We start from the raw sequence: 54,945 nt of genomic DNA, 5'->3' as shown, positions 1-54,945 counted from the left end.
TCTTCAGTTTCTTTTACTGTTTCTTCAGTTTCATTAGAATCTTCTACTTCTTCAGTTTTATTTTCTTCAAGAAGTGCCTCTTCCATAAGTCTATCTTCTTCTTCCATTGTTTCATAATCAATTTCGATTGATTTATAAACTTTCATACCTGTTCCAGCAGGGATAAGTTTACCTAAGATTACATTTTCTTTTAATCCTAATAAACCATCTGCTTTTCCTTTGATAGAGGCATCAGTTAAAACTCTAGTTGTTTCTTGGAATGATGCAGCTGATAAGAAACTTTCAGTAGCAAGAGATGCTTTTGTAATACCAAGAAGTACATTATCAAATGTAGCACCCATCTTGTCTTCATTTAACATTTCTTTGTTTACAGCCTCAACTTCTCTAAATGGAACTAAACTTCCTTCTAAGAAGTTAGTATCTCCTGAAGTATCAATTCTAACCTTTGATAGCATTTGTTTAATAATAATCTCAATATGTCTATCATCGATATCTACCCCTTGGCTACGGTAAACTTTTTGAACTTCTTTAGTGATATATTCTTGAACGCCAGTTGGTCCTTTGATAGCTAAAATATCATGTGGATTTATAGAACCTTCAGTAAGCATATCACCTGCTTTAATTTCCATTCCATCTTTAACTTTAATTCTAGCTCCATAAGGGATAGCGTAAATTCTTTCATCACCATCTTCAGCTGTTACAACTATATCATATCTCTTCTTATTGTCAACTAATTTTACAGTTCCGTCTATTTCAGTTATATATGCAAGTCCTTTTGGCTTTCTTGCCTCAAAAAGCTCTTCCACACGAGGAAGACCTTGAGTGATTCCAACGCCAGCGATACCACCAGAGTGGAATGTTCTCATTGTAAGCTGAGTACCAGGTTCCCCAATTGATTGAGCAGCAATAATACCAACAGCCTCCCCAATATCAACCGGATTTCCTGTTGCAAGGTTACGTCCATAACATTTTGCACAAACACCATGTTTTGCTTTACAACCTAAAACAGAACGAACTTTTAATTCAGTAATTCCAAGTTTTTCAACTTTTTCTGCAAGAACTTCAGTAATCATTTCATTTTTACGAATTAATATTTCTCCAGTAGTTGGATTTAATACATCTTCGAATGAATATCTCCCTACAATTCTATCTGCAAGTTTTTCAACAACAGCATTTCCGTCTTTGAAATCTTTAGCTAATACATATTCATCAGTACAACAATCATCTTCTCTAACAATTACATCTTGTGAAACATCTACAAGTCTTCTTGTTAAGTAACCGGAGTCGGCAGTTCTAAGCGCTGTATCTGAAAGTCCTTTTCTTGAACCGTGAGTTGAAATAAAGAACTCTTGAACAGAAAGACCTTCTCTAAAGTTTGCCTTGATAGGAATTTCTACGATTCTACCAGTTGCAGAACTCATAAGTCCACGCATACCGGCTAACTGTCTAATTTGGTTAATATTACCTCTGGCTCCGGAGTCCGCCATGATTGAGATACTGTTTGTAGGGTCTTGTCTTGAAACAAGTATTTTTGTAATATCTTCAGTCGCTTTTGTCCAAACGCTGATTACATATTCATATCTTTCTTGTTCAGAAACTAAACCATCTTTAAATAATTCTTCATAAGTTGCAATTTTTTCTTCTGCCTCTTTAAGAATTCCCCATTTTTCTTCCGGAACAATTACGTCATTCATTGAGATTGAAATAGCCCCAATAGTTGAGTATTTATATCCAGTTGATTTTATATAGTCTAATACTTCGGCAGTCTTGATATTTCCATGTTTTCTAAAACATTTATCTACAATTTTACCAAGCATTTTTTTATCGACAAGTTTATCAACTTCTAGTGAGAATTTATCTTTACTTCTATCAACAAAACCTAAGTCTTGTGGAATATGTTCGTTGAAGATAAATCTACCAACTGTTGATTTTACAATTTGACTTTCTCCTGTTTCTTCATCTCTATATAAAACATTAACTGTATCGTGAATTTTAACATTCTTTGTAGAATAAGCCTTAAACATTTCATCATAATCCATAAATGAACGAACAGCTTGTTCTTCAACAGTTCCACTTGTTAAATAGTATGAACCAAGTACGATATCTTGGGCAGGAGTTGTAATTGGCTTACCGTCTTTTGGAGCCAAAATATTATTTGTTGAAAGCATCAAAAGTCTTGCCTCTGCTTGTGCCTCTGTTGATAGAGGTAAATGGACAGCCATTTGGTCGCCATCAAAGTCGGCATTATATGCAGTACAAACTAAAGGATGCAATTTTATAGCTTTTCCTTCAACTAAAACAGGTTCAAACGCTTGAATACCAAGTCTGTGAAGAGTCGGTGCTCTGTTTAAAAGTACAGGGTGGTCTTTGATAACTTTATCTAAGATATCCCAAACATTTGAATTTAATCTTTCAACATATTTCTTTGCACTCTTAATATTATGAACAACTCCATCTTCAACTAATTGTTTCATAATGAAAGGTTTGAATAATTCAAGTGCCATTTTCTTTGGAAGTCCACATTGGTGGAATTTCAAATCAGGCCCTACTACGATTACAGAACGTCCTGAGTAGTCAACACGTTTACCAAGTAAGTTTTGTCTGAATCTTCCTGTTTTGCCTTTTAACATATCTGATAGAGATTTAAGTTCTCTATTTCCTGCTCCTGTTACAGCTTTTCCATGTCTTCCATTATCAATTAATGTATCCACAGCCTCTTGTAACATTCTCTTTTCATTTCTCATAATGATTTCCGGAGCATGAAGTTCGATAAGTTTTTTAAGTCTGTTATTTCTATTTATAACACGTCTGTATAAATCATTTAAGTCTGAAGTTGCAAATCTTCCACCTTCAAGTTGTACCATAGGTCTTAAATCAGGTGGAATTACAGGAACAACATCAATAATCATCCATTCAGGTCTGTTTCCTGATTTTCTAAATGCCTCACAAACTTCAAGTCTTCTTGAAAGTCTGATTTTCTTTTGACCTGTTGCATCTACAAGACCTTTTTTAAGTTCTTCTGAAAGCTCATCTAAATTAATATTTTCCAAAAGTTCTTTAACAGCCTCAGCACCCATTCCAACTCTGAAATTTTCAGAACCGAATTTTTCACAAGCCTCACCATATTCACCTTCAGTTAATAATTGTTTAACATAAAGGTCAGTGTCTTTTGCATCAAGTACAACATAATTTGCAAAATATAATATTTTTTCAAGTGCTCTAGGACTCATATCTAATATAAGTCCCATTCTTGAAGGTATTCCTTTGAAATACCATATATGAGAAACCGGAGCAACAAGTTCTATATGACCCATTCTTTCACGTCTAACTTTAGATTTTGTGATTTCAACTCCACATTTTTCACATACATTTCCCTTGTATTTTATTCTCTTGTATTTACCACAATTACATTCCCAGTCTTTAACCGGTCCAAAAATCTTTTCGCAGAAAAGTCCATCTCTTTCCGGTTTTAATGTTCTATAATTTATGGTTTCAGGTTTTTTAACTTCTCCTCTTGACCAACTTCTAATTTTATCAGGTGAAGCCAAGCCAATCTTCATTGCATCAAAATTATTTAATTCCAACAAGGAGTTCACTCCCTTCCTCTATGTTATTGCTCAATATCTTCTTCTATAAATATTTCTTCTTTTTCTTCTTTTGGACTGTTCTTTCCTTTTTCATCTTTATCTTCTAAAAAGCTAAGGTCAAAACCGTCAAATTCTTCTTCATTTCCACTTGATTTTTCATAGAATGAATCAAAGTCGAATTCTTCTTCCTCTTCTTCATTTTCATATTCTTCATTTAAAACAAGTTGAGCTTTTATTTCATCAGAATTTTCTCTAAGTTTAATTTCTTCGCCCTCTTCATCAATAAGTTTAACATCTAAACATAATGATTGTAATTCTTTCATAAGAACTTTAAATGATTCAGGAATACCTGGTTCAGGAATATTTACACCCTTAACGATTGATTCATAAGTCTTAACTCTACCTACAATATCATCACTCTTAACAGTAAGCATTTCTTGTAGAGTATGGCTTGCTCCGTACGCCTCTAGCGCCCAAACTTCCATTTCTCCGAATCTTTGTCCACCAAATTGTGCTTTACCACCAAGCGGTTGTTGAGTAACTAATGAGTATGGTCCGATAGACCTTGCGTGAATTTTTTCATCAACCAAGTGGTGAAGTTTTAACATATACATATAACCAACAGTTACAGGATTGTCAAACTCATCTCCAGTTCTACCATCTCTAAGTCTTATCTTTCCGGATTCAGGACAACCTGCAAGTCTTAACGCATCAAGTACATCAAAATCACTTGCTCCGTCAAATACCGGTGTAGCAACTTTCCAACCAAGTCTTTTAGCTGCAAGTCCTAAATGAACTTCAAGCACCTGTCCAATGTTCATACGAGAAGGTACCCCTAGTGGATTAAGAACTATTTGTAATGGAGTTCCGTCAGGTAAGAATGGCATATCTTCTTGAGGCATAATTCTTGAAATAACCCCTTTATTACCATGCCTACCACACATTTTATCCCCTACATTAATCTTTCTCTTTGTAGCTACATAAACTCTAACTACTTCATTTACTCCAGGTGGTAATTCATCTCCATTTTTTCTGCTATAACATTTAACATCTACAACTATACCAGTTTCTCCGTGAGGAACTCTTAAAGAAGTATCTCTAACTTCACGAGCCTTTTCTCCAAAGATTGCTCTTAAAAGTCTTTCTTCAGCACTTAACTCAGTTTCTCCCTTAGGTGATACTTTACCAACTAAAATATCTCCTGAATTAACTTCAGCACCAATTCTGATGATACCATTTTCGTCTAAGTTCTTTCTCATATCTTCACCGATATTTATAACATCTCTTGTGATTTCTTCAGAGCCTAATTTAATTTCACGAGCCTCACATTCATGTTCTTCAATATGCAATGAAGTTAAAATATCATCTATAACAAGTTGTTCATTTAACAGCATCGCATCTTCGTAGTTATAACCTTCCCAGTTCATGAATGCCATTAAAATATTTTTACCAAGTGCAATTTCTCCATTTTCAGTTGAAGGCCCATCAGCAATGATATCTCCAGCTTTAATTCTGTCATTTTCATTTACAATAGGTCTTTGGTTAATTGTTGTACCTTGGTTTGAACGTTTGAATTTAAGTAATCTATACTTATCAACAACATTATCTAAATCTCTTTTTATATGAATTTCATCACTATCAACTTTAGTAACAATTCCTGAATTTTTAGCAATAATAACAACACCACTATCTCTTGCAGCTTTATACTCAATACCAGTTCCTACAACAGGAGCCTCAGTAACAAGTAGTGGCACTGCTTGTCTTTGCATGTTAGAACCCATCAACGCACGAGTCGCATCGTCGTTTTCAAGGAAAGGAATCATCGCAGTACCTACAGATACAATTTGTTGTGGAGAAACGTCCATAAGTTGAATCATATCTCTTGGATAAATATCATTTTCGCCATTAATACCACGACCACTAACTCTTTCGTTTACAAAACGACCATTTTCATCAAGTGGCTCATTAGCTTGAGCGATAATAACTTCATCTTCTTCATCTGCAGTTAAATAAACAATATCCTTTGTAGCAATTCCGTCATTTACAACACGATATGGAGTTTCTATAAATCCATATTCATCAACTCTTGCATAAGTTGTAAGAGAAGTAATAAGACCGATATTTGGACCTTCAGGAGTTTCTATCGGACAGATTCTTCCGTAGTGGCTTTCATGAACGTCTCTAACTTCGTATCCCGCTCTATCTCTGCTAAGACCACCAGGTCCTAATGCTGATAATCTTCTCTTATGAGTAAGTTCTGCAAGTGGATTGTTTTGGTCCATAAATTGTGATAACTGTGAAGAACCGAAGAACTCTTTTAAAGACGCAACAAGAGGTCTAATATTGATTAAACCTTGCGGAGTTGCTAAGTCAGGGTCTTGAGTTGACATTCTTTCTCTAACAACTCTTTCCATTCTTGACAAACCAATTCTAAATTGATTTTGTAAAAGCTCTCCAACAGCTCTAACTCTTCTATTTCCTAAATGGTCAATATCATCACAAATTCCAAGACCATAGAATAAGTTAAATTCATAACTTACAGTAGCCTCAATATCATCACGAGTTATATGAGTTGGAGAAAGTTCTTTAACTCTATTTCTAACAGCTCTCTTAACTTGTGTTTCATATTCTTCGCCTTCATATTCTGATGCAGACTCTAAAATTTCCATCATAACAGGATAGTAAATTTTTTCTGAAAGTCCGTTACATTTGATATCAAAACCTAATTCAAACGCACTAATATCAACAAAGTGGTTACCGGTTACGATAATTTCCTTATCCTCAACCTTAACGTGAACTCTCTTATATCCTGCATTTTCAATTTTTTCAGCAAGTTCTTCTGAAATATATTCTCCAACACTTGCAATTTTTTCCATTTCGCCAAATTTATCTGTCTTAAAAATATCTTCAGCTAAAATAGTTCCAACTAATCTATTTCTTAAAGCTAATTTCTTATTGAATTTATATCTACCAACTTTTGCAAGGTCATATCTTCTTGGGTCAAAAAGTAAATTATGTAATAAACTTTCTCCACTTTCAACAGTTGCCGGGTCTCCCGGTTTTAACTTTCTATAAATTTCAAGAATAGCCTCTTGATAACTCTTTGATATATCTTTTTCCAAAGTAGTATGAAGTTCTTTAATATCTCCGAAGTTTTCAATCATTTCTTCATTTGTTTCATATAACAACGCTCTAATCATAGTTGTTATAGGTAATTTTCTAGTTCTGTCGATACGAACACTAACAACACCATTAGTATCAGTATCATATTCTAACCAAGCACCTCTATTAGGAATAACTGTTGAAGAAAATAGTTTATTACCAGACTTATCAATTTCTTCACCATAATAAACGCCCGGACTTCTAACAAGCTGACTTACAATAACTCTTTCAGCACCATTGATGATAAAAGTTCCATTGTCAGTCATTAAAGGAATTTCACCCATAAAAACTTCTTGTTCCTTAACTTCTCCGGTATTATTATTTGTCAAACGAACATCAACCTTTAGAAGTGTAGAATAGTTCATATCCCTATCCTTACATTCTTGTTCCGAATATTTTGGAGCGTTTTCTAAACGATAATTTAAAAATTCCAACTTCATAGCCTCAGAATAATCTCTGATTGGACTAACATCGTCAAAAACATCTCTAATACCTTGCTTAATAAACCAATCATAACTCTCAGTTTGAATAGCAATTAAGTTTGGAAGATCCAAAACATTTTGAATCTTTGAGTAACTAACCCTTTCTGTGATTCCATACTTTTCAGTATGTGTCATAAAACTTCACCCCTTTGAAAAATTAAAAAAGATAAAAATACATATTATCCCACTATTACATTATTATCTTTAAATTTTACCAGATTTTCTGTAAAATGTAAAGCCTTTTTTTGAAATTTTTTCATTTTTTAGGCAGAAATTGACCTTTGAACCTGATCATTTTAATTTCATATTATGAATACTTTAATTAAATACTATATTATGGTATAATATAGTTCAATAAATTACTATTTAATATTAATCTAAAGGAGGCAGTTATGAGAAAAAAATGGATGAATTATTTAGTAACCACTTTATTAGTATTTTTAATTATATTTGATTTCAACAACCTTTCCACTATTACAATTACTTGTATGGCAATAGCAATAGCCTTTAATTTATACGATTTATTTAAAGATAAATTTTAATTTAATTTCAGAATCAAAAAAGGAAGTAATTTTTATCACTTCCTTTAATTTTTTTATTTATTTTCGAACTTTGACTCCAGTTCTTTTATTGTATTATTTAATTCATCTATTTTTGAGAACATTTCTTCATTATTTTTCTTAATTGTTTTCTCCGCACTATAAATAGAAAATACAATTGCACAACATTGTATAGATATTAATGCCAAAATTGTTATTTCTGAATTAGACATATAAAGACCTCCTTATATTACATCAATGTCATTATACTAATATAAAATCAAATAAATTATCTCTCTACTCTTACACCTTAATTCTATACTTGTAAATGAAATTTGTCAATACTGATTACTGTGTTTTAAAAAAATATTATTATAATTTTTTCCTAAGTTCATATGCTGAATATTTTATATCCGTTCCTGATTTAATAAATTCAGTTTCTTTAAAAATCTCAAATCCATTCTTAAAACAAATCTTCAGAGATGAAATATTTTCTTTTGCAACTAATGTGTTTATAATTTCTGCATTATATAATTTTAAGAATTCACACAAACCATTAACAAGTTCTGTTCCATAACCTCTATTCCATTCAGTTAGCTTTATCGAATATCCTATGCCCCATATTTTCTTACTCTTTTCAACTTCAAAAGCACAAGCAGTTCCTATTATTTCATCATTTTCTTTTTTAAAAACTGAAAAATAGAAATCGTCAGTCCATTTTTTCGAATTTTCCAACTCATCTTTCAATATATCTCTAAGTTCTTCTCCATTTTTGTAAAATGGATCACACATATATTTTCCGGATATTTCATTTCCCCATTCTTTCGCTGCGTAATCACAATCGGAAAACTGCATATCTGCTATATTCAATCTTTCTGTATAAAATCTAATATTCCTCATAGCATCACCTAAATCATATATTTATATAAATAATATATACATACCACTTGCAAAGCAAAAAACAACGGAACTAAAATTTTAAATTTTAATTTTTGAGTTTTGTGTCTAAATATTTGCATGGATAGAAAAGCACCGATAGAGCCGAACAAAAAAGCTGATAATAATAAGCTATTTTCTGAAATTCTATTCTTGCCTTTTATAGCTTTTCTTTTATCAATATAAAATATTGTAAAAGATATTAAATTTATTATAAAAATTATAAAAATCAACAATTTATAGTTGTTTAACAAACTACCCAAAAGTAAATATAATATGAAAAAAATTCTCATATACCCTCCACAATCCAAAAAAGTCGTAACTCAAAAGAGCTACGACCTTATTTAGTTAGCCTCTATTATATTTTTTAATGTATGCCAAGCAAGAACTGCACATTTTACTCTTGCAGGCATTGTAGAAATATTTTGAAGAGCTATTGCATCTTTTAGCTTTCTAAGCTCATCTCCCTCAAGGCCTTCTGTAATCATAGCCAAGAATGTTTCACAAAGCTCTTTTGCCTCGTCTAAACTCTTTCCTTTTACTAAGTCAATCATAAGTGATGTTGATGCTTGAGAAATAGCACAGCCAACTCCAACATAAGAGGCATCTTTTATGATTCCGTCCTCAATGTCAAGTTGTAATGTAATTTCATCTCCACAACTAGGATTATGTCCTTTTTCTTCGTGAGTTGGGTGTTGTAAGTATCTCTTATTTTTAGTATTTCTACTTTCTTCTGTTATTATTTCCGTATAAATTTCTCTAATGTCCAAGATGTAATATTCTCCTTACTTCTTTTAGTTTTTCAATGAAATATTCTACTTCTTCTCTAGTGTTATAGAAAGAAAAACTTACTCTGCAAGTTGCATTTTCATTCAAATATCTATGCAAAGGCTCTGCACAATGATGTCCGCTTCTTATTGCAATTCCAAAACTGTCAAGTATTGAAGAAACATCATGAGGATGTGCATCTTTTACATTAAAAGCTATTACAGGACATCTATTCTCTTTTGTTGTAGTATAAGTCTTTACAAAATCTAACTTTTTCATTTCTTCAAAAGCAAAATCCATAAGTTCTTTTTCTATCTTTTCTATATTTTCAAATCCAATTTCTTCTAAATAGTCGATAGCTGTTCCAAGTGATGCAACTGCCCCAACATTTTGTGTTCCCGCCTCAAAACGACCGGCAGGTAAAAGATAAGTTGAATAATCTTCATAAACATATTCTATCATATCTCCACCAAAAAGGAATGGATTCATTTCTTTTAAAACTTCAAATTTTCCATAAAGTACGCCTACACCCATTGCACTAAGCATTTTATGTCCGGAAAAAACTAGAAAATCTGCGTCCAATTCTTGAACATCAAGCTTTTTATGTGCAACAATTTGTGATGCGTCAAGCAATACTTTTGCTCCGTTTTTATGAGCAATTTCAACGATTTTTTTAACATCAGGCATTGTAGCAACTACATTTGATGCACAAGTTATACAAACTAATTTTACTTTTTTTGAAATTTTTTCTTCAAAAGATTTCATATCAAGTTGAAAATCTTCATCAAGATAAATATAGTTAAGTTTAGCACCTGTTTTTTCAGTTAAAAATTGCCAAGTACATAAATTACTATGATGCTCCATAATGCTAAGCATTATTTCATCATCTTTTTGTAAATTTTTAAGTCCATAAGCATAAGCGACTAAATTAAGTGCCTCACTTGCATTTTTAGTAAAAATTATTTCAGTAGTTCTCTTTGCATTAAGAAAATTTTTAACTTTCTTTCTAGTTCCCTCATAAATTTCAGTCGCAGACATACTAAGGTAATGACTACCTCTGTGAGGACTTCCATTTTGATATGAGTAATAATTTGTTATGGTATCAATAACAGCTTGTGGCTTTTGGCTTGTGGCTGCATTGTCAAGATAAATAACTTTTTTACCAACTTTTTCTTCGTTTAAATATGGAAAATCTTTTCTAATTTCAAGAACAGTTTTAGTCATATTATACCTCCGCAAGTTTTTCTGCTAAAGTTGTATAAACTCTCTTTCTTACTTCTTCATTATCTATTAAGTCGATAACTTCGGCAAATTGTGATTCTAAGATTAATCTCTTAGCATCTGACTCACTAAATCCACGACTCATAATGTAGAATAATATATCTTCATCAATTTTTCCTGCACTTGCTGCATGAAGTCCTTCAACATCATCTTCAGTACAAAGTAGGATTGGAACTGCAACATTTCTTATATCATCAGAAAGTAATGTTACATACTCTTGTTCTGATCCTTTTGACTTTGATGAGCCACGTTTGAAGTCGATAGTCGCTCTACAAATTTTTTCTGCCTTATCAGTTAAAGCTCCTTTAACAACTAAAGCGTATTTTGTAGAATTTCCTCTTTGATTTGTAATATAATTAAAATCTAATTTTTGTTCTTTCTTACCAAAATATATTGAACTGACATTAACATTTGAATCTTTTTCAACAAGGTCGCCTATATAAGAAACATAGTTTCCTCTACCGCCTAAATCTACTTGAACGAATTCAACATTTGCTCCCTCTTTAACTTTGTAGTAAACACTTTGAATACTCAAAACATCTAAAGAAAATCTTTGAGAGATACAAATTTTTACATTACTATTTTTTCCCGCCTCAACTTCAATGATTGAATGTCTAAAGCCTTCAAAATTTTCTTTTGTAAAATAGTCCAAGTTTAAATTTAAAGTTGAATTTTCACAAGCCTTTATCTTTATAATATCAACTAATTGATTATTTTCTTTATTTAATTCCAACTCAACAACTTTATTTAGAGCATTATCTTTAGTTGAAACAAAATCCATTTCTAAATTTTTAAAAACTTTTAAAGTTTCAGTTAATTCTTTAGAAAATGAAAATTCTTCATAAGAAAAATCAAGATTTTTCTTTTCACAATTCATTAATGAATAAGCCTTTGGCTCTAAATTAGGTAGTGTTACCTCTGTATTATTAACTCTCGCCTTGTTCCAAGTATTACTTGGTATAAAATTTCCTCTCATACAGACACCCCCTAACCAATAGTTCCTTCAAGTTCAAGATTAATCAAAGCATTCATTTCAACTGCATATTCCAAAGGTAATTCCTTTGCAATAGGTTCAGCAAAGCCTCTAACAATCATAGCTTTTGCCTCTTCTTCAGGAATACCACGACTCATTAGGTAGAAGATTACATCATCATCAATTCTACCAATCTTCGCCTCATGTCCTAAGTCAATATCTGAAGTTTGAATATCTATAACCGGAATTGTATCTGACTGAGATTCTTGGTCTAACATTAAAGATTCACAAGTTACAGTTGATTTACATCCCGGACAATTTGGTTTAACACTTACAAGTCCTCTGTAAATCGCAACTCCTCCGCCTTTAGAGATAGACTTTGAATTGATTGATGAGCTTGTTCTTGGAGCTGCATGAATTACTTTTGCTCCGGTATCAAGATATTGGTCTTTACCAGCAAAAGTTATTCCTGTAAATTCACTCTTTGCGCCTTCTCCTCTTAACACGCTCATAGGGTATAACAAGCTTACCTTTGAGCCAAATGAACCTGAAACCCATTCAATAGTTCCGTTTTCATCAACAATGGCTCTCTTTGTATTTAAGTTATACATATTTCTTGACCAGTTTTCTATTGTAGAATATCTTAAAGTTGCATTTTTCTTTACAAAAAGCTCAACAGCACCGGCGTGAACATTTAATACATTGTATTTCGGTGCAGAACAGCCTTCAATGAAATGGCAATATGCACCTTCTTCAATAATAATTAAAGTATGTTCAAATTGTCCGGCTCCAGGAGCATTAAGTCTAAAATATGATTGTAATGGGATACTAACATTCACTCCCTTAGGAACGTAAACGAAAGAGCCACCACTCCAAACTGCATAGTGTAATGCAGCATATCTATGGTCCTCAGGTTTTATACAAGTCATAAAATATTCTTTTATTATGTCAGGATATTCTCTTACAGCTGTTTCAAAATCTGTATAGATAACTCCTTGATTTTTCATTTTCTCAGTTAAGCTGTGGTAAACAACTTCACTATCATATTGAGCTCCAACACCTGAAAGTTCTCTTTTGTATTCAGCCTCAGGAATACCAAGTGCATCAAAAGTCCCCTTAATATCTTCAGGTAACTCATTCCAATCTTCACTCATCTTTGCATCAGGACGAATGTAAGTTGTAATTTCATTTATATCAACAGGAGATAAATCAGGTCCCCAATTTGGATTTTTAGAATTTTCAAAAACTTCTAATGCTTTAAGTCTAAATTCCAGCATCCATTCAGGTTCATTTTTCTCCTTAGAAATTTGCATAACAATATCACGAGTCAAGCCTTTTTCAGTTTTTGAATAATATCTTACCTCGTTTTTTATATCATAGACACCTCTGTCCATTTCCTCTACTTGTGTTTTTTTTCTTTCTGATGTCATAACTACACCTCTTGTTCAATCCAAGCATAACCTTCATTTTGAATTTTATCAATCAAAGATGCGTCAGATGTTTTAACTATTTTTCCATTGTATAGAACGTGAACATAATCCGGTTTAATTCTTGATAAAATCGCTCTATGGTGAGTTATAATCAAAATAGATTTATTTTCGTTTTTAAATCTTTCAACATTTTCAGAAACAATTCTAACAGCATCAATATCAAGACCTGAATCAGTTTCATCTAACATTACAAATGAAGGATTTAACATAACCATTTGTAAAATTTCTGCCTTTTTCTTTTCTCCACCGGAAAAACCGACATTCAAATATCTTTGAGAATAAGCTGTATCCATAGTTAAGCTTTCCATCTTTTCTTCAAGTTCTCTTTGAAATTCAACAACACTTTCTTTTTCTCCTGTTATTGACATTCTTGATGCTCTAATGAAATTAGAAACAGTAACTCCGGGAACTTCTTCAGGATTTTGGAAAGACATAAACATACCAAGTTTTGCTCTTTCGTCAGCTCTTAATTCGTTTATATTTTCTCCTTTAAAGATTATATCTCCACTTGTAACTTCATACTTCGGATGTGCCATAATTGAGTTAGTAAGTGTTGATTTACCGGCACCGTTAGGTCCCATAATAACATGAACTTTTCCCTCAAAAATATCCAAATCGATACCTTTTAAAATTTCTTTATCTCCAACATTAACATGAAGATTTTTAACCTCTAATATTTTCATATATATCTACCCCTTATAATAAGTATTTAAGCTCAGCTTATTTGTTAATACCCAAAGGGCAAGACAAATAAACTGAATATGTACAACCTTCAAATATTAAAGGTTTAAAAATTTCTAACTAATAAAATCGTCAATAGTCCGTTTTCAGAATAAGAAACAATAGCCTCATCAACCATAGAACCCAAAGTATCTATATTGGAACTATCACAACCGGTGCTACCAACCCCAACTAAAGTATCGTAATAATTTTCAAACTCCGGAAGTCTTACAGAATTTGAAATTCTGTTTAACTCTTCCAAGTCCTCAGGCTTTATCTTAACATTTCCTTCAGCAATAACAACTAAAGAATCTTTTTTTATCTTAAAATCTATTCTTAAATCTTGAACTCTTTTACTAAAATAGTAATGAACAAGTCCACTAACAATTAATTTAGCACAATTTTCTTCGTATTTTATAGTATTCAAAACAATTACTCTCCCTTTTCATCAAAAAATCTAGAATTTCTAATTGCCTCAAAAATCGGAACTAAAGTTGCGGCAACAAATCCACCGGAGAAACCATTATTATAAAGATTCAAACCTCCATGAAGAAGTCCTACACTTGAAACAATGGAAACGTGGCAAAAACCGGCAACCATTCCGGCAAATATTCCATATTCCCCTGCAACAGGAGCTAAGTTTGTAGCAAACAAAATCGTAACAGTTGCAGAAACACTATGTGGATCATAAATATTCAAAAAGTAGGCAATTAATGTTCCAACTAGAATTGGCAATACGTTTTTGATATGTTTACCGAAAATTCCAAACCCGAAAACAGTAAAAATTCCACCAAGAATTGGACCGTTTAAAGGCTGATTCATAAGTAAAACATAGGTAGTATATATAATTCCAAGAGTTGCCATATTAATCATACTGACACCCCTACCATAAATATTCCCAAAATCAGATGGAGCCCTACCACTATTCTTTAAAAGATTTCCCAAGTTTTTAAAACTAAAACCGTTTAAATAAAAACCTAGAGCAAAAACTATAAAGAAAAATATGTACATTATAATCGCTATTTGTAGATTTCCTTTACTAACTATATTTACATTTTTTACTTCCAAATAAAAAGATTTAAAAATACCTTGAATAAAAAGTCCTATAACACCACAAGTAAAACCGATATTATATAAACTATAACCTTGATGAAAACGTAAAAACGACGCCGAAAGAGCAGGAATAGCCATTCCAATCAAAATACCAACGGCATACGAAATTAAAAAACCTTTGACAAAAGGCAATCCAATACCAAAACAAATATAACTTACAACAGGCCCTAGAGCAGTACCAAACAAACTGTTCATAGTCAAAGTATTAAATTTCAATCCCTCGATTTTACCATAAAGATAAACACCAAAAGTTATAGGAATTGTGTTAAATAAATTTTTCCCAAAAAGAGAAAATCCGAAAAGTGTAAAAAGAGCAGCTATGATTGGCCCTGTTAGTAATTGCTTTCTTCTCCACAACACAAAAGATGCCAACAACATAAGCATTCCGGCATTCAAAAATGTCGCACCAATCCCCCCTACTGACATATAGTCTGTAAGCAAATGACTCGGTGATTGTAAAATTTTAATGTAACCATCTAAAATTTCTTTAGGACTATCAAAAAACAATCCAATTAACATTGCTAAAATAGAAAATATAAATATCGCATCATATCTATAATGGTTCTTTACATATATCTTTTCTCTACTCAATACTTTCCTCCAAAATTTTCTCACATATATTGTAACATATAAAAAAAGAAATGTGAACAGATAAAGCACTTAAATATAAAAAAGATTATAAATTTTAGTTACATCACAAAATTTATTTTACTTCTTGTCGATATTTATTATTAAAAATAGTCAATAAAGAACAATTATTTTCATAAAACAATAATCAATTAAATATAGTTTAGCAAGATAATTTAAAGATTTATTTATATTTAAAGACGTTTACGTCGCCAATAAAATTATACAACTTTTAATAATATTTTTCAAGAAAAAAATTATACTCTTAAAAAGATATGGTATATATTTTTTTATTAATTTATGATAAAATAAATATGAATTTACGATTCTTGTGTAAAAGAATATTTATTTCATCATATTTACCTATTTAAATTTATCAAAATGAAAATATGATAAAATAAATAAGGAGGTAATTTTATGAATTTTTTTATAAATAAATTTTTTTCTTCTATCAAAGAAGAATTTGAAAAAGTAGATAAAGAAAACGAACCTGAAAATAAAGAAAATTTTTTCCAATCTCATCAAAGAAAAAAAGTTAAAACAAACGGCTCTGTTTTTTTACCGAGTTTGATTTTTATGATTTTGGTTTCTTCTATATATTTTTATATAGCATTACCAATAATAAATTTTAGACATATTTCTTTTTACTTTTTTCTTGGAATTATTGCAATTAGCTTTGTTATTTTTTCAAGTATGTTGGAAGATATAAAAAATATAAATGATAAATTTAGTAAAAGTCTTAGAAAAATTTTACTATATGTTTTGGGAATATCAGTAGGATTTTATGGTTTTGCATTTTTAATATCTTCTCCGGTTTTTAATGCAAAAAAATATTCTGCTCTAATAAACAAACAAGAAGGAATTTTTAAAGACGACGTAAAGCCTATAAACTTTAATCAAATTCCGGTTGTTGACAAATCAACTGCCGAAAGATTGGGCTCAAGAAAACTTGGAGAAATCGGTGGAGATTTAGTTTCACAATACGACATTGACCCGACATATCCACAAATAAATATTAAGGGCAAGCCTTTTAGGGTAACTCCTCTTACTTATTCGGGAATTGTTAAATGGTTTGTAAACCAATCAAAGGGTCTTGGACACTATGTTTCTGTTGATATGGCAAGTCAAGATACAAAACTTGTAAAACTTGAAAAGCCTATTTTTTACAGTTTTTCAGATAAATTTAATAGAAATATAAAAAGACATATTCGTCTTAAAAGACCGACTTATATAATCGGAGAAATAAATTTTGAAATAGATGATGAAGGCAATCCTTTCTGGGTTGCATCCGTTCTTAAACCTACAATTAATTTAGTAGGAGGTATGGATGTTAACAAGGTTTTAATCGTAGATGCAAATTCCGGAGAAATTAAGGAATATGATAAAAAAGATGTTCCTGCTTGGGTGGATAGAGTTTATCCTGCAGAAATGATTGAAGAACAATTAACTTATAACGGTGTTTACAAAAATGGTTTTATAAATAAATATATAAAGCAAACAGGTGTTACAAAGCCGACTAAAGGATATAATTATCTTTCTATCGGAGAAGATATTTATTTCTATACAGGTATAACTTCCGTTCTTTCCGACAAATCAAATATAGGTTTTGTACTTGTAAATATGAGAACGAAGGAAACAAAATTCTATCCTGTTTCATCAGCAGAAGAATTTTCAGTTATGGAAAGTGCAAAGGGTAGCGTTCAAGAAAAAGGATATTCTTCAACATTCCCTATTCTAATAAACTTAAATAACAGACCGACATATTTTATGAGCTTAAAAGACGGTGCAGAACTTACAAAACTTTTTGCACTTATAGATGCACAAAAATATCAAAGCGTTGCAGTCGGTAGCGATATAAACGAAGTAGTTAAAAACTACAACAAATTAAACGCAGACTTAATCGACCCGAGTGTAGATAACAATTCTGCAGTCGAAAGAACAATTAAGGAAATAAAAGCCGTAAACATTGAAGGAAACACATTCTTCTACTTTACAACCAAAGAAGATAATTTAATATATATCGCCGGAGTTTCAGTTTCAAACGATTTAATCTTCGCAAAAGAAAATGACAAATTTAAAATTTCAGGCTATAAAAACGAAGACGGAACATTTAATGTTACAGGCGTAAAAAAATAAGTATTTTAAAAGGTTATGCGCGGGCATAACCTTTTAATTTAATTCCAATTAAAATTTCTAATTGAATCTATCCAATCATACATTTTACCATTTCTTGTTTTCATAATATTTTAATCCATAGAACTTTTTAATCCTGATTCTCCCCAAGGATTCCAATAGTACTTATCTTTCTCATACCCATACACAACCATAGCACGAAAACCTTTGGGGTTATTAAAATTTCTACCTCCAGCATAAATCATTCTATAATTACATATTTCATCCATTATATCTCTAGCCCTAATATCTTTAGAAAATTCATAAGATAAAATCCTAGCACCACATAAGCTACACACCAAGGTTTATTATCTTGAGATTTTTTTAGATCCATGGGCAAAATCTTTTCTACAGGATAATTTGAAGATCTTAAAGCGGGCTTCTCGTTAATATTTCTAACCTTTATTTTTAACAAAGGCTTACTTATATCAGAATATATGGCATCTTTAAAACTTCTAAAACCTTGTTCTTCAATTTTTACAATATCAAGAGTATCAGCACCACCAGTAGAACTATACTTTGTCTCAAATCTATATTTCCCAGTTTTTTTATTTAAATCATCTATTACTTTCATGAAATCTTTATCTGTACTCGCAGCCCATGTCAATTTCCCTGTTTTAGGATTCTCAAAAACATCAAGCACTTGTACACAATTACCTTTTACATAAATAGGAAATTTAGTAGCTATAAACTTATCTTCATCAACGCTATATATTCCATAAGGTTCCCCAACAATAATATCAGAACCTAAAAATTTTTTTAACTCATCTCTTCCAAAAAAATTTTCCCAATTATTTCTTATATAATCTAAAATCTCATCACTATACTCTCCTCTCTCAACTTGAAGAGAATATTCATTATTTTCACTAGCAAAAATTGTTTTATTACTAAAATTTAAACAAAAAGCTATTAAAATAATTAAAATATATCTTAAGAATTTTTTCATGACTTCATCTCCTAACTTTATTCGAAATATAATTATAAAAAACTTAAAACAATAACTAATAAATTTATTTATCTCTGTTCTTATACCTCTTAGGATTATTACACTTCATAAAAATCATCCTACATAATAAATATATCAATTAATTTTATTCAAAATAACACTTTATTGTATTTTATCATATAAAATTAAATTTGTCAAATATTTAAACTTTTCCACTGCGTTAAAATATCTAATTTATTAAATTCACTATTTTAAAATTCTTATATAATTTTCCCTTCCATTAGGAAAATTCTAAAATCAATCTCCCCATTTCTTCCATTCCACAATATTTCATAATTAGTTGGAGTAAATCCTGCATTTTTGAAATAATTTTCCATTTCCGCTCTTGAAAAACCATCATGTCCGTCAAAGTTTGGAAAATCTTTATGAAAATCTGGAGAAACTGTATCTAAATCCATTATAATGATTTTTCCATCATCTTTTAAATGTTCTTTTAACAATTTAAGCTCTGCATCAACATCAACAATATGATGAAAAGCAGTTAAACTATAAATAAAATCATATTTTTTATCTGAATTTTCTAAAAATTTTTCATCATTTATACTTATATTTTCTATTTTCATTTCATTGATTCTCTTTAAAGATTCCTCTCTCATCTTTAAAGACATATCCATGCAATCTACCTCTTTTAAGTCTTTAGAAAACAAAGTTGCCAAAAGTCCATCGCCTGAGCCTATTTCAAGAGCCGTTTTTTCTTTAAGATTTTCCCCTAAATACTTAAACATTTTTTCATAAATAGTAAAGGTACGATTTTCTCTTTCTTTAGTATTCCAAACCTTAGCCACTTCATCAAAATAATTATTACTCATATAACCTCCTATTTTGTATGTCTAGAAAGCCAAGGAATACATCTGTTGACTCTTTTACAATAAGCAATATATTCATCTCCAAAAATTTCTTTAAGCCATACCTCTTCCGTTTTCTTAACCAAAACAGTTAAAAGTCCCCAATAAAGCGGAATTGTAAACAAAAAATATAAATTATTTGAAATAAAACTAGCTCCCCAACAACAAAACATAAATGCAGAGTAAATTGGATTTCTAACAAAAGCAAAAACTCCAGTTGTAACTAACTTCATCTCTTTTACATTTCTTGAAATTTTTGACTGAAAAACAGCGCTGACCCAAAGTACAATCCCAACAAGCATACATACAATACCTATAATCATAAAAGGAATTTTTAAAAACGGAACAATTCCACTTTTGAAATATCCTTTATTTTGTAAAAATACCAAAATATTTGTTAAGATTATTATAATACCCACATAAATAGGTCCAATTCCTAAAATCGATAATTTTTCTCTTTTCATAATTTACTCCTTATAATAGTAACTATAATAAATATAACACAAAGGATAAATAATATCAACAAAAAAATTACACAAAAAAAGAATGTTCATATTTCTATAAACATTCTTATTTTCAAATTTAAAAACTATTTTGCATAGTCAACAACTCTTGTTTCCCTAATTAAATTAACTTTAATTGTTCCGGGATACTCAAGTTCTTCTTGTATTTTCTTAATTATTTCTTTTGAAGTTAATAACATCTTATCTTCATCAAGAATTTCCGGTTTAACCAATACTCTTATTTCACGTCCAGCTTGAATTGCAAAAGATTTTTCAATTCCTTCGAATGAATTTGCAATAGCCTCAAGATTTTCTAAACGTTTAATATAATTTTCAACTGATTCACGTCTAGCACCAGGTTTTGCAGCTGAGATAGCATCTCCTGCTTGCACCAAAAGTGCTTCAACAGTTGAAGGTTCAACATCATTATGATGTGCTTCAATACAATGGATAACTTCACGTTTTTCTTTGTATTTCTTAGCCATCTGAACACCTAATTCTACGTGATTTCCTTCCATTTCGTGATCTATAGCCTTACCTATATCATGTAATAGACCACCTCTTTTAGCAATCTTAACATCAGCTCCTATATCAGCAGCTAACATTCCAGCCATATGAGCAACTTCTATTGAATGTTTTAAAACATTTTGTCCATAAGAAGTTCTGTATTTTAATCTTCCTAAAAGTTTTATAAGTTCAGGGTGTAATCCATGAATATTAGTTTGATCACAAGCATCTTCACCTGCGATTCTAATACTATTTTCAACTTCTTGTTTTGATTTTTCAATCATTTCCTCAATTCTAGTTGGGTGGATTCTTCCGTCATTAATTAATTTTTCAAGTGCAAGTCTTGCAATCTCTCTTCTAACAGGGTCAAAAGAAGATAAAACAACAGCTTCCGGAGTATCGTCGATAATCAAATCTACTCCTGTCAAACTTTCAAATGTTCTTATATTTCTTCCCTCTCTACCAATAATTCTACCCTTCATTTCATCATTAGGTAAAGTTACAACACTAACCGTAGATTCTGCAACATGGTCTGCTGCATATCTTTGAATAGCAGTTCCAATAATATATCTGGCATTTCTTTCTGCATTATCTTTTGCATTTTGTTCAATCTCTCTTATAATATTTGCAGCGTCCTTTATACTTGCTTGTCTAACTTCTTCAAGTATAATTTCCTTAGCCTCTGCTGATGATATATTCGCAACCCTTTCAAGTTCTTCTTTTTGTTTTTCAACTAATTTTTCAATTTCAGTTTCTTTAACTTCTAAAGCTTTCAATTCTTTATTTAAACGTTCATTTTTCTTATCCAAATTTTCATTTTTCTTATCTAAATTTTCTTCTTTAGTAATCAAACGACGTTCTAACTTTTGAATTTCATTTCTTCTTTCTCTATTTTCCTTATCGCTTTCTTGTTTAATTCTATGCGCCTCTTCCTTAGCCTCAACTAATTTTTCTTTCTTTTTAGTTTCAGCCTCCTTAACCGCATCTTCAACAATTTTTTTTGCATGATTTTCGGCACCGCTTATAAGTTTTTCAGAAGTCATTCTTCTAAAAACATAGCCAACAACAGCACCAACAATCAAGAAAATAGGCATCATTAAAAATTCCTTTGGCATTAGTTTCACACCTCCTCATATTAAATTTTCAAGTTACAATTATCAAATTATTATTCCTTAAAATTAAACGTGATTTCTCACAATTACTATTTTACAACTTTTTTTACTTTTTGTCAATTTAAAATATTTAACAAATAAATATCCACTTAAAACAAAAACTTCGTAAAAAATAATTTTAAACGAAGTTTTTATAACAAAATATTATTTATTTATCAAATCCGGTTTAAATGTTGGAACCATATCTTTTAATATATCTGTAATATCTTTTTTATCCAAAGTGTTTTTAACTTTATCAAGTCTTTCAAGACCGTCTTTTAGTGCTTCTACATCATGAACTATCGGTTTTTCTATAAATATTTTTTCATACTCAGTTGCTACTGAATTTTCCAAATTTAATAGAAGTTCTTCATAAAGTTTTTCTCCCGGTCTAAGTCCGGTAATCTTTATATCAATGTCCTTATAAGGCTCAAAGCCTGAAAGCCTGATAAGATTCTTAGCCAAATCAATTATCTTAACCGGTTCACCCATATCAAGTATAAAGATTTCTCCACCTTTTGCTATTGCTCCGGCTTGTAATACAAGTTGACAAGCCTCAGGAATAGTCATAAAGTATCTTATTATATCCTCATGAGTAACCGTAACAGGTCCACCCTCTTTTATTTGATTTATGAAAAGAGGAATAACCGAACCGTTAGAGCCAAGAACATTTCCAAATCTAACTGCAACAAATTCAGTCTTTGATTTTTCATTAAAAGTTTGAACTAACATTTCACAAACTCTCTTTGTCGTTCCCATTACAGACGTTGGATTTACAGCCTTATCTGTTGAAATCAAAACAAATTTTTCAACGCCATGTCTATCACAGGCATTTAAAACATTTAGAGTTCCGAAAATATTATTCTTTATTGCAGAAGTTGAACTGTTTTCCATAAGTGGAACATGTTTATGTGCAGCTGCATGGAAAACTACATTAGGTTTATATTTTTCAAATATAATATCCATTCTAACTGCATCTCTTATAGATTCAATTTCTACAACCAAGTCCAAATCTTTATAATGTCTTAACAATTCCATTTGAATTTCGTAGGCATTATTTTCATAAATATCCAAAATTATCAATCTTTTCGGATTGAATTTTGCTATTTGCCTACAAAGTTCAGAACCAATAGAGCCTCCTCCACCGGTTACTAAAATTGTCTTATCTCCTAAGAAATCATTAAGTATCTCTTGGTCCAATTTAATTTCATCACGTCCAAGCAAATCCCCGATTTCAACATCTCTTAAATCTCTTACATTTAACTTATTATCGTCAATCAATTCATACATTCCGGGAATTATTTTTACCTTCATAGAAAGTTTTGAACAAATATCTGAAATATCCTTTTGAACTTCTCTACTAGCTGAAGGCATAGCTAAAATAACCTCATCAACCCTATATTCACTTATAGCTGAGATAATTTTTTCTTTTCCTCCGATAACAGGAATTCCCAAAAGTTCAGTTCCTATTTTATTTTTATCATCGTCAATAAATGCAACTACTTTATATCCAAGCTCTTTATGTTTTCTAAGTTCACTTAACATTAAAACTCCAGCATCTCCTGCTCCGATTATCAAAACCCTTTTAACCTTATCAACCGGAATAGAAAAAACTAAATTTTTTCTAGCTTGTGAAAGGTATCTGGTTCCTGTAACAAAAAACATATCTATTACAAATACAAGAGCTATAACGCTTCTTGGAAATCCAACATTCATTGAGATTAAAAACATTCCTGTAACTACATTTGCAACGGTTATGGCCATAAAAATTTTAAATAACTCTTTAAAATCAGCATATCTCCACATCGTTCTATAAAGTCCAAACAATACAAATATAATAATTTTTATTAAAATTATAGGAACTATCCACCTAACATACATATTCCAGTAACTAGTAGGAATTTTCCAATCAAATTTTAATAGAAAACCTAGATAGTAACAAAGATTAATTACAATTATATCCAATATCATCAAAAAAATTTTTCTAGCCATTTTACTCTCCCAATTTAAAATCTGATGCTACCAAATTTTTTAAATATTCTTTTATAGAATCTCTATTTAACTCATCTCTCAAACCATACTCAACACTTGCAATTAAAACACCGGTTTTATTCCCAACATCATAAGTTTTTCCGTCAAATCTATGTCCTAGCAATTCTCCTTTTAGAGTCAGTTCGTTTAATGAGTCGGTAAATTGTATTTCTCCATTTTTACCGGCTTTTTGATTATCTAAAATATCAAATATTTCATTTTTAACAATATATCTTCCAACCATTGCTAAATTAGAATTTGTTTCATCGATATTCGGTTTTTCTATAAGCCTTGTAGAATCAAAAATATTATCTTCTATTTCTTTTCCTTCTAATATTCCGTAGTTATGTCTTTTTTCGTCAGGAACAAATTCAACACCAACTACAGTTTTATCATATTTATTATAAATATCCACAAGCCTACTTGTACAAGATTTCCCTTTACAATCAATTATAACATCACCCAAAATGACGCAGAAATCTTCCCCATTAACAGCCTCTTTTGCACAAAGAATTGCATGACCTAATCCTTTTTGTTCTTTTTGAACAATGAATTTTATTTTGCATTTCAAAACTTCTTCTAATGTTTTTATATCTTTTTCAGAAACATTTTTTGATGCCTTAACTCTTTCATCAATCGGAACATTAAAATGTTTATCGATTGTAAAATAATCTTCATTTACAATAAGTATTACTTCGTCAATTCCTGCATCTAAAGCTTCTTCAATAACATATTGCAAAGTTGGCTTATCAAAAATCGGTAGCATCGCCTTTTGAACAGCCTTTGTTGCAGGGAACATTCTTGTTGCAAGTCCGGCAGTCGGTATAACAACTTTTTTTATCTTCATAATTACACCAACGCCTTCAAACTCTCTATTACAAAGTCAACTTGCTCATCAGTTAATAAAGTATGAAGTGGTAAAGTTATTTCAGACTTATAATTTTCATAAGCATTTGGATAATCTTTTATATCAAAGCCTAAGTTTTTATAAGCAGTATGCATTGGTAATGGCTTATAATGAACATTTGTAGCAATTTCTTTTTCAGCCATTTTTGTGATTATCTCATTTCTTTCGCTTTCAGTCGCACCCTCAATATTTACGATATAAAGATGACAACAAGAATTTCTTCCGTCCTCAAAGTGAACAAAAGGTTTAACTCTAGTTCCTTCAAATCCTTTATTATACTTTTCTACAATTTCAAAACGTCTTTTCAAAAGTCCCTCATATCTCTTTAATTGAGCAAGTCCAATTCCGGAGGCGATATCTGTTAAATTACATTTGTAGTTCGGAGCGACAATGTCGTACTCCCATGCGCCAAGTTTCATTTTTGAAAGAGCATCTTTTGACTGTCCATGTAAAGATAACAGTTGAAATTCTCTATAAATTTCTTCATCATCTAAACCTAAATTTTTATTCCAAGTTACAGAGCCACCTTCGGCAACTGTAAAGTTTTTAACTGCATGGAATGAAAAACAAGTAAAGTCTGCAACACTTCCACTTGGTTGCCCTTTATATTTAGCTCCAAATGAATGGGCAGCATCAGCCATAACTATAACTCTTCCGATTTTTTCTTGTAGTTTATTATTAGGTTTAAATAAAGCTTTTTTTCTCTCTACGATTTTAAAAATTTCATCGTATTTACAAGGTTTCCCTGCCAAATCAACAGGAATGATTACCTTTGTTTTCTCAGTAATAGCATTTTCCAAAGCGCTTAAGTCCATAAACTTATCTTCTTTGTTACAGTCAACTAAAACAATCTTTGCACCAACATGGTCAATAACACTTGCAGATGCAGTATAAGTATATGCACAAGTTATAACTTCATCTCCTGCTCCAACTCCAAGTAGTCTTAAAGTAAGATCCATACAAGCAGTTGCAGAATTTAAGCAAACAGTTTTATTTGTATTTGTTAAAACTGAAAGCTCTTGTTCTAATTTTTTTGTCTTTGGTCCGGTAGTTATCCAACCTGATTTTAAAGCGTCAACAACTTCGTCAATCTCTAATTGGCTAATGTCCGGTGGAGAAAATTCTATTCTCATATATTAAATCACTATCCTATCTATTGTTATTTTTGCTGTTGTTACTATTATTTTCGTTAGAATCAGTAGTAATCTTAGCACTGTTATTATCATCTAAATCAGCACTCTTTTTACTTCTGTCAATAACAGCACCTTTACCCTCTTTAATATTTTTAATTAAAGATTCTTTATCGGACTCATCAACAACTATATATTCAACATTTGTAACTTTTTCTCCTGTTGTCTTATTATCTTCAATAACGACTTTGCCTGTATGAAAACTTTGGCAACCAACAAAAGAAAAACAAACTAAACAAAGTGCTAATAAATTTCTTTTCTTCATAAAAAGCTCCTATTCGCTATCTTTTTCAATCATAGGTTTCATTGTTGGGAAAAGTAAAACATCCCTTATAGTTTCTTGATTTGTAAGGTACATAATAAGTCTATCAATACCAATTCCCATACCACCAGTTGGAGGAAGTCCGATTTCAAGCGCATTGATAAAGTCATAGTCCATCATTTGTGCCTCATCATCTCCATTTTCTCTGGCTTCAACTTGTTTTAAAAATCTTTGCTTTTGGTCTATTGCATCATTTAATTCGCTAAATGCATTTGCAATTTCTCCACAGTTTACAAAAGCCTCAAATCTTTGAGTATATCTCTTATCTTGAGGGTCTCTCTTAGCAAGTGGACTGATTTCAACCGGGTGCTTAGTAACAAAAGTCGGTTGAACCATATATTCTTCACAGAACTCTTCGAAGAATAGAGAAATAATTTCTCCTCTTGTTGTATTTTCAGTAACTTCTATTCTCTTTTCAATAGCTATCGCTCTTGCCTCTTCGTCAGTTAAAATAGTTTCAAAGTCAATTCCTGCATATTCTTTTACAGCATCAACCATTGAAATTCTTCTCCAAGGTGGTTTAAAGTCAATTACTTTTCCTTGAAGTTCAACTTCTGATTTACCAACAACTTCCATACAAACAGTATAAACCATTTCTTCGCAAAGTCTCATCATTTCTTCATAATCAACATAAGCTTGATACAATTCTATCGCAGTGTATTCAGGATTGTGTAGTTTATCCATTCCTTCATTTCTAAACATTCTTCCCATTTCATAGACTTTATCGAAACCACCAACGATTAATCTCTTTAAGTATAATTCATTGGCAATTCTTAAATACATATCAATGTCTAAAGTGTTATGATGAGTGATGAAAGGTCTTGCATTTGCACCACCTGCAATTGTATTTAAAATTGGAGTTTCAACTTCCAAGAAGCCTCTGCTGTCAAGATATTTTCTAATAGAAGAAATAATCTTACTTCTCATAACAAAAACGTCTTTAATTTCAGGATTTACTATTAAATCAACATATCTTTGTCTATATCTTAAGTCAACGTCCTTTAATCCATGGAATTTATCCGGTAAAAGTTGAAGTGATTTTGTAAGTAAAACAACTTGTGAACTTCTAATAGAAATTTCTCCGGCATGAGTTGTGAAAACTTCCCCTTCAACACCAACAATATCCCCAAGGTCTAAAGACTTAACTTCTTCATAGCTTTCGCCTAAAACATCAAGCTTATTGAAAAGTTGGATTCTTCCTGAAAAGTCTTGCAAGTCCATAAAACAAACTTTACCATGACCTCTTTTAGTCATAATACGTCCTGCAAGTCTAACAACTTTTCCCTCATAATTTTCATAATTATCTTTTATTTCTTTAGAATAAATTATATCTTCAAACTTTTCAATTTCGTGTGGGTCTTTTCCCGCTTCTATCAATTCTTGTAGCTTTTGTCTTCTAACCAAAAGCATCTCATTTAGATTTTGTTCTTCCACTATATCACTCCTTAATTTCTCTTTATATCTTCTATTTTATAATCTACAACATTTCCATTTGGTAATTGAACTTGAACTTTAGTTCCTTTTTTCTTTCCTAAAATAGCTCTACCAACCGGAGATTCATTTGAAATTTTTCCTTCAAGAGGATTACTTTCAGCAGAACCTACAATTGTATATTCCATTTTTTTCTTAGTAGCAACTTGTACTAAACTAACAGTAGCTCCAACACTAACAGTATTGGTATCTATCTCTACCTCTTCAATTATTTTTGCATTAGCAATCATATTGTCAAGTTTTACGATTTTTTCTTCTATTTGAGCTTGTTCATTTTTAGCCTCATCATATTCAGAGTTTTCAGAAAGGTCTCCAAAATCTCTTGCAATTTTTATTTTTTCTGCTATTTCTTTTCTCTTAACAGTTTTTAATTCTTCTAATTCTAATTCTAATTTTTTTAACCCCTCAGCAGTCAAAAATATCTCTTTTTCGTCCATAACACTTCTCCTTATAAAAAATTACAATTTTATTCATATCATTATACTAAATACAGAAGAAAAAGTCAATTTTTGACTGTTTTAAATGATAAAAAATCCACCTAACGAAACTTTTTGTGGGGAAATCATAAGCATAAAAATTCCATAAACAACTAAAAATCCCCAAAATAATAATCCTGTTTTATCCATAAAACTCTCCTAAAAAAATCTCACTCTTTCAAATGGAATATTTTATAAAAATAGCCTCTTTGGCTTTTACTATCCAGAGGCTATTAATATCACTTTAGTTAAAATAATCTTTTAACAAATTTTTCATAAAATTAATATCTGTAAATTCTTTTACTTTTTCAAAAGTATCCATATTTTTTATCAGCTTATCCTCATCAAGATATTCAAGATAAGCATTAATACACCAACTAAGTGCCCTTGAATACATATATGGCTTATATAAATTTACTCTTTCTTTAATATTTATTTTTTTATTTAAAAATCTTTCATAATTTTTGAAGAAGTTATCTTCATATTCTCTTGTTGTAATATAATCCGTTTTCCATTTTGTCGTTGTAACGACTACAAAATGTGTTATATCTTGGCAAGGGTCTGAAACAACAGCTTTCTCCCAGTCTATCAAATAACCTCTATCTCCAATTATGAAATTATTGGAATTAACTTCCGTATTATTTAAACATAAAATTCTATTTTGTTCAAAATATTTTTCATCACTTTTATTTTTTTCAAGGTAATTTAAAAATTTATCAAAAAAGTGTTTTTGTTCATCACTTACTTTTTTACTTGAAAAAACGTCTTTAAGCCAAAAATTTGCCTCATTTATCCTATCTTGAAATAAATTTGTTTCAACGATAAATTCACTATGTGAAGAAACATCCAGCGAATGAATTTTTACAAATATATTACTTGCAACTTCTCCGTCTTTTTCGTAAATAAGTGGCCTACCCTCCAAATACTCCATTAGAATAACACCGTTTAATAACTTTTCAGAAGAATCATCAACATAATAGGCCTTTGGTGTAACGCCAGATTTTTCTAAAAACTTAAGAGTGTCGTACTCATATCTTATCTGATTTGGTAAATTCATCTGACTTCTTGAATTAAGTCTTAAGACGAATTTTCCCTTATCCGTATTTAGAAGATAATTTATATTATATTCTCCCTGTTGCAAAAAAGTAATTTCATAGTTATTAATTCCTAATTTACTTTTATTTTTTTCTATATAATCTATTACTTCTTTCAAAACTTCTCCTAATTTGCTTTTTTATGTTTTTCATTGTAAATTTTCTTTATTAAGAAAACCAAAATTGAAACTGCAAATAAAATAAATAATCCTGTAACAAAAGTTTTTGAGCCACCTGTTAAAGTTCCACCAATATATGAATAGATTATAGTTGCCGGTAATTGACCAAGTCCTGTCGCCCAGATAAAACTCCAAGCACTCATTGAAGTAAGTCCTGCTGCATAACTTATCGGGTCAAACGGAACGAATGGCAAAAGTCTTGCAATTAATATTGTATATTTTCCATATCTGTCAAAGAAAATTTCCACCTCATCAAGAGCAAATTTTGTTGCAAATTTTTCAGCAGTTTCTCTTCCTAAAAATCTTGCAATGTAAAAGCAAAGAATCGCGCCTGCCATTGAGCTTGTCCAAGATAAAACTGCTCCAAATTGCCAACCGAATATAGCCGCATTTGCAAATGTTATAAAAAATGCAGGAATAGGTGCAGCGATTGATTGGAATACCATTAACATAAATGAAATGAAAATTGCCCAATTTCCGTATGATAAAATATATTTCTTTACATTTTCTAAAACTTCGTCTGTACTTGAGCCTTTAAATAACAAAATAAATTCCTTTATCTTATCATTGACCGGCTTAACAAAAATACATATCAGCACAATGGCTAAAACTATTAGTATTTTTATAATCGTAGATTTTTTTAATTTCATTTTTCCTCCTTAGAACACGTCTAACTAATTTCTCCACCTCAAGAGCTACCTGCCCCTGCAGTACAACCATAGCAATGATTACCAAGAGCGATTTTTCTCTTTGGAAAATCACAATTTTTATAATCTGAAATATGTACTTTGTCCGAATTTATCTTTAAATCTAATGCTTGATTAAAATCACAGTCAAAAATATAACCGTCATAAGATACATTAATTTCATTTCTACACATCAAAAACTCAACTGTATCTTCATTATAAGCGTTAAAAAGTTTAAGCATATAATTTTTAAGTTTATCTTTTTTATAAAGTCGCATACCAAATCTACCGATTGGATTATTAGTTATCGTAAATAAATTTGTAAAAATAATTCCGTATTCATCTAACAATTTTTTTCTATATTCAGTTTCTAAACTTTCTTGTGAATCAGGCAAAAAAGCACCATCCGGATTGTAAACTAAATTCAAAGGTAATTCTTTACCATATCCCACAGCATTTAATTTTTTCAAAACCTCTATTGAGTCCTCATACACTCCGACACCTCTTACACCGTCGGTAATTTCCTTTGTGTAAAAAGGAAGAGAGCAAAAAATTGTAACTCTATTTTTAGCATAAAAATCTATTAAATGTGAATACTTTTCATCTAATAAAATTGTTAAATTCGTTCTGACAATTACTTCTTTTGCAATCTTTCTAGACTCCTCAACTAAATATTCAAAATTAGGCATCATTTCAGGTGCACCACCTGTTATATCCATAACTTTGAAATTATGTTTTTTAAAAACATATAAGCAATCGTCCATAATCTCTTTTTTCATATACTCTTTTCTATGAGGCCCTGCCTCAACATGACAATGCTTACAGGCAAGATTACAAATCTTTCCTATATTAAGTTGCATTATATCCATACTTGAAGTATATAAAAATTTTTTATTTTCAACTTTTTCAAAAAATTTTGGAATATAATTTAAACATTCCAAAACTTTTCTCGAAAATTCTATTGTATTTGAAAATGAAATCTTTTCATCTTCCTGTTCTTGTTCTTCTTCAAAATTTCTTTTAATTAAATTAAAAATATTATCAACTCCTATAATTTAATTTCTGAAACAGTGTTTTTCATTGTAAAACCATTTACAAGTGTTATACCGGCTTGCATTGAAGATGCAACATGTAAAACTTCTGTTAATTGTTCTTCAGTTACTCCCATTGAAATTAAAGTTTGAGTATATGCATCTATACAATAAGGGCAACGAGTAGCAAAAGCAACAGCTAATGCACAAAGTGCCTTTTCTCTTTTTGTTAAAGCTCCATCTGAAGTACTATCTCCATAATATTTTAAAAATTCGTCCCATAATTTTTTAGCCTCTTCCCCTAAAACTCCATTTGCAAAATTGCCTAAATCTTTCTTTTCAAAATAATTGTTATTCATAAAAACACACTCCTTAAATATATATTTTTGTCTTAACATTATATATCATTTTTCACCTTCTTTCAAATAAGATTTTTTTATGGATTTATATGCAATTATAAGAACTTTTTATACAACAATGTTTTTACCAAAAATGACTTTAAACATTTCATATTTTATGTTAAAGTATATATGGTGATTTTATGAAAGAATATGCTGTTATAATTTTTACACGATTTCCGTCAAAGAATAAAGTAAAGACAAGACTTAGCAAAGATATTGACACAAATCTGGTTTTAAACATACATAAAGCAATGGTTTTGGATACTATATCCGTTTGCAAAAATGATTTTTCCGATATTTTGTTATTCATAACGGAGTTTGAAAAATTAAACGAAGAAAATAAAAACTTTTTTGCCTTTGAAAAAAATATTTTTTCTCAAGGCGATTATCCTTTCGGAGAAAAAATGAATTTTGCATTTAAAAAAGCCTTTGAAATGGGATATAAAAAAGTTATTTTAATCGGAACTGACATTCCGACTATTTTAAAAAAAGATATAGAGACTGCACTTAAAAACTTAGATGACTTCGATGCCTGTATAAACAAAACTTTCGACAAGGGATATTATCTAATAGGCTTAAAAAAGCTATGTAAAAATTTATTCGACGAAAAAATTTTTGAAACTGAATCAGTTTTTGAAAATACTATAAAAGTTTTAGAAAAAGAAAATTTAAGCTATACAAGCGCTAGAATTTTAAGAGATATAGACAATAAAGAAGATTTGGATTTTTTTGTAAAAAATGAAATGAATTTTTCAGAATATGAAAAACTAAAAAAACTATTAAAGGAGTGTTACAATGAGTAAGAAAAAAATTATTACCTTAATTTCAGTTATTCTTATGGTTATTATATCTTATTATATTTTCAAAATTTTCACTCCTGAAAAAATTAGAAATATAATTCAAGGATATGGTAAAAATGCATCATTCATTTACATTTTACTATTTTCAATTTTACCGATATTTTTCTTTCCCGTTCCAATTTTGGCAATCGCGGCCGGAATTTCATTCGGTCTTTTTGAAGGTGTTCTTTATACAATGATTGGTGCAATGATTAACAGCTCCATAATGTTTGTAATGGCAAAAAAATTTGCAAAAGATAAAGTCATAGAGCTATTTAAAACTAAGATAAGCGAAAAATGGTATAACAAGATGATTGCAATAGAAAAGAATAATGGATTTTTGATAATATTTTTGTTGAGATTATTGCCAATCGCTCCTTATAATGTAATAAATTATCTTTCAGGACTTACTGAAATTTCATTTTTAAGATATTCTCTTGCAACTTTTTTGGGAATTATTCCGGGAACATTTGTATTTTTAAATGTTGGAGATAAGGCAATAAATGTATATAGTGTAGAATTTGTAATTTCTCTTTTAGGCTTTTTGTTGCTAACTATATTTTCGATTATTTTGATAAAAAAAGTGGATAAAAATTAATATGAAATTAGCAGTTATAGTTCCAATTTATAATGATGATAAAATGATTGAAAATTTACTTGAGAAACTGAGTAATTTCAAAGATGTTGACGAGATAATAATTTCAAAAGCGGTTGACGATTTTAAAGAAAATAAGGTAGTCGAAAAAGAATACAAAGGGATAGAATATAAACTTTTGATTTCAAAAAAAGGCAGAAGTACGCAGATGAATACCGCCGTAAAATATACGGATTGCGATATTTTGTGGTTCATTCACGCCGATTCAGAATTTTTAAATTATGATATTGATAAAAAAATAAAAAATTTGATAGAAAATGAAAATATTAAATGTGGTGGGTTGAAAATAAAATTTAATCCAAACTCAATACTTTTGTCGATAATTGCATATCTTTCAAACCTTAGAGCAAAACTTTTTAAAATTTGTTTTGGTGACCAAAGTATTTTTATAACAAAAAAACTGTTTGAAGATATAAACGGCTTTAGAGATATTCCAATAATGGAAGATTTGCAACTTTTTATTGATATAAAAGACAATCAAAAAGATAAAAAATATTTTAAATTATTAAACGAAAAAATAATTTCTTCTTCCAGAAGATTCAAAAAAAATGGCACCCTAAAAACAATTTTTAAGATGCACAAATTAAAAATAATGTATTTTAAAGGTGTCGATACAAAAGAATTAAATAAAATTTACAATAATATGAAAGATAGATAGCTAAAAAGCTATCTATTTTCTATTTCTCTTATAAAATTTTAATTTCAAAGCGTTTTTAAAGTAATTTAAATCCACTTTTTCTTTAACACCCAAAATTTCACTTAATATATGTTTTACATTTTTTATATTTGATTTTTTAAAACTTGCAGAACAACTTGCACAATATGTATAAATATTATCCTTAACTTCCGATTTAACCTTATTCATCATTTCATTGGCCAAATCTTTCTCCTTAGCCTTTGCTCCTCCACCCATTCCACAGCACATAACTTTTCTAAACTTAACTTTTCCGTTCGGAACAAAGGGTTTAATTTGTTTTAGAAGTTCATTCGTTCTTTTATCAGGACAAGGCATAAAAATTTCTGCCTCATCATCAATCACATTCAAAAGATTTTCTTCCTGCAATTTTTGATAAATAGAAATAACTTCTATATTTAGCTTATCCATATGCCCTTTAAAAAAATAAAAACAATTCGGACACATAGTTACAATTCTTTCAACACCTTTTTCTTTATAGATCTTTTTAAGTCTTTCTAAATTTTTTTCAAAATCTGAAATAAGTCCACTATCTTCAAGTGGTTTTCCACAGCAATCAATGGAAAAGTCCATTTTACCCTCAAACAAATCAATCAAATACTTTGTAGTTTCAGGATAATGTCCCGGAAAAGCACAACCGAACATCAAAACATCCTTTGACTTTATCTTTGAATTATTTCTAAACTTGTAGGGAGATTTCATAAACTTTACAGCCCCATAGCCACCTAAATCTTCTCTATGTGCAATGGCAACTTCTGCTCCGTCTAAATCCAAAGGACAAGCTCTAAGACAACTATCGCACATAAAACAACTCTTAGCAAGCGAAGGATTTTTCGCAAACTCTCCCAAGTCGATTTCATATTTAGTTAAAAACGAGCATTTTTTCGTACAAGCGCTACAATGAATACATTCATCAGCGACTTTGTTTAAATATTCTTTCATTATTTCCTCTTTATGTAATTATTTAACTAAAATTTACCCTTAAAAATTCAACATAAACAATTACAAATTTTCAATATGTCTAGACTTCGTATTCACCTACAAAGCACCATCTTGAAAATGATTCATCATATAATCTAACTTTAAAATTCAACATAGTTAATATTTCATAAACTATTGACGCTCTAATTCCTGTCGTACAATAGACAATAATTTCATCTTCTTTTGAAATTCCCTTATTCAAAATCAAACTTTCTATTTTTTCATTAGACAACAAATATCCCTCATCATCATACATTTTGGTATATGGAAAACTCATTGAGCCTTTTATATGTCCACCGAATTTTTCTCCAAAAATTATATGACCTTTGTACTCCTCTTCATACCTAACGTCCAAAATTTTCACATTTTCGTTTTTGTATATATTAAGCAACTCATCTGTTAAAATTGACTTTTCATATTCTAAAAATGCAGGGCTTTCCAAATCTATATTTGACTTTTGTAACATAGACTCGTCAGTTATCTCCTTAACAAATTCAGTTTTTAAAACTTCATTTACTCCACCGTCTAAAATGTAGCTTTCAATTCCACAAAAATTTAATAAAAACTTAAATCTTCCGTCCTCTCCCATACCACAATTTTTTGTAGTGTTTATATAAACTAAAACCTTAGAATCTTTATTTATTCCATATTTTGAAAATTTTTCAAGTAATAGCTCTTTTTCAAAAGGAAGTCCAACATATTTACAATCTTGTCCGTTCAAAAAAGTAAATTCTTTCCAATCCAAAACAACAGCCTTATCGTAGATAAAATCTCCAACCTTTAACATATCCCCTCTTGCATCGATGACAACAAAATTTTCAAAATTTCTATTTTCTAAAATAAAATCTTTTCTTACAACAAAATCATTTTTAAACATAACAAACCCCTTATTAAATTATCAAATTTTTTAATATTACAATTAGATTTCTATATCTGCTACCTTACTCCATAAAGCAAAAGATTCGTGATAAATTCTAACATTATAACCTAACATTTTAAAAATTTCAAAAATTAATGTAGCTCTTAAAGCAGTTGAACAATATAATATGATTGTATTTCTTTTTGAAATTTTCATTTCTATAATCATTTTTTCTATTTTTTTGTTATCTAATAAATACCCATCATTATCATAAATTTTTATATGAGGAAAATTTATTGCACCTTTTATATGACCTCCTACATAATCATCAAAAACCACAGTTCCATTATATTCTTCTTTATACCTTACATCTACAATTTTAATATTTTTATCTTTATAACATGAAAGTAGTTCTTTAGTTAAAATTGAACTTTCATATTCTAAAAAAGGCTTATTTATAAAATCTATACTTACATCTATAGTTTTATCATTTTTCTTATAAAATCCAGACCTTATAACTTCATCAATTCCTCCGTCTAATATATAACAATCAATATTACATAAATTTAAAAGATATTTTATTCTTCCATCTTCTCCCATAGAATTATAGTTTTTTGTATTAGTATATACTAATACAATTTTATTATTATCTATATTATATTTTAAAAATTTTTTTATTAAAACTTCTTTAGAATAAGGAACATTATCATAATAATCTCCTACATCTATTGATAAAAAAGAAAACTCTTTGTAATCTAAAATTATAGATTTATCATAAACAAAATCATTTTCTGTAAGTTTAATTCCTCTTGCATCTATAACTATAAAATTTTCATTATTTCTATTTTTTAATATAAAATCTTTTCTTACAATAAATTTATTTTTAAACATAACATTCCCTACTTTTCTAAATGTTTATAATAAACTTGAGTTCCACATTCACCATAGCCTTCTTTTGAAAGTTCTTCAAACACTTTTAAAACATCTTTAAAAACTTCAAATCCCTTATCAGGTAAAAAGCTATTTGCAAGTTTTAAATCTTTTAAAAAATGTTTTGCATAAAACATAGCAGAAAAATCATTATCTAAAATAGCAGGAATATTTTTTAAAAGCTGTGTACTTGATGCAGAACCTTCTTTTACTGCATTGAAAACAGTTTTTACATCAAGACCTACAGATTTTGCATAATAAATTCCCTCACATGCTCCTGCCAAAGCCCCTGCTATCATAATTTGATTTGAAAGCTTTGCTTGTTGTCCAAATCCTTCTTTACCTTGATAAACAATATTTTTGCCTAAAGCGTTAAAAATTGGTTTTGATTTTTCAAAAACATCAATATCGCCACCAACAAATATAGTAAGAGAAGCATTTTTTGCTCCAGTATCTCCACCTGTTACAGGTGCATCTAAAGCATTAATTCCTTTTTCTTTTGACAATTTATAAATTTTTTCAGAAAGTTTAGGATCACTTGTTGTCATGTCAATTATAATCGTATTTTTATTTACATTGTCAATAATTCCATCATTAAAATAAACTTCTTCTACATCTTTAGGATATCCAACAATGGTTATAACAAAATCTTTATCTTTAACACATTCTTTTATAGATGATTTACAAACAGCACCAAATTTTTCTAATTTTTTTGCTTTTTCTTGATTTCTATTGTAAACATCAACACTAAAATTATTTTTCAATAAATTTAAAACCATATACGATCCCATTATTCCGGTTCCAATAAATCCAATTTTCATAAAAATCTCCTTTAATTTTATTTATATAAAAATTGCTTATATTTTTATACACATTAATTATAAAACATTTTAATAATTTTTTAAAGTATAAAAAATATTTTTGATATATGCTATTAAAATTTTACTGTACATTTGTTGATATAATTTTTATTTTATCTCTGATAATGATTATTTAAAGTTCAAACAACATTATTTTAAAATAGAACATATTACCCTAAAAAAATATTTTTATGAAAAATTGTATTTTTATGTTTTAAAAATATAATTTAAGGTATATATTAGGTGTGTGGTAGTGTTTAAAGATAATAAACTCCTCCCATAAGTTTTCCTTTTCTTCGCTACCACACTTACATACTGACAACATAAGTTTTGTTTTTACAATCCTCCCCAAAGTTTTGGTAATAAACTATTAATAACTTATTCCTTGTCGAATGTAATTAACTTTCCTATATAAAAAAGATGAGGGCCTTTGCCATCATCTTTTTTTGCTTTAATTTTTATTCTTTATATTCATTATAAAAATCTATATATTCTGTTTTACTTTTTTCCAGCACTAACATCTTTCCACTTACTATGTATATTGTTTTATCGCATCAAATAAAGTTTATAGGCGTGTTTTTAAACTTTTTTAAATAAATTTAAAAAAGCCATAGATTTTACTCTATGACTTTTCCTTATTTATTTAACTTCTTTTAAGTCCGTTACTCTTTGTAAATTTCCTTTTATTGAATCGCTATCCATTAATGTTCTAAAGATTTTTTCGCTATCAATATTTATAACTTTTCTAACAACTTTTTTATCTTTGTTTCTATAATTACGATTTTCACTTCTATTTACTATAAAAGTTTTTTCTCCGTCTTTATCCTTGTACTTAACTACAAATTCAATACTTTCAGATCTACCTGCTATAACAACTTTTTTTGCTCCGTTTATGTTAATATCTGTTGTTAAAGTTCTTAAATCCAATTCAACGAAGTCTTTAACTTTTTTTACATCTACATTTACATTTGTTCTGTTATCCTCTCTATAAATTGAATTATTTCCTTCAATAGTCAACTTTTCGATTTCATCAGCAATATAATTTAATTTCTTTATTGTTGTATTTGGAATTTCAATTTTTTCATAATTTACATCTTTTATTGTAAATTCTTCAAATCTATTAAGTGAATTTTCAAATTCTCTTGTATTAAATAAATGTCTATCGTATGCACTAAAAGTCAATTCGTTTTTAAGCAAAGTTTTATCAACAGTATCTTTACTATAATTAAAAGTTCTCATAAGTTCAATAGGATTTTTAACTTCTAAAACTATTTTAGTTTTATCTTCATTAACATACTCTCTATCCAAGAAATAACTAATTCTATTGTAGATTACTGCATTTTCAACTTCTCTTTTAACTATATCAAATCTATCTCTTTCTTCAAATGGCATTCGTCTTGTTATAATATCAACTTTATTTTCATTTTTTTCGTCAATTTTTGCCTCATTATCAAAATATTTATCCTTATAAGTAACGGTTATTCGATTAAAGTTATCCTCACTTTTTTTGATTTCAACTTTATGGCCTCTATATTTACTAAGGTCTATATATTTTATTTCTTTTTCAGTTTTTAGTATTTCTTTAATTTTATAAGTGGTATTTTTCATAACTTCTCTGTCAATTCCACTTTGAATTTCAGCTAACATATAGTATGAGCCGGTAAATCCGACAACGATTAAACAAGCTGATGCTATTGCCAATACTTTTAGCTTAAAATTTTTACCTTTCATTTTCGTCCTCCTTTGTTTTACTTCCATAAACTCTTGAGTACATAAATTTTGTCTTTATCCAGTTATTATAATTCAAAACCATTCTATATATAGCTATTGAATAGTATTTAATTACAATACACATCATCATAAAAAGTCCTATTGCAAGCATTATCGGGAATATTATCCACAAAAAGCTAAGTGATAGTGATGATAGTGCTGTTAATGTTATTGGAGTTAAGAAGATTGCAACGCCAACACCTGTAACTGTAATTACAACAAAGAAAAACCAAATTCCACCTAACAATATAAGTAGCATTGCAAAAATAAGTGAAATTATCATAAGGAAAAACATTCCCTTTGAAAATATAGATATCAGAATCAGGTTTATTATCGCAAGCCAAAATGAAAAAGAAAATCCTATTTCTAAAATATCAAGCGTTCCTTTAAGTGCAAGAAACAAATAGAACATTATAAACAAAATATTTATAATTGTTAAAAATCGACCTTGTTTTGTATCAAAGCCTTTATTTGTTCTAACCAAAAATGACATTGAAATTGTAAAAATTCCAAGCATTATTGTTAAGCCAACAGAAAATCTCAATCCCAACATAATTTGAAAAACTGAAAATATTGCAAAAAACATAAATGCAAATATTCCATATTTTTCAAAAAACTTATCGGCTTTGTTTTCTAAAATTCCCATACTTCCATTTTGACTTGAAAGACCATTTTCAAACCAGTTGTCAAACTTCCTACTAAGACCTGAAAATATTCCGTCTTTTTTTACAAATTCTCTATCTTCCATTTTAAGCTCTTGAACAATTTTTTTAGGAGAGCCTAATTCCAAAATAATTTCAGATTCAGTCTTGCCGTCTAATTTACCATTTAAGAAATATTCTTCATAATCTCTTAAAATATCCAAACTTTCTTCCTCTGAATAAGATTTTAAAAGATAGTCCTTTAATACATCTAAATATTCAATTTTATTCATTACTTTCACCTCTTTTCAAAATATTATCCATTCCTATTTTTAAAGTTTCCCAAGCCTCCAGTTGCTTTTCGTAATGCTCTATACCGGAAACAGTAATTCTGTAATACTTCCTTGCAGGTCCTTCATTCGACTCAACAATATAAGTTTCAAAAAAACCCTCTTTACTAAGACGTCTAAGGATTGGATAGATTGTTCCTTCGCTTACTTCGATAGATTTTGAAATGTTTTGTACAATTTCATAACCGTACATATCTTTGTCCCTTAAAAAACTCAAGACACAAAGGTCTAACAAACCCTTTTTAATTTGCGTATCCATTTTTACCTCCCTTTTTGATTTATATAAATGTTGATTATTTTTTCTAGCTCTAACTTTATTTAACTTTAGATATTTAGCTAAAGATAAGTAATTTCTCATGCACCTATTATATCGAAACCTCTTTTTTATAACTTTAATAAAGTAGGCTTCGATGAAATAATCTTAAAGTTGATACTCAACTTTAAGATTATTATAGCACACTACTATTTATAACACAATACCTTTTATAATATTTTTTTAATTTTTTCTTTGTAAATTTATACATTTAAACTTTTGTTGATTTTCTTTCTCACGTTATGATATAATAAATATAGAGTTATAAAATAACGTTATTCTAATTTAATAATATTAAATACATAAATTTTATATTGGAGGTATTGTATGAAACTTTTTTTTGAGTATCCAAACTGTACTACTTGTAAAAGAGCTAAGAAATTTTTAAAGGAGCACGAAATCGATTTTAAAGAAATCAATCTTAAGGAAGAAACTCCTACTAAGGCTCAACTTGAACTTGTTCAAGGCTATATGGGAATAAAAAGACTTTTTAATACAAGTGGTAAAACTTACAGAGATTTGAATTTGAAAGAAAATTTCAGTTCGCTTTCTGTTGAAGATGCTATTGAAATGCTGGTTAATGATGGCTCACTTATCAAAAGACCTATCTTAATCGACGAAGAAAATGAAGTTTTTCTTATCGGGTTCAAGGAAAACGAATGGCAAATTTTATTAAAAAAATAATCAATAAAGGAGATAAAAATGGAGCAACAATATTCATTAGTTGAAATTTATCCGTCCTACGATAGTGATGAATTTCAAAACGATTTTAAAAAAATAGATACTTTACTTTTAGATTTTGAAAAATTAAATTTAGAAGATAATATCGAATGTGTTAAAAAAGTTATAAAAATCTTGGAAGAAGTTAATACTACAATTTATAGAGTTTTTTCATTCATCGAGCTTAATCAAGCAATTAACACAACAGATGAAAAAACTACTTATTATAGCAATAATTTAAGCGCAAAGCTTTCAAATTATGCAAAAACTTTTACAAAAATGGATAATTTTTTAGGTGGAATTACTGTTGACATTACAAAAGACGATTATTTAAAGGAATATGAATATTTCTTTAAAACTAAAAAAGATGCTTTAAAACATATCTTACCTGAGGATATTGAAGAAGTTATCGCAAAGATGAAACTTTCAAGCTCAAATGCTTGGGAATTTATGTTTAACTTTTTAACTTCAAAGGCGTCTATCGAATTTAATGGAGAAGAAAAAACTTTAAGTGAAATTAGAAACTTGGCTTATTCTCCGGACGCAAATGTTAGAAAAGAGGCTTTTTATAAGGAATTGAAACTTTATGACAGCATAAAAGATTCAATCGCCTTTTCACTTAACAATATAAAACAAGAAGTAAATACCACTTCAAAGATGAGAGGTTTTGAATCTGCTCTTGAAGAATCTCTACACAACGCAAGATTAAAAGAAGAAACTTTAAAGGCTCTTTGGTCAAGTATTGAAGATTATCTTCCACATTTTAGAAGATTTTTCAAACATAAAGCAAAACTTTTAGGCTATGAAGGCGGATTAAAATTCTACGACTTGTTTGCAAGTATCGGAGAAAGCGACAGAACTTTCACAGTTGAAGAAGCTCAAGAATTCTTATTGAAACATTTTGCAACTTTTTCAGATGATATGGTAAAAATGGTTAAAGGAGCTTTTGACAACAATTATGTTGACTACTTCCCTAAAAAAGGAAAAGTTGGTGGAGCTTTTTGTAGCAATCTTCCATTTATAAAACAATCCAGAGTAATGATGAATTTTGATGGAAGCCTTTCTTCTGTTTTAACTCTTGCTCACGAGTTGGGTCATGCTTATCATGGACTTCATGTTGAAAATCATTTACCATTAAATTGGGATTATTCAATGCCAGTTGCTGAAACAGCTTCAATTTTCAACGAAAACTTGATTATGTCTGCATCACTTAAAGAGGCAAATGAAAAAGAAAAAATAACTTTAATGGAATCACAAATTTCAGACTGTGCGCAAATTACAGTTGATATTTATTCAAGATTTTTATTTGAAAAAGAAGTTTTTGAAAGAAAACTTGACCACTTTATGATGAGTGAAGAACTTGAAGAAATTATGAGAAATGCACAAAAACAAACTTATGGCGACGGACTTGACGAAGAAACTTACCACCCATTTATGTGGGCTTGTAAACCTCATTACTACTCAGCAGGTTTCTCATATTACAACTATCCATACTCATTCGGTGGACTTTTCTCAAGAGGACTTTATGCAATTTACAGAGAAAATCCAAACGGCTTTGTAGAAAAATACCAAGAGCTTTTAAGAGCAACAACAATCAACACTTGTGAAGATGTTGCAAAAGTTATGGATATCGACTTAACTAAAAAAGATTTCTGGTTAAAATCATTAGAAAGCATAAAAGTTCAAATCGACGAATTTATAGAATTAACAAGTAAATAATAAACGACTAGCATTTTAAAAGGACAGCTCACAGGCTGTCCTTTTGTTTGCATTGAATATTACATTTTTTTAGTTTTCTCTTATTCCATTTGGAATTATAATTTCTTTTAACAATTTTTCTTCCTCTTTAATTCTAATATACATTACAAAAATATAAAAAGGAGAAATTACAATAGCTGTATATAACGCATGACAAAGTAAAGCAAGCCCTGTTAATTCAGGTAAAATATTTAAAAAATAGTTCGGATGCTTTACATTCCTAAAAAGCCAATGGTCAACAAATTTATGATTATTTAAAATCATAAGTTTAACTGTCCAAATATCCTTTAACAATCTTGTAACCGTATAAAGCATAAATATTGAAAAGACTATTAAACACAAGCCAAGCAAACTGATTTTATCAAAGTTTGGTTTCCTAATAATCGCCTCAATAAGACAGAATAAATAAAATAATATATGTAAGATAGTAATTCTCTTAGAATTTTCTACTCCATACTCTCTTCCACCGTCTTTAATTATTTTTTTCTCGTTTTTAATTGAAATTTTAAGAAAAAATAATCTAATAATAAAAACTGCTACAACAATAGCATAAATCATATAACTCATATTACCCCCAAATAATTGTTATATGCAACACTCAATGCAATTAAGAATATTTGAACATATCTCCACTTTGATAAATTTAAAAGGTAAATATGATGAAATAAATATTCTTTTACACGAGAATCGTAAACTCATATTTATTTTAACATAAAATTGAACTTTTTACCATAATTTCAATATCTTTTTTTCGTAAAAAAAATAGAGCCCCAAAGGCTCCTATTGGCTCTATTTTTTCAATCTATTTTCTTTTTGCAATTCCCGGTGTTGTCATTGAGAATACGTCTAGGATATTGTCGATTTCTTCTTCAGTCATAATTTTTTCTGAGATTAAAACTGCTTTTACAGGTAAGTTTTGTTCAATAGCTTTATGAATAACTTCAACAGATTTTTCGTAACCGATATGTGGTGCGAATGCTGTTACTATTCCGTAGCTATTGTGTACCATATTTTTAGTTCTTTCTGCATTTGCAGTAATTCCTAAGATACAGTTGTGAACGAATGTACTTGCTGCTCTTCCGATTGTTTCTACTGATTCAAATAAGTTGTAGAAAATAACCGGTTCAAATGCGTTAAGTTCAAGTTGTCCTGCTTCTGCTGCCATTGTAACTGCAACGTCATTTCCAACACAGTTGAAAGCTACTTGTGATACAACTTCAGGGATTACCGGGTTTACTTTACCAGGCATAATTGAGCTACCTGCTTGTCTTGCAGGTAAGTTGATTTCTGCAAATCCACAAGTTGGACCAGATGACATAAGTCTTAAGTCGTTTGCAATTTTTGACATACTGATTGCACAGCTCTTAACAAGCCCTGAAACGTGAACGAAAACGTCAATATTTTGTGTTCCGTCAATTAAGTCATCTGCTTGTACTAATTCCAAGTCTGTAACTTGTGCAAGATTTTTTACGATTTTATCCATATAGCTAACATCTGCATTAAGTCCTGTTCCGATTGCAGTTGCTCCCATATTTACAGTTCTTAAAACTCTACAAGCTGTTCTGAACAATTTAATATTTCTTGAGATAACTGTTGAATATGCTCTAAATTCTTGTCCAAGTCTAATAGGAATAGCATCTTGCATTTGTGTTCTTCCCATTTTAATAACATCGTCAAATTCTTTTGCTTTAAAAACTAAAGCTTTTTCTAATTCATATAAACTGTCGATAGTTTCTTCTAAAAGTCTGATAAGTGCAATTTTACCACTTGTTGGGTAAACGTCATTTGTAGATTGTCCCATATTTACATCATCATTTGGGTGAATGATTGAGTAATCTCCAAGTTTTCCACCTAAATGCTCGATAGCGATATTTGCAATTACTTCATTTGCATTCATATTGTGGCTTGTTCCTGCTCCCCCTTGAATCGGGTCAACGATGAATTGATCTAAATATCTTCCCCAAATAATTTCATCACAAGCATAAACTATTGCATCTTTCTTTTCTTCACTTAAAACTCCTGCCTCAAAGTTTGTAATAGCACAAGCTTTTTTAATTTCTGCAACAGATTTAATCATTTCAGGATTTGTTTTTCTTCTTGTAATCTTAAAATTTTCTGTCGCTCTTTGAGTATGAATTCCGTAATAAGCATTTTCTGGAATTAAACATTCCCCAATACAATCGTGTTCAACTCTATATCCTTGTTTTGCTTCCATAATTATCTCCTTTTATCTATATAAATTTAAAATTTAAACCATTTTCTTAGGGTCAACAATTTTATCAAATTCTGACTCTGTTAAATAACCGAAGTGTAAAACTGCCTCTTTCAAAGTGATATTTTCCTTAAAAGCATATTTTGCACATTGACTGGCTTTGTCATATCCAATATATGGATTAAGTGAAGTTACAAGCATTAAAGATTCACTCAAATACTTGTCAACAACTTCTTTATTTACCTTTATACCCTTTACACAGTTTTTAACGAATGAATCCATTGCATCTGCAAGTAAATTTACAGATTCAACAAAACTATGAATTATAATCGGCATATAAACATTAAGCTCAAAATTTCCTTGAGATGCACTAAAGCTGATAGTCGTATCATTTCCTAAAACTCTGGCACAAACCATTGTAAGAGCCTCTATTTGAGTTGGATTTACCTTACCCGGCATAATTGAACTGCCCGGTTCATTTGCAGGGATTTCAATTTCAGAAAAACCGCAACGAGGTCCACAAGCCAAAAATCTTATATCATTTCCAATCTTGATTAAGTCCATTGCAAGCGCTTTAATTGCTCCATGAGAAACAACAACAGCGTCTTTCATAGTAAGTGAATGGAAGAAATTTTCAGCAGGTTTGAATTCTTTTCCTGTAATTTTAGAAACATATTTTGCAACAATGTTTTTGAAATTTTCTTTTGTATTTATTCCGGTACCAACGGCAGTTGCTCCAAGTGAAATTTCTAAAAGACCTTTTCTTGTAAATTCAATATATTCTAAACATTTTTCAATAGAATGTCTATAACCGCTAAATTCTTGAGAAATTTTTATAGGCACAGCATCTTGTAAATGTGTTCTACCAATTTTTATAATATCACTATTAGCCTCTTCAAAAACCTTAAAAGCCGAAATCAAATTTTTCATTGACGGAATAAGTTTTCTATCTATAACATCTAAACAAGCGATATGTAAAGCAGTTGGAAAAGTATCGTTTGAACTTTGAGATTTATTTACATCATCATTAGGATGAATTAAAGTTTTTCCCACCTTTTGATTTGCAAAATTTGCAATAACCTCGTTCAAATTCATATTAGTTTGAGTACCACTTCCTGTTTGAAAAATAACAAGAGGAAAATGTTCATCTAAATTCCCGGCAAAAATTTCTCTAACTGCATCTTCTATTGCAGAAAATTTTTCTTTGTTCAAGTCGCCAAGCTCGTAATTTGCCATAGCACAAGCATATTTAACAGTTGCCATAGCTCTTATAACCTCTGTCGGCATTTTGTAATTTCCAATTTTGAAATTTTCAAAACTTCTTTGCGTAGTAGCCCCCCAAAATTTTTCGCTATCTACTTTTATCTCTCCGATAGAGTCTTTATAAATCTTATAACCCATTAAAAACCCTCCTACAAATTTTATTTTTAATCATACACACATATTATAACATAAAATTTTCAAAAAAACTTATTTTTATTTAGTAATTAATAAAATAACAATTTTTTATTATAATGCACAACTGTTTCATATTTGTTTGATTTTAAATTAAAATTAAACCACAAAAAAGACTATGCAGTTAAACACAGTCCAATTTAATTTATTTTCTTTTTAAAATAGGCGAAATTCTTTTATACAACAATGCTGTTACAATTGATGTAACAAATGTTTTAACTAGATTAAAAGGTAAAATTGAAAATATCATTAATGTAAAATAACTCTTTACAAGTGGATTTATCTTTGCAACCATTCCAACAAAAGCATTTAAATCAATCTTTAAAAGCTTTGCATAAAGTGGAAATATAACAAAATAATTGCTCAAAGTTGCAACTAAAGACATTGAAATACTACCAATTAAAAGTCCTAGTAACGCTGATTTTTTGCCTTTATGTTTTTTGTAAATAAAAGCTGTTGTTAAAACGAAAGTTGATGAAACTATCAAGTTTGAAAGTTCTCCAACATAAAAAGTTTTTGTTCCGTTAATTACAATATTTAACAAAATTTTTATACACACAATCAAAAATCCTGCTAAAGGTCCCATAGCAAAGCCTCCAATTAATGCAGGTAACTCTGCTATATCCATTTCCATAAATGTAGGTGCAAAAGGTAATGGAACTTTAATAAACATCAAAAGTACACTTATTGATGCCAGAATTGAAATTTTTGTAATTTCTGAAATACCAAATTTTTTCTTATTCATAATAACCTCCTAAATTTTAGCATAAAAAAAACGCCTATCTTTAGGGCGTACAAAATTCTTCTCTCATCCAGACTTTAACTGTCGGTATTGGAATTTCACCAATTCAGCATAATGCTCGCAGACTTTACTGCCGGTGAGGAAACGACCCTCGCCCTGAAGACAAAACGAGTATATCACAAATAATAAATATTGTCAAGAAAAAAGAGAGAATAAAAACTCTCTCTATTTTAAGTTCTTTCTTGTAAATATCATCTTGCCTGCTGGTGTTTGCAATATGCTTGTTACCGTTGTTTCAATAGTCTGTCCGATATAATCTTTTCCGTCCTCTACTACAATCATTGTTCCGTCAGAAAGATAACCTAAACCTTGTTCCGGCTCTTTACCACGATTTATAACTTCAACTGTTAGTTTTTCGCCTTGAATTACAATCGGTTTTATCGCAAGTGCAAGTTCATTTATATTCAGTATTGAAATTTTTTGTAACGACGCAACCTTATTTAGATTATAATCATTTGTAATAAGTTTACCATGCAAATCCTCTGTCAATTTCAAAAGTTTATGGTCAACTTCCTTAATGTTTTTATAATCTTTATCCACAATTCTAACCTCAATATCTTTTTCCTTTTGGATTCTATCTAAAATATCAAGACCACGCCTACCTCTTTGTCTTCTGTTTGGGTCCTCAGAATCTGCAATATATTGTAACTCCTTAACCATAAACATAGCAATTATAATAGGTCCTTCTAAAAATCCCGTTTTTATTATATCATGAATTCTTCCATCAATAATTACAGAAGTATCCAAAATTTTTGGATATGAAGTTCCCTTTTTTACAGATTTTTCCCTTGAAAAAAGTTTAAATTTTAAAATTTCTTCCTTTTTACTTATTGCAACCTTAACCCCAATAAAACCAAATACTACATATATAAATATACTAATAGTTGCACTTAATAAATTTCCAATTACAGGAAAATTTAAATTTGAAATAGGTAAAGAAATCAAAAATGCTATAATAAGTCCAACGATAAGTCCGGCTATTGCTATCATAATATCTGAAGTTGGAGTTTTTTGTGATTTCTTCATAACATCTTCAAAATTAACAGTAAGTTTTTTTAGAATCATAGGGAATAATAAATAAAAAATAATACCAAAAATAATTGCAAAAACAGAATAAACTGAAACTAAAACAAATTTACTTAAACTTAACTCTACAACCTGACCAAGTCCATAGGCTAATAAAATTCCCAAAAGCCCACCAAAAACAAAGGTCAAGTACCTCAAAACTTTAAACATACTCTCCTCCTAATGCTCCATAGAATACTCTATGATTTTATTAATTTTATTTTTCGAAAAACCACTAACCATAACAAACTCGGAAACCAAAATTTTCTTTGCAAGATTTAACATAAACAACTCTTTTAAAGAAAGTTTACCCTTTTCATTTCTTATAGCAAGCCCTTTTAAAACATAAGCTATATCAAAAATATCCAAAGATTTCATTCTCTTTGTATTTTCTTTATACCTTTTTACCCAATTTTTTGGCATAGGAAACTCGCTCTTGTTCAAATAGTCATACACTTCATCTAAAGTATCCTCATCGACAAGCTTTCTAAACTCAAACTTATCAATATCATTCTCTTTAATAAAAATATGTAGATTTTGTTCAAAAGGAAGTTCTATAACATAAAATTTTTCAAAAACCTCTCCTATCTTTTTTTCTTCTATGCCCTTAATCATTCCTGCCCCATGCATAGGATAAAATATTTTTTCGCCAACCTCCATTATAATCTCCTAAAATTTCCGTTCACATTTAGACAACAATTCATTACAATACTATTATACAACAAAAGTCAAAAAATTTAAAGGATAATTTCAAAATTAACAAAAACAAAAGGAGCATTCGCTCCTTAAAAATAAAATTTACAATTTTGACCTAATCTTCTCAATCTCTTCTTTAATTTCTTTTTGATTTTTTAAAACTTTATCTAATTTATATGAAAGTAGATATAACATCGAAAATAAACAAAATACTATAACTGTATCCATAAAATCACCTAGAATATCCTAATTTACTTAAATCCGGAGCTGTATTACCTTCATAAGTCATGTATCCATTATAATCAAAAATATAATATTTACTTCCTATCTTACAAATACATCCTGCTAAAGCTCCATAATCTCCTGGAATATGATACATCCATTCATCTCCATATCTTTGCCAACCACTTAATTCTTTTAACCTACCTCCAAGTTTAAACCAATACAATTTATTATCCACTTCAATCCATTTTGATTTATTATACCTTGGGTCAAACATAAACGAATCATTTCCTTGAGGGTAGAAATAATAGCAGCCTTTATAGTCATCATCATAAAGCCAACCCTCTCTACATTTTCCATTTGTTTTATAATACCACATACTCATTCCATATCTACTTATTTCAATCCAACCATCTTTAACTACTTTAAGTTTTACATTGTTATATGCGTCAAAATCAAAATATCGTTTTCTAATTCTATTTTCCTCAGGCTTTTCTTTTAATAAAAAAATTATAAGAGGTATAAACAAAATCAAAACAAAAAATATTTTTTTGTTTTTTATCTTCATAATAACACCCCCTTATATGTTTTTATATGCTTATAATATCACTTCATCTTAAAAAAGTCAACATTCAAAAAAAAAGGAGCATTCGCTCCTTAAAAATTGTTTTTTAGTATAACTTTAACAAAATCTTTGTTGTCTTTGGTTTTTTTTATATTTTTAACCAAGTTTTCCATAATTTCGTTAGTGTTTGTGTTTGAAAGTTTTCTTCGAATTAGATTTGCCGTTTGCATTTCTTCTTCAGTTAAAAGTAAATTATCTTTTCTTGTGCCTGATTTGTAAATATCTATTGCAGGGAAAATTCTAAGCTCGGAAAGTTTTCTACTCAAATGAATTTCCATATTTCCCGTTCCTTTAAATTCTTCGTAAATCATATCGTCCATTTTACTTCCGGTATCTACAAGTGTTGTTGCAATTATGGTTAAACTTCCACCGTTTTCTACATTTCTGGCAGAGCCAAAAAATCTTTTCGGTTTGTGTAATGCAAACGGGTCAAGTCCGCCTGTAAGTGTCTTTCCGGAAGATGGTGTATTTACATTGTAAGCTCTTGAAAGTCTTGTTATGCTGTCAACCAAAATTACAACGTCCTCTCCAAGCTCTACAAGTCTTTTTGCTCTTTCAAGCACAAATTCTGCAAGTCTTATATGATTTTGTGGTAATTCATCAAAAGTTGATGCTATTACTTCTGCATTTGTAAATCTTTGCATCTCTGTAACTTCTTCAGGCCTTTCGTCAACAAGTAACACAAAAATTTTACTCTTTGGATAATTGACTTCTATTCCCTTTAAAATCGAACGCAACAAACTTGTCTTTCCTGCTTTTGGAGGTGCGACAATCAACGCCCTTTGTCCTTTTCCAATCGGTACTAAAAGGTCAATTATTCTTGTTGAAACTTCATCTTTTTTATTTTCTAAAATATATTTTTCATTTGGATAGATTGGAATTAAATCGTCAAAATCTTTCCTAGCTTTTAAATCTGAAATTTTTATATCATTTATTTCATTTATATAGATAAGTGGAGAAAATTTTTCCGTTTCCTTTCTATCTCTCGTTAATCCCAAGATTTTATCGCCTTTTCTAAGTCTAAATCTCCTTATCTGAGTTGGAGAAACATAAGTGTCTTCCTCTCCGGAGTCATAGCCATTTGAACGTAAAAAACCGTAGCCGTCTGCTGTAATGTCGATTAAACCACAAACCGACTTTGTATTAGTCTTTGTATCATTTTCGTTTTCAATCGGATCACTAACGACAGTTTTTCTTGAATCTTCACTTTCAAATCCGTTATCGGCCTTTAAAATTTCAGCAATTAACTCATCTTTTTTATATTTTGAAATATTTGCAATCCCATAAGACTTTGCAATAGTCTTTAATTCATCAAGATATTTTCCTTTTAAAAGTTCTATATTCATACTATCTCTTTATCTTTGTATATTCAGGTTTTTTAGAAATTCTATGAGTTGCCTCAATATTTCTAATTGTTCCTGTTTCAGCTCTCATTACAACTGAGTAAGTCTTAACTCTATCGTTACCGATATGTCTAACTCCGTTTAAAAGTTCGCCGTCAGTTACCCCTGTTGCAGCAAATAAAACTTCTTCCCCTTTTACTAAGTCGCTCATTTCTAAAACTTTTAATGGGTCTTCAAGTCCCATAGCCTCACATCTTTTGAACTCTTCTTCATCAGCTGGAACAAGTCTGCCTTGGAAAACTCCACCTAAAGCCTTAATAGCAGCTGCAGCTAAAACTCCTTCAGGTGCTCCACCGATACCAACCATTAAATCGCAACCACTATTTTCAATACAAGTTGCAATGGCTTGAGCAATATCTCCTGCTTCAAAAAGTTTTATTCTTGCACCAAGTTTTCTAACTCTATCTATAATATCTTGATGTCTTTCTCTATTTAAAATACTAACTGTAACTTCGCTAACTTCTTTTCCTAAAGCTCTTGCAAGTCTTCTGATATTCATTTCGATTGGCAAATCAATATGAATACAGTCAACAGCCAAAGGACCTGCTGCAATTTTATCCATATACATATCAGGTGCATGAAGTAAACAACCTTTAGGAGCACAAGCTGCAACAGCTATTGCATTTGGCAATCCATTTGCTACAAGAGTTGTTCCGTCAACAGGGTCAACTGCAATGTCAACCTTTGTTACATCTTCTTGTCCATTTCCAACAACTTCGCCTATGTATAACATAGGAGCCTCGTCCATTTCTCCCTCTCCGATAACAACAGTTCCTTCGATAGGAAGTTCGTTGAACATTGACCTCATAGCCTCAACAGCTGCTCCGTCAGCGCCATTCTTATCACCTTTTCCTAAAAAATATGATGAACGAATTGCTGCCGCTTCTGTAACTCTAACTAAATTTAAACTTAAATTTCTATCCATAATTATCTCCTTATACGTTTTTTTCTGTATTAACACTTTCCCAATCTTTTAAAAACTTTTCTATCCCAATATCTGTAAGTGGGTGTTTTAACATTTGTTTGAATACTTTATAAGGTACTGTTGCAATATCCGCTCCACTCTTAGCAATTTGAAGAACATGCATAGGAGTTCTAACAGATGCAGCAATAATTTCAGTATCTATTGCATAGTTACTGAAAATTTCAAAAATATCTTCAATTAAAATCATTCCGTCTGAACTTATATCGTCAAGTCTGCCTAAGAACGGACTAACATAAGTAGCTCCAGCCTTTGCTGCAAGTAGTGCTTGAGTCGCTGAGAAGATTAAAGTAACATTTGTTTTAATTCCGTCTTTACTCAAAACGCTAACAGCCTTTAAACCCTCTTCAGTCATTGGAATTTTTATTACAATGTTTTTATTTATCTTTACAAGTTCTCTAGCCTCTTTTACCATTCCTTCGGCTTCTAAGCTAATTACTTCTGCTGAAATAGGTCCGTCAACGATTGATGTAATTTCAGTTATAACTTCAACAAAATCCCTTCCCTCTTTTGCAATTAAAGACGGATTTGTTGTAACACCATCAAGAATTCCCCATTTACTTATTTCTCTTATCTCATCTACATTAGCAGTGTCAATAAAAAATTTCATCACTTGCCTCCTAAAAAATTTAATCTATTCGTAATATATTTTACCACAAAACAATTCAAAATGCTATTAAATGTTAAGTATGGGTATATATTTTATAGTATGATATTTTCAAAAATGGAGGTTTTTATGAATAAGTTTTATAAAGAAATATGCAAATATTATGAAGATATTTTTCCAAAAAATGAAAATCAAATAAATTTTTTAAATAATATTTCAGATGGAAAAGATTATTTAGACATCGGTTGTGCGACAGGACTTGTTGCAAAAAATTTAAAAGATTTAGGAAAAAATTTAACTTGCATCGACTTGGAAGAAACTATGGTAACCGAGGCAAAGAAAAAAGGACTTAAAGTCTTTAAAAAAAATATGCTTGAATTAGATTTTGAAGAAAAATTTGACGTTTGCTATTGCATTGGAACAACAATCGCCCACTTGGAAGATAGAAACGAAATTTGTAGCTTTATCTTAAAAACTATGGACTTGTTAAAAGAAAACGGAAAATTAGTTTTAAGCTGGGTAAACTTTAAACCTTTCATTTTGAAAAATGATTTATTCCTTGGCGCATTGCCAACACTTGGAACAAAAGTAAAATTCACAAGAAATTATTACAGAGAAAATAGTAAAATTCGTTTTAATACAGTTTTAACAACAGAAAACGAAACATTTGAAAATACACAACTCTTAGTACCTCTATTAGTTGACGATGTAATTTCATTCATAGAAAGATTGGGATTAAAATACGAAATTTACGGAAATTTCAAAAAAGATAAATTTGACGAAGAAAACTCTCCGTCAGTTGTATTTGTAGTAAGTAAATAGTAGATAAAAAAACAGCTAGACGACTAGCTGTTTTTAATTTATTTTTTTAATTATTTTCTTGATGCTTGGAATATGCTTTCGATTGATGTATCAAGCATTTTATCAAATTCTTCTTGTGTTTGGTTTACATTTAAACCTTCTGATAAAGCTCTTGAGAAACTTGCTATAACTCCGTTATTCTTAGCTAAAAGTTCGTTTGATTCTTCTCTTGTGTATCCACCTGAAAGGGCAACAACTCTAACAACTCTCTTATGTTCAACTAATTCTTTATAGAAATTAGAAACTGTTGGTAATGTAAGTTTTAACATTACTTCTTGTCCTTCTTCCAACTTATCAAGTTCTTTTAAGATTTCTCTTTTTAAGATTTCTTCACATTTTTCTTTTTCTAAAGAATTTATATCAACTTCAGGTTCAACGATTGGAACAAGTCCCCCTGCAATTATTTGTTTTGCAAAGTCAAATTGTTGTGCTACAACTTCTTTAATAGCATCTTCGTTTGCGCATTTAATTACTGAACGCATTTTTGTTCCGAAAACTCCATATTCAACACCTTTTTTAACAATTTCTTTTAAATTTGGAATTTCTTTCATAAGTTGAACGCCATTTTTTTCTTCTGCTAAGCCTTTATCAACTTTTAAAAATGAAACTATTCCTTTTTCATTCCATAAATAATCTGGAGTGAATTTACCATTAACTTTTCTTTCCATTGTCATTTCAAATAAAATAGCACCTAAGATACGTTCTTTAGTGAAAGCCTTTGAAGTAACAATTCTTGAACGCATTTCGTGAATTAAATCGAACATTTCAGCTTCGTTTGAATAAGCATCTTCATTTACACCATATAATCTTAATGCTTTCGGTGTACTTCCACCACTTTGGTCTAAAGCTGCTATAAAACCTTCATCATTTTTAATTCTGTTAAATTTTTGTAAATCCATATTTCCTCTCCTTAAAAATTATTAAGTATTTTTTACTCTATGTATATTTTACCATATTTGAGTTAAGTTTGCAAAG

The 54,945-nt window shown here is 29.8% G+C and carries 54 protein-coding genes and 1 riboswitch; of the genes, 8 read left to right on the top strand and 46 right to left on the bottom strand.

Annotation, left to right across the window (positions count from 1 at the left end; all coding sequences use genetic code 11):
- Positions 1 to 3,587: DNA-directed RNA polymerase subunit beta' (rpoC, locus tag HMPREF3181_RS07170; protein ID WP_068475096.1), on the bottom strand; the 3,587-nt coding region annotated here is incomplete at its 3' end.
- Between the two features lie 23 nt (positions 3,588 to 3,610).
- Complete coding sequence (locus tag HMPREF3181_RS07165; RefSeq protein WP_068475093.1) at positions 3,611 to 7,366, bottom strand: DNA-directed RNA polymerase subunit beta; 3,756 nt, start codon at positions 7,364 to 7,366, stop codon at positions 3,611 to 3,613.
- Positions 7,367 to 7,623: 257 nt separating this feature from the next.
- On the opposite strand from HMPREF3181_RS07165, the gene HMPREF3181_RS07770 reads away from it, so the two are divergent.
- Entirely contained in the window at positions 7,624 to 7,773 is a 150-nt protein-coding gene (locus HMPREF3181_RS07770; protein WP_156436008.1) for a hypothetical protein, read from the top strand.
- A gap of 53 nt (positions 7,774 to 7,826) precedes the next feature.
- Here HMPREF3181_RS07770 and HMPREF3181_RS07765 read toward each other — a convergent pair whose 3' ends face one another.
- From HMPREF3181_RS07765 to HMPREF3181_RS07120, 10 genes are all read right to left on the bottom strand, one after another.
- The gene (locus HMPREF3181_RS07765) at positions 7,827 to 8,003 is read right to left on the bottom strand and encodes a hypothetical protein (RefSeq protein ID WP_156436007.1); all 177 of its coding nucleotides are present in this window, start codon (positions 8,001 to 8,003) and stop codon (positions 7,827 to 7,829) included.
- 139 nt (positions 8,004 to 8,142) lie between these two features.
- The gene (locus HMPREF3181_RS07160; RefSeq protein WP_068475090.1) at positions 8,143 to 8,670 is read right to left on the bottom strand and encodes a GNAT family N-acetyltransferase; all 528 of its coding nucleotides are present in this window, start codon (positions 8,668 to 8,670) and stop codon (positions 8,143 to 8,145) included.
- 8 nt (positions 8,671 to 8,678) lie between these two features.
- Positions 8,679 to 8,999 (bottom strand): DUF1294 domain-containing protein, encoded by a 321-nt coding sequence (locus tag HMPREF3181_RS07155; RefSeq protein ID WP_156436006.1) that lies wholly within the window; start codon positions 8,997 to 8,999, stop codon positions 8,679 to 8,681.
- Between the two features lie 51 nt (positions 9,000 to 9,050).
- On the bottom strand, positions 9,051 to 9,476 hold the full coding sequence (gene sufU, locus HMPREF3181_RS07150) for a Fe-S cluster assembly sulfur transfer protein SufU (protein WP_068475087.1): 426 nt from the start codon (positions 9,474 to 9,476) through the stop codon (positions 9,051 to 9,053).
- Positions 9,466 to 10,698 carry a SufS family cysteine desulfurase gene (locus tag HMPREF3181_RS07145; RefSeq protein WP_068475084.1) on the bottom strand — a complete coding sequence of 411 codons (1,233 nt, stop codon included), beginning with the start codon at positions 10,696 to 10,698 and terminating at the stop codon, positions 9,466 to 9,468. The genes sufU and HMPREF3181_RS07145 overlap by 11 nt, the downstream gene beginning before the upstream one ends.
- Before the next feature lies 1 nt (position 10,699).
- Positions 10,700 to 11,731 (bottom strand): SufB/SufD family protein, encoded by a 1,032-nt coding sequence (locus HMPREF3181_RS07140; protein ID WP_068475080.1) that lies wholly within the window; start codon positions 11,729 to 11,731, stop codon positions 10,700 to 10,702.
- A gap of 11 nt (positions 11,732 to 11,742) precedes the next feature.
- Entirely contained in the window at positions 11,743 to 13,158 is a 1,416-nt protein-coding gene (gene sufB / locus HMPREF3181_RS07135; protein WP_068475078.1) for a Fe-S cluster assembly protein SufB, read from the bottom strand.
- Between the two features lie 2 nt (positions 13,159 to 13,160).
- On the bottom strand, positions 13,161 to 13,901 hold the full coding sequence (gene sufC, locus HMPREF3181_RS07130; protein ID WP_068475075.1) for a Fe-S cluster assembly ATPase SufC: 741 nt from the start codon (positions 13,899 to 13,901) through the stop codon (positions 13,161 to 13,163).
- 104 nt (positions 13,902 to 14,005) lie between these two features.
- On the bottom strand, positions 14,006 to 14,365 hold the full coding sequence (locus HMPREF3181_RS07125; protein WP_068475072.1) for a hypothetical protein: 360 nt from the start codon (positions 14,363 to 14,365) through the stop codon (positions 14,006 to 14,008).
- A 5-nt stretch (positions 14,366 to 14,370) separates the two neighbouring features.
- Positions 14,371 to 15,642 carry a DUF1576 domain-containing protein gene (locus tag HMPREF3181_RS07120; protein ID WP_068475069.1) on the bottom strand — a complete coding sequence of 424 codons (1,272 nt, stop codon included), beginning with the start codon at positions 15,640 to 15,642 and terminating at the stop codon, positions 14,371 to 14,373.
- A gap of 453 nt (positions 15,643 to 16,095) precedes the next feature.
- Here HMPREF3181_RS07120 and HMPREF3181_RS07115 point away from each other — a divergent pair, with 453 nt between their 5' ends.
- Positions 16,096 to 17,814 carry a hypothetical protein gene (locus HMPREF3181_RS07115; RefSeq protein WP_068475066.1) on the top strand — a complete coding sequence of 573 codons (1,719 nt, stop codon included), beginning with the start codon at positions 16,096 to 16,098 and terminating at the stop codon, positions 17,812 to 17,814.
- 110 nt (positions 17,815 to 17,924) lie between these two features.
- On the opposite strand, the gene HMPREF3181_RS07760 is transcribed toward HMPREF3181_RS07115, so the two are convergent.
- The 15 genes from HMPREF3181_RS07760 to HMPREF3181_RS07045 all read right to left on the bottom strand — a co-directional run bounded on the left by HMPREF3181_RS07760 (position 17,925) and on the right by HMPREF3181_RS07045 (position 31,628).
- Positions 17,925 to 18,080 carry a hypothetical protein gene (locus HMPREF3181_RS07760; RefSeq protein WP_156436005.1) on the bottom strand — a complete coding sequence of 52 codons (156 nt, stop codon included), beginning with the start codon at positions 18,078 to 18,080 and terminating at the stop codon, positions 17,925 to 17,927.
- The gene (locus HMPREF3181_RS07110) at positions 18,080 to 18,796 is read right to left on the bottom strand and encodes a hypothetical protein (protein WP_068475063.1); all 717 of its coding nucleotides are present in this window, start codon (positions 18,794 to 18,796) and stop codon (positions 18,080 to 18,082) included. The genes HMPREF3181_RS07760 and HMPREF3181_RS07110 overlap by 1 nt, the downstream gene beginning before the upstream one ends.
- Before the next feature lie 260 nt (positions 18,797 to 19,056).
- Positions 19,057 to 19,665 (bottom strand): class I SAM-dependent DNA methyltransferase, encoded by a 609-nt coding sequence (locus tag HMPREF3181_RS07105; RefSeq protein ID WP_068475060.1) that lies wholly within the window; start codon positions 19,663 to 19,665, stop codon positions 19,057 to 19,059.
- Between the two features lie 8 nt (positions 19,666 to 19,673).
- A complete protein-coding gene (locus tag HMPREF3181_RS07100; RefSeq protein ID WP_068475057.1) occupies positions 19,674 to 20,165 on the bottom strand; it encodes a methyltransferase family protein in 492 nt (163 codons plus the stop codon).
- 125 nt (positions 20,166 to 20,290) lie between these two features.
- Entirely contained in the window at positions 20,291 to 21,826 is a 1,536-nt protein-coding gene (gene rny, locus HMPREF3181_RS07095) for a ribonuclease Y (protein ID WP_068475054.1), read from the bottom strand.
- A gap of 201 nt (positions 21,827 to 22,027) precedes the next feature.
- Positions 22,028 to 23,854 (bottom strand): polysaccharide biosynthesis protein, encoded by a 1,827-nt coding sequence (locus HMPREF3181_RS07090; protein WP_068475052.1) that lies wholly within the window; start codon positions 23,852 to 23,854, stop codon positions 22,028 to 22,030.
- 1 nt (position 23,855) lies between these two features.
- A complete protein-coding gene (locus tag HMPREF3181_RS07085) occupies positions 23,856 to 24,740 on the bottom strand; it encodes a UTP--glucose-1-phosphate uridylyltransferase (RefSeq protein ID WP_068475049.1) in 885 nt (294 codons plus the stop codon).
- 2 nt (positions 24,741 to 24,742) lie between these two features.
- Positions 24,743 to 25,933 (bottom strand): DegT/DnrJ/EryC1/StrS family aminotransferase, encoded by a 1,191-nt coding sequence (locus HMPREF3181_RS07080; protein ID WP_068475046.1) that lies wholly within the window; start codon positions 25,931 to 25,933, stop codon positions 24,743 to 24,745.
- 16 nt (positions 25,934 to 25,949) lie between these two features.
- Positions 25,950 to 26,255 (bottom strand): hypothetical protein, encoded by a 306-nt coding sequence (locus HMPREF3181_RS07075; protein ID WP_068475043.1) that lies wholly within the window; start codon positions 26,253 to 26,255, stop codon positions 25,950 to 25,952.
- 9 nt (positions 26,256 to 26,264) lie between these two features.
- Positions 26,265 to 27,722, bottom strand: coding sequence for a lysine--tRNA ligase (lysS, locus tag HMPREF3181_RS07070; RefSeq protein ID WP_231698865.1), 1,458 nt, complete (start codon positions 27,720 to 27,722; stop codon positions 26,265 to 26,267).
- Between the two features lie 35 nt (positions 27,723 to 27,757).
- Positions 27,758 to 28,240, bottom strand: coding sequence for a transcription elongation factor GreA (gene greA, locus HMPREF3181_RS07065; RefSeq protein WP_068475035.1), 483 nt, complete (start codon positions 28,238 to 28,240; stop codon positions 27,758 to 27,760).
- 283 nt (positions 28,241 to 28,523) lie between these two features.
- Positions 28,524 to 29,492, bottom strand: a complete 969-nt coding sequence (locus HMPREF3181_RS07060) for an aminoglycoside phosphotransferase family protein (protein WP_068475032.1) — start codon at positions 29,490 to 29,492, stop codon at positions 28,524 to 28,526.
- Positions 29,493 to 29,500: 8 nt separating this feature from the next.
- Positions 29,501 to 30,202: a TVP38/TMEM64 family protein gene (locus tag HMPREF3181_RS07055; protein WP_068475029.1), complete on the bottom strand. Its 702-nt coding sequence runs from the start codon at positions 30,200 to 30,202 to the stop codon at positions 29,501 to 29,503.
- A gap of 38 nt (positions 30,203 to 30,240) precedes the next feature.
- Entirely contained in the window at positions 30,241 to 31,179 is a 939-nt protein-coding gene (arsS, locus tag HMPREF3181_RS07050; RefSeq protein ID WP_197415941.1) for an arsenosugar biosynthesis radical SAM (seleno)protein ArsS, read from the bottom strand.
- A gap of 107 nt (positions 31,180 to 31,286) precedes the next feature.
- On the bottom strand, positions 31,287 to 31,628 hold the full coding sequence (locus HMPREF3181_RS07045; RefSeq protein WP_068475023.1) for an arsenosugar biosynthesis-associated peroxidase-like protein: 342 nt from the start codon (positions 31,626 to 31,628) through the stop codon (positions 31,287 to 31,289).
- A 182-nt stretch (positions 31,629 to 31,810) separates the two neighbouring features.
- Between HMPREF3181_RS07045 and HMPREF3181_RS07040 the strand changes: the two genes are divergently transcribed.
- Genes HMPREF3181_RS07040 through HMPREF3181_RS07030 form a run of 3 tightly spaced genes read left to right on the top strand, consistent with a single transcriptional unit; the run spans position 31,811 to position 33,822 of the window.
- On the top strand, positions 31,811 to 32,473 hold the full coding sequence (locus tag HMPREF3181_RS07040) for a TIGR04282 family arsenosugar biosynthesis glycosyltransferase (RefSeq protein ID WP_068475020.1): 663 nt from the start codon (positions 31,811 to 31,813) through the stop codon (positions 32,471 to 32,473).
- Positions 32,466 to 33,107, top strand: a complete 642-nt coding sequence (locus HMPREF3181_RS07035; RefSeq protein ID WP_068475017.1) for a TVP38/TMEM64 family protein — start codon at positions 32,466 to 32,468, stop codon at positions 33,105 to 33,107. The genes HMPREF3181_RS07040 and HMPREF3181_RS07035 overlap by 8 nt, the downstream gene beginning before the upstream one ends.
- Before the next feature lies 1 nt (position 33,108).
- Complete coding sequence (locus HMPREF3181_RS07030) at positions 33,109 to 33,822, top strand: TIGR04283 family arsenosugar biosynthesis glycosyltransferase (RefSeq protein ID WP_068475014.1); 714 nt, start codon at positions 33,109 to 33,111, stop codon at positions 33,820 to 33,822.
- A gap of 12 nt (positions 33,823 to 33,834) precedes the next feature.
- Here HMPREF3181_RS07030 and HMPREF3181_RS07025 read toward each other — a convergent pair whose 3' ends face one another.
- The 7 genes from HMPREF3181_RS07025 to HMPREF3181_RS06995 form a co-directional block, all read right to left on the bottom strand.
- Entirely contained in the window at positions 33,835 to 34,800 is a 966-nt protein-coding gene (locus HMPREF3181_RS07025) for a heterodisulfide reductase-related iron-sulfur binding cluster (protein WP_068475011.1), read from the bottom strand.
- Positions 34,801 to 34,879: 79 nt separating this feature from the next.
- Positions 34,880 to 35,716: a sulfurtransferase gene (locus HMPREF3181_RS07020; RefSeq protein ID WP_068475007.1), complete on the bottom strand. Its 837-nt coding sequence runs from the start codon at positions 35,714 to 35,716 to the stop codon at positions 34,880 to 34,882.
- A gap of 42 nt (positions 35,717 to 35,758) precedes the next feature.
- Positions 35,759 to 36,589, bottom strand: a complete 831-nt coding sequence (locus HMPREF3181_RS07015; protein WP_068475004.1) for a sulfurtransferase — start codon at positions 36,587 to 36,589, stop codon at positions 35,759 to 35,761.
- 8 nt (positions 36,590 to 36,597) lie between these two features.
- The gene (locus HMPREF3181_RS07010) at positions 36,598 to 37,449 is read right to left on the bottom strand and encodes an NAD(P)-dependent oxidoreductase (RefSeq protein WP_068475002.1); all 852 of its coding nucleotides are present in this window, start codon (positions 37,447 to 37,449) and stop codon (positions 36,598 to 36,600) included.
- Positions 37,450 to 38,127: 678 nt separating this feature from the next.
- Entirely contained in the window at positions 38,128 to 39,219 is a 1,092-nt protein-coding gene (locus tag HMPREF3181_RS07005; RefSeq protein ID WP_068474999.1) for a hypothetical protein, read from the bottom strand.
- Entirely contained in the window at positions 39,209 to 40,192 is a 984-nt protein-coding gene (locus HMPREF3181_RS07000) for a DUF1700 domain-containing protein (RefSeq protein ID WP_068474996.1), read from the bottom strand. Before HMPREF3181_RS07000 ends, HMPREF3181_RS07005 begins: the two co-directional genes overlap by 11 nt.
- Complete coding sequence (locus HMPREF3181_RS06995; protein WP_068474993.1) at positions 40,185 to 40,508, bottom strand: PadR family transcriptional regulator; 324 nt, start codon at positions 40,506 to 40,508, stop codon at positions 40,185 to 40,187. The genes HMPREF3181_RS07000 and HMPREF3181_RS06995 overlap by 8 nt, the downstream gene beginning before the upstream one ends.
- A gap of 381 nt (positions 40,509 to 40,889) precedes the next feature.
- Between HMPREF3181_RS06995 and HMPREF3181_RS06990 the strand changes: the two genes are divergently transcribed.
- Both HMPREF3181_RS06990 and HMPREF3181_RS06985 read left to right on the top strand, forming a co-directional pair.
- On the top strand, positions 40,890 to 41,246 hold the full coding sequence (locus HMPREF3181_RS06990) for a Spx/MgsR family RNA polymerase-binding regulatory protein (RefSeq protein ID WP_068474990.1): 357 nt from the start codon (positions 40,890 to 40,892) through the stop codon (positions 41,244 to 41,246).
- 18 nt (positions 41,247 to 41,264) lie between these two features.
- Positions 41,265 to 43,001 carry a M3 family oligoendopeptidase gene (locus HMPREF3181_RS06985; protein ID WP_068474987.1) on the top strand — a complete coding sequence of 579 codons (1,737 nt, stop codon included), beginning with the start codon at positions 41,265 to 41,267 and terminating at the stop codon, positions 42,999 to 43,001.
- 69 nt (positions 43,002 to 43,070) lie between these two features.
- Here the strand turns inward: HMPREF3181_RS06985 and HMPREF3181_RS06980 are convergent, their stop codons facing one another.
- The 11 genes from HMPREF3181_RS06980 to fsa form a co-directional block, all read right to left on the bottom strand.
- Positions 43,071 to 43,607 (bottom strand): isoprenylcysteine carboxyl methyltransferase family protein, encoded by a 537-nt coding sequence (locus HMPREF3181_RS06980; protein WP_068474985.1) that lies wholly within the window; start codon positions 43,605 to 43,607, stop codon positions 43,071 to 43,073.
- A gap of 235 nt (positions 43,608 to 43,842) precedes the next feature.
- The gene (locus HMPREF3181_RS06975; protein WP_068474983.1) at positions 43,843 to 45,255 is read right to left on the bottom strand and encodes an aspartate ammonia-lyase; all 1,413 of its coding nucleotides are present in this window, start codon (positions 45,253 to 45,255) and stop codon (positions 43,843 to 43,845) included.
- Between the two features lie 33 nt (positions 45,256 to 45,288).
- A complete protein-coding gene (gene fumC / locus HMPREF3181_RS06970) occupies positions 45,289 to 46,653 on the bottom strand; it encodes a class II fumarate hydratase (protein ID WP_068474980.1) in 1,365 nt (454 codons plus the stop codon).
- A 199-nt stretch (positions 46,654 to 46,852) separates the two neighbouring features.
- On the bottom strand, positions 46,853 to 47,452 hold the full coding sequence (locus HMPREF3181_RS06965; RefSeq protein ID WP_068474977.1) for an ECF transporter S component: 600 nt from the start codon (positions 47,450 to 47,452) through the stop codon (positions 46,853 to 46,855).
- 51 nt (positions 47,453 to 47,503) lie between these two features.
- Positions 47,504 to 47,617, bottom strand: a riboswitch (FMN riboswitch).
- A gap of 57 nt (positions 47,618 to 47,674) precedes the next feature.
- Complete coding sequence (locus tag HMPREF3181_RS06960) at positions 47,675 to 48,745, bottom strand: PIN/TRAM domain-containing protein (RefSeq protein WP_068474973.1); 1,071 nt, start codon at positions 48,743 to 48,745, stop codon at positions 47,675 to 47,677.
- A 9-nt stretch (positions 48,746 to 48,754) separates the two neighbouring features.
- Positions 48,755 to 49,234, bottom strand: a complete 480-nt coding sequence (locus HMPREF3181_RS06955) for a CarD family transcriptional regulator (RefSeq protein WP_068474970.1) — start codon at positions 49,232 to 49,234, stop codon at positions 48,755 to 48,757.
- A gap of 138 nt (positions 49,235 to 49,372) precedes the next feature.
- Entirely contained in the window at positions 49,373 to 49,498 is a 126-nt protein-coding gene (locus HMPREF3181_RS08060; protein ID WP_255353743.1) for a hypothetical protein, read from the bottom strand.
- Positions 49,499 to 49,502: 4 nt separating this feature from the next.
- Positions 49,503 to 50,060: a hypothetical protein gene (locus HMPREF3181_RS06950; protein ID WP_068474967.1), complete on the bottom strand. Its 558-nt coding sequence runs from the start codon at positions 50,058 to 50,060 to the stop codon at positions 49,503 to 49,505.
- Between the two features lie 89 nt (positions 50,061 to 50,149).
- Positions 50,150 to 51,463 carry a transcription termination factor Rho gene (gene rho, locus HMPREF3181_RS06945; RefSeq protein WP_068474963.1) on the bottom strand — a complete coding sequence of 438 codons (1,314 nt, stop codon included), beginning with the start codon at positions 51,461 to 51,463 and terminating at the stop codon, positions 50,150 to 50,152.
- 1 nt (position 51,464) lies between these two features.
- Complete coding sequence (gene glpX / locus HMPREF3181_RS06940) at positions 51,465 to 52,445, bottom strand: class II fructose-bisphosphatase (RefSeq protein WP_068474960.1); 981 nt, start codon at positions 52,443 to 52,445, stop codon at positions 51,465 to 51,467.
- Between the two features lie 10 nt (positions 52,446 to 52,455).
- On the bottom strand, positions 52,456 to 53,112 hold the full coding sequence (gene fsa / locus HMPREF3181_RS06935; protein WP_068474958.1) for a fructose-6-phosphate aldolase: 657 nt from the start codon (positions 53,110 to 53,112) through the stop codon (positions 52,456 to 52,458).
- Positions 53,113 to 53,238: 126 nt separating this feature from the next.
- Here fsa and HMPREF3181_RS06930 point away from each other — a divergent pair, with 126 nt between their 5' ends.
- Positions 53,239 to 53,931, top strand: coding sequence for a class I SAM-dependent methyltransferase (locus HMPREF3181_RS06930; RefSeq protein ID WP_231723281.1), 693 nt, complete (start codon positions 53,239 to 53,241; stop codon positions 53,929 to 53,931).
- 50 nt (positions 53,932 to 53,981) lie between these two features.
- Here HMPREF3181_RS06930 and HMPREF3181_RS06925 read toward each other — a convergent pair whose 3' ends face one another.
- On the bottom strand, positions 53,982 to 54,869 hold the full coding sequence (locus HMPREF3181_RS06925; protein WP_068474955.1) for a fructose bisphosphate aldolase: 888 nt from the start codon (positions 54,867 to 54,869) through the stop codon (positions 53,982 to 53,984).
- Between the last annotated feature and the right edge of the window lie 76 nt (positions 54,870 to 54,945).

Origin of the sequence: Parvimonas sp. KA00067 (genome assembly GCF_001553085.1) — a bacterium.
Classification (GTDB): Bacteria; Bacillota; Clostridia; order Tissierellales; family Peptoniphilaceae; genus Parvimonas; species Parvimonas parva.
This window is presented reverse-complemented; position numbering and strand designations above follow the sequence as displayed.

Coding starts and splice junctions, on each gene's coding strand:
- HMPREF3181_RS07165 (WP_068475093.1), bottom strand. CDS start 7,366: ATGACACATACTGAAAAGTATGGAATCACAGAAAGGGTTAGTTACTCA.
- HMPREF3181_RS07770 (WP_156436008.1), top strand. CDS start 7,624: ATGAGAAAAAAATGGATGAATTATTTAGTAACCACTTTATTAGTATTT.
- HMPREF3181_RS07765 (WP_156436007.1), bottom strand. CDS start 8,003: ATGTCTAATTCAGAAATAACAATTTTGGCATTAATATCTATACAATGT.
- HMPREF3181_RS07160 (WP_068475090.1), bottom strand. CDS start 8,670: ATGAGGAATATTAGATTTTATACAGAAAGATTGAATATAGCAGATATG.
- HMPREF3181_RS07155 (WP_156436006.1), bottom strand. CDS start 8,999: ATGAGAATTTTTTTCATATTATATTTACTTTTGGGTAGTTTGTTAAAC.
- HMPREF3181_RS07145 (WP_068475084.1), bottom strand. CDS start 10,698: ATGACTAAAACTGTTCTTGAAATTAGAAAAGATTTTCCATATTTAAAC.
- HMPREF3181_RS07140 (WP_068475080.1), bottom strand. CDS start 11,731: ATGAGAGGAAATTTTATACCAAGTAATACTTGGAACAAGGCGAGAGTT.
- sufB (WP_068475078.1), bottom strand. CDS start 13,158: ATGACATCAGAAAGAAAAAAAACACAAGTAGAGGAAATGGACAGAGGT.
- sufC (WP_068475075.1), bottom strand. CDS start 13,901: ATGAAAATATTAGAGGTTAAAAATCTTCATGTTAATGTTGGAGATAAA.
- HMPREF3181_RS07115 (WP_068475066.1), top strand. CDS start 16,096: ATGAATTTTTTTATAAATAAATTTTTTTCTTCTATCAAAGAAGAATTT.
- HMPREF3181_RS07760 (WP_156436005.1), bottom strand. CDS start 18,080: ATGGATGAAATATGTAATTATAGAATGATTTATGCTGGAGGTAGAAAT.
- HMPREF3181_RS07110 (WP_068475063.1), bottom strand. CDS start 18,796: ATGAAAAAATTCTTAAGATATATTTTAATTATTTTAATAGCTTTTTGT.
- HMPREF3181_RS07105 (WP_068475060.1), bottom strand. CDS start 19,665: ATGAGTAATAATTATTTTGATGAAGTGGCTAAGGTTTGGAATACTAAA.
- HMPREF3181_RS07100 (WP_068475057.1), bottom strand. CDS start 20,165: ATGAAAAGAGAAAAATTATCGATTTTAGGAATTGGACCTATTTATGTG.
- rny (WP_068475054.1), bottom strand. CDS start 21,826: ATGCCAAAGGAATTTTTAATGATGCCTATTTTCTTGATTGTTGGTGCT.
- HMPREF3181_RS07090 (WP_068475052.1), bottom strand. CDS start 23,854: ATGGCTAGAAAAATTTTTTTGATGATATTGGATATAATTGTAATTAAT.
- HMPREF3181_RS07085 (WP_068475049.1), bottom strand. CDS start 24,740: ATGAAGATAAAAAAAGTTGTTATACCGACTGCCGGACTTGCAACAAGA.
- HMPREF3181_RS07080 (WP_068475046.1), bottom strand. CDS start 25,933: ATGAGAATAGAATTTTCTCCACCGGACATTAGCCAATTAGAGATTGAC.
- HMPREF3181_RS07075 (WP_068475043.1), bottom strand. CDS start 26,255: ATGAAGAAAAGAAATTTATTAGCACTTTGTTTAGTTTGTTTTTCTTTT.
- lysS (WP_231698865.1), bottom strand. CDS start 27,722: ATGCTTTTGGTTAGAAGACAAAAGCTACAAGAATTGATAGAAGCGGGA.
- greA (WP_068475035.1), bottom strand. CDS start 28,240: ATGGACGAAAAAGAGATATTTTTGACTGCTGAGGGGTTAAAAAAATTA.
- HMPREF3181_RS07055 (WP_068475029.1), bottom strand. CDS start 30,202: ATGAAATTAAAAAAATCTACGATTATAAAAATACTAATAGTTTTAGCC.
- HMPREF3181_RS07045 (WP_068475023.1), bottom strand. CDS start 31,628: ATGAATAACAATTATTTTGAAAAGAAAGATTTAGGCAATTTTGCAAAT.
- HMPREF3181_RS07040 (WP_068475020.1), top strand. CDS start 31,811: ATGAAAGAATATGCTGTTATAATTTTTACACGATTTCCGTCAAAGAAT.
- HMPREF3181_RS07035 (WP_068475017.1), top strand. CDS start 32,466: ATGAGTAAGAAAAAAATTATTACCTTAATTTCAGTTATTCTTATGGTT.
- HMPREF3181_RS07030 (WP_068475014.1), top strand. CDS start 33,109: ATGAAATTAGCAGTTATAGTTCCAATTTATAATGATGATAAAATGATT.
- HMPREF3181_RS07025 (WP_068475011.1), bottom strand. CDS start 34,800: ATGAAAGAATATTTAAACAAAGTCGCTGATGAATGTATTCATTGTAGC.
- HMPREF3181_RS07020 (WP_068475007.1), bottom strand. CDS start 35,716: ATGTTTAAAAATGATTTTGTTGTAAGAAAAGATTTTATTTTAGAAAAT.
- HMPREF3181_RS07015 (WP_068475004.1), bottom strand. CDS start 36,589: ATGTTTAAAAATAAATTTATTGTAAGAAAAGATTTTATATTAAAAAAT.
- HMPREF3181_RS07010 (WP_068475002.1), bottom strand. CDS start 37,449: ATGAAAATTGGATTTATTGGAACCGGAATAATGGGATCGTATATGGTT.
- HMPREF3181_RS07005 (WP_068474999.1), bottom strand. CDS start 39,219: ATGAAAGGTAAAAATTTTAAGCTAAAAGTATTGGCAATAGCATCAGCT.
- HMPREF3181_RS07000 (WP_068474996.1), bottom strand. CDS start 40,192: ATGAATAAAATTGAATATTTAGATGTATTAAAGGACTATCTTTTAAAA.
- HMPREF3181_RS06995 (WP_068474993.1), bottom strand. CDS start 40,508: ATGGATACGCAAATTAAAAAGGGTTTGTTAGACCTTTGTGTCTTGAGT.
- HMPREF3181_RS06990 (WP_068474990.1), top strand. CDS start 40,890: ATGAAACTTTTTTTTGAGTATCCAAACTGTACTACTTGTAAAAGAGCT.
- HMPREF3181_RS06985 (WP_068474987.1), top strand. CDS start 41,265: ATGGAGCAACAATATTCATTAGTTGAAATTTATCCGTCCTACGATAGT.
- HMPREF3181_RS06980 (WP_068474985.1), bottom strand. CDS start 43,607: ATGAGTTATATGATTTATGCTATTGTTGTAGCAGTTTTTATTATTAGA.
- HMPREF3181_RS06975 (WP_068474983.1), bottom strand. CDS start 45,255: ATGGAAGCAAAACAAGGATATAGAGTTGAACACGATTGTATTGGGGAA.
- fumC (WP_068474980.1), bottom strand. CDS start 46,653: ATGGGTTATAAGATTTATAAAGACTCTATCGGAGAGATAAAAGTAGAT.
- HMPREF3181_RS06965 (WP_068474977.1), bottom strand. CDS start 47,452: ATGAATAAGAAAAAATTTGGTATTTCAGAAATTACAAAAATTTCAATT.
- HMPREF3181_RS06960 (WP_068474973.1), bottom strand. CDS start 48,745: ATGTTTAAAGTTTTGAGGTACTTGACCTTTGTTTTTGGTGGGCTTTTG.
- HMPREF3181_RS06955 (WP_068474970.1), bottom strand. CDS start 49,234: ATGGAGGTTGGCGAAAAAATATTTTATCCTATGCATGGGGCAGGAATG.
- HMPREF3181_RS08060 (WP_255353743.1), bottom strand. CDS start 49,498: ATGGATACAGTTATAGTATTTTGTTTATTTTCGATGTTATATCTACTT.
- HMPREF3181_RS06950 (WP_068474967.1), bottom strand. CDS start 50,060: ATGAAGATAAAAAACAAAAAAATATTTTTTGTTTTGATTTTGTTTATA.
- rho (WP_068474963.1), bottom strand. CDS start 51,463: ATGAATATAGAACTTTTAAAAGGAAAATATCTTGATGAATTAAAGACT.
- glpX (WP_068474960.1), bottom strand. CDS start 52,445: ATGGATAGAAATTTAAGTTTAAATTTAGTTAGAGTTACAGAAGCGGCA.
- fsa (WP_068474958.1), bottom strand. CDS start 53,112: ATGAAATTTTTTATTGACACTGCTAATGTAGATGAGATAAGAGAAATA.
- HMPREF3181_RS06930 (WP_231723281.1), top strand. CDS start 53,239: ATGAATAAGTTTTATAAAGAAATATGCAAATATTATGAAGATATTTTT.
- HMPREF3181_RS06925 (WP_068474955.1), bottom strand. CDS start 54,869: ATGGATTTACAAAAATTTAACAGAATTAAAAATGATGAAGGTTTTATA.